The organism is Mycolicibacterium cosmeticum (genome assembly GCF_000613185.1).
Taxonomy (GTDB): domain Bacteria; phylum Actinomycetota; class Actinomycetes; order Mycobacteriales; family Mycobacteriaceae; genus Mycobacterium; species Mycobacterium cosmeticum.
Window position 1 is genome coordinate 2,372,642 of record NZ_CCBB010000003.1, and the last position, 57,671, is coordinate 2,430,312.

Annotated in this window: 56 protein-coding genes and 1 pseudogene (2 of these 57 running past the window's edge); 24 read left to right on the plus strand and 33 right to left on the minus strand. The window is 66.2% G+C overall.

Going from position 1 to position 57,671, the window contains the following annotated elements:
* The 5 genes from BN977_RS33010 to BN977_RS30665 form a co-directional block, all read right to left on the minus strand.
* Positions 1-1,056 carry the 5' portion of a hypothetical protein gene (locus tag BN977_RS33010; protein ID WP_165576388.1) on the minus strand. It extends 228 nt beyond the left edge of the window, so only the first 1,056 of its 1,284 coding nucleotides appear in the window; its start codon is at positions 1,054-1,056; its stop codon lies off the left edge, out of view.
* Positions 1,057-1,145: 89 nt separating this feature from the next.
* Positions 1,146-2,426 (minus strand): lipopolysaccharide biosynthesis protein, encoded by a 1,281-nt coding sequence (locus tag BN977_RS30650; protein ID WP_036403862.1) that lies wholly within the window; start codon positions 2,424-2,426, stop codon positions 1,146-1,148.
* A 7-nt stretch (positions 2,427-2,433) separates the two neighbouring features.
* A complete protein-coding gene (locus tag BN977_RS30655; RefSeq protein WP_131590241.1) occupies positions 2,434-3,759 on the minus strand; it encodes a glycosyltransferase family 4 protein in 1,326 nt (441 codons plus the stop codon).
* 35 nt (positions 3,760-3,794) lie between these two features.
* On the minus strand, positions 3,795-5,054 hold the full coding sequence (locus BN977_RS30660) for a nucleotide sugar dehydrogenase (protein WP_024450267.1): 1,260 nt from the start codon (positions 5,052-5,054) through the stop codon (positions 3,795-3,797).
* Between the two features lie 303 nt (positions 5,055-5,357).
* Positions 5,358-7,013, minus strand: a complete 1,656-nt coding sequence (locus BN977_RS30665; protein ID WP_234709695.1) for a sugar transferase — start codon at positions 7,011-7,013, stop codon at positions 5,358-5,360.
* Between the two features lie 1,198 nt (positions 7,014-8,211).
* Here BN977_RS30665 and rfbA point away from each other — a divergent pair.
* From rfbA to BN977_RS30700, 7 genes are all read left to right on the plus strand, one after another.
* Complete coding sequence (rfbA, locus tag BN977_RS30670; RefSeq protein ID WP_024450265.1) at positions 8,212-9,081, plus strand: glucose-1-phosphate thymidylyltransferase RfbA; 870 nt, start codon at positions 8,212-8,214, stop codon at positions 9,079-9,081.
* Positions 9,082-10,080, plus strand: coding sequence for a dTDP-glucose 4,6-dehydratase (gene rfbB, locus BN977_RS30675; RefSeq protein WP_024450264.1), 999 nt, complete (start codon positions 9,082-9,084; stop codon positions 10,078-10,080).
* A 17-nt stretch (positions 10,081-10,097) separates the two neighbouring features.
* Positions 10,098-11,534: a sugar nucleotide-binding protein gene (locus tag BN977_RS30680; RefSeq protein WP_036403864.1), complete on the plus strand. Its 1,437-nt coding sequence runs from the start codon at positions 10,098-10,100 to the stop codon at positions 11,532-11,534.
* Between the two features lie 313 nt (positions 11,535-11,847).
* The gene (locus BN977_RS30685) at positions 11,848-12,204 is read left to right on the plus strand and encodes a hypothetical protein (RefSeq protein WP_024450262.1); all 357 of its coding nucleotides are present in this window, start codon (positions 11,848-11,850) and stop codon (positions 12,202-12,204) included.
* Positions 12,205-12,301: 97 nt separating this feature from the next.
* Positions 12,302-14,137 carry a DUF4012 domain-containing protein gene (locus BN977_RS30690; RefSeq protein WP_407661217.1) on the plus strand — a complete coding sequence of 612 codons (1,836 nt, stop codon included), beginning with the start codon at positions 12,302-12,304 and terminating at the stop codon, positions 14,135-14,137.
* 36 nt (positions 14,138-14,173) lie between these two features.
* Entirely contained in the window at positions 14,174-15,181 is a 1,008-nt protein-coding gene (locus BN977_RS30695) for an isopenicillin N synthase family dioxygenase (RefSeq protein WP_051562066.1), read from the plus strand.
* Between the two features lie 13 nt (positions 15,182-15,194).
* Entirely contained in the window at positions 15,195-15,677 is a 483-nt protein-coding gene (locus BN977_RS30700; RefSeq protein WP_024450259.1) for a flavin reductase family protein, read from the plus strand.
* 2 nt (positions 15,678-15,679) lie between these two features.
* Here BN977_RS30700 and BN977_RS33015 read toward each other — a convergent pair whose 3' ends face one another.
* The 5 genes from BN977_RS33015 to BN977_RS30720 all read right to left on the minus strand — a co-directional run bounded on the left by BN977_RS33015 (position 15,680) and on the right by BN977_RS30720 (position 19,888).
* On the minus strand, positions 15,680-15,841 hold the full coding sequence (locus BN977_RS33015) for a hypothetical protein (RefSeq protein ID WP_165576389.1): 162 nt from the start codon (positions 15,839-15,841) through the stop codon (positions 15,680-15,682).
* 162 nt (positions 15,842-16,003) lie between these two features.
* Entirely contained in the window at positions 16,004-16,753 is a 750-nt protein-coding gene (locus BN977_RS30705) for a succinate dehydrogenase/fumarate reductase iron-sulfur subunit (RefSeq protein ID WP_036403869.1), read from the minus strand.
* A gap of 1 nt (position 16,754) precedes the next feature.
* Complete coding sequence (locus BN977_RS30710) at positions 16,755-18,671, minus strand: fumarate reductase/succinate dehydrogenase flavoprotein subunit (protein ID WP_036403870.1); 1,917 nt, start codon at positions 18,669-18,671, stop codon at positions 16,755-16,757.
* Positions 18,672-18,708: 37 nt separating this feature from the next.
* Positions 18,709-19,539 carry a succinate dehydrogenase subunit SdhC gene (locus BN977_RS30715; RefSeq protein WP_024450256.1) on the minus strand — a complete coding sequence of 277 codons (831 nt, stop codon included), beginning with the start codon at positions 19,537-19,539 and terminating at the stop codon, positions 18,709-18,711.
* Positions 19,540-19,585: 46 nt separating this feature from the next.
* Complete coding sequence (locus BN977_RS30720; RefSeq protein ID WP_024450255.1) at positions 19,586-19,888, minus strand: Rv0250c family protein; 303 nt, start codon at positions 19,886-19,888, stop codon at positions 19,586-19,588.
* Positions 19,889-20,004: 116 nt separating this feature from the next.
* On the opposite strand from BN977_RS30720, the gene BN977_RS30725 reads away from it, so the two are divergent.
* From BN977_RS30725 to nirD, 4 genes are all read left to right on the plus strand, one after another.
* Complete coding sequence (locus BN977_RS30725; RefSeq protein WP_036403872.1) at positions 20,005-20,760, plus strand: isocitrate lyase/PEP mutase family protein; 756 nt, start codon at positions 20,005-20,007, stop codon at positions 20,758-20,760.
* A gap of 115 nt (positions 20,761-20,875) precedes the next feature.
* Positions 20,876-21,706: a hypothetical protein gene (locus BN977_RS30730; protein ID WP_234709735.1), complete on the plus strand. Its 831-nt coding sequence runs from the start codon at positions 20,876-20,878 to the stop codon at positions 21,704-21,706.
* Between the two features lie 166 nt (positions 21,707-21,872).
* On the plus strand, positions 21,873-24,431 hold the full coding sequence (nirB, locus tag BN977_RS30735) for a nitrite reductase large subunit NirB (RefSeq protein WP_036403876.1): 2,559 nt from the start codon (positions 21,873-21,875) through the stop codon (positions 24,429-24,431).
* The gene (nirD, locus tag BN977_RS30740; RefSeq protein ID WP_024450251.1) at positions 24,428-24,799 is read left to right on the plus strand and encodes a nitrite reductase small subunit NirD; all 372 of its coding nucleotides are present in this window, start codon (positions 24,428-24,430) and stop codon (positions 24,797-24,799) included. The genes nirB and nirD overlap by 4 nt, the downstream gene beginning before the upstream one ends.
* Here nirD and BN977_RS30745 read toward each other — a convergent pair.
* The 10 genes from BN977_RS30745 to BN977_RS30790 form a co-directional block, all read right to left on the minus strand.
* Positions 24,765-25,031: a helix-turn-helix domain-containing protein gene (locus BN977_RS30745; protein WP_024450250.1), complete on the minus strand. Its 267-nt coding sequence runs from the start codon at positions 25,029-25,031 to the stop codon at positions 24,765-24,767. The two genes, nirD and BN977_RS30745, sit on opposite strands and share 35 nt — an antisense overlap.
* 239 nt (positions 25,032-25,270) lie before the next feature.
* Entirely contained in the window at positions 25,271-25,966 is a 696-nt protein-coding gene (locus BN977_RS30750) for a sirohydrochlorin chelatase (RefSeq protein ID WP_036403878.1), read from the minus strand.
* Positions 25,963-27,108: a uroporphyrinogen-III synthase gene (locus BN977_RS30755; protein WP_024453570.1), complete on the minus strand. Its 1,146-nt coding sequence runs from the start codon at positions 27,106-27,108 to the stop codon at positions 25,963-25,965. Before BN977_RS30755 ends, BN977_RS30750 begins: the two co-directional genes overlap by 4 nt.
* Positions 27,109-27,311: 203 nt before the next feature.
* Entirely contained in the window at positions 27,312-27,851 is a 540-nt protein-coding gene (locus BN977_RS30760; RefSeq protein ID WP_036403880.1) for a GNAT family N-acetyltransferase, read from the minus strand.
* A 44-nt stretch (positions 27,852-27,895) separates the two neighbouring features.
* Entirely contained in the window at positions 27,896-28,777 is an 882-nt protein-coding gene (locus tag BN977_RS30765; protein WP_024453572.1) for a 5-oxoprolinase/urea amidolyase family protein, read from the minus strand.
* Positions 28,774-29,421 (minus strand): 5-oxoprolinase subunit B family protein, encoded by a 648-nt coding sequence (locus BN977_RS30770; RefSeq protein ID WP_024453573.1) that lies wholly within the window; start codon positions 29,419-29,421, stop codon positions 28,774-28,776. Before BN977_RS30770 ends, BN977_RS30765 begins: the two co-directional genes overlap by 4 nt.
* Before the next feature lie 74 nt (positions 29,422-29,495).
* Entirely contained in the window at positions 29,496-30,179 is a 684-nt protein-coding gene (locus tag BN977_RS30775; protein ID WP_024453574.1) for a queuosine precursor transporter, read from the minus strand.
* 37 nt (positions 30,180-30,216) lie between these two features.
* Positions 30,217-31,131, minus strand: coding sequence for an ABC transporter substrate-binding protein (locus BN977_RS30780; RefSeq protein ID WP_036403882.1), 915 nt, complete (start codon positions 31,129-31,131; stop codon positions 30,217-30,219).
* A gap of 65 nt (positions 31,132-31,196) precedes the next feature.
* Positions 31,197-31,889 carry a maleylpyruvate isomerase family mycothiol-dependent enzyme gene (locus tag BN977_RS30785; protein WP_024453576.1) on the minus strand — a complete coding sequence of 231 codons (693 nt, stop codon included), beginning with the start codon at positions 31,887-31,889 and terminating at the stop codon, positions 31,197-31,199.
* Positions 31,890-31,898: 9 nt separating this feature from the next.
* Complete coding sequence (locus BN977_RS30790) at positions 31,899-32,495, minus strand: TetR/AcrR family transcriptional regulator C-terminal domain-containing protein (protein ID WP_036403884.1); 597 nt, start codon at positions 32,493-32,495, stop codon at positions 31,899-31,901.
* Between the two features lie 219 nt (positions 32,496-32,714).
* On the opposite strand from BN977_RS30790, the gene BN977_RS30795 reads away from it, so the two are divergent.
* The 5 genes and pseudogenes from BN977_RS30795 (at position 32,715) to BN977_RS30815 (ending at position 37,437) form a co-directional block, all read left to right on the plus strand.
* The gene (locus BN977_RS30795; protein ID WP_191262654.1) at positions 32,715-33,716 is read left to right on the plus strand and encodes an agmatine deiminase family protein; all 1,002 of its coding nucleotides are present in this window, start codon (positions 32,715-32,717) and stop codon (positions 33,714-33,716) included.
* Positions 33,717-35,370, plus strand: a pseudogene (locus tag BN977_RS30800) (amidohydrolase). It begins immediately after the preceding gene.
* 11 nt (positions 35,371-35,381) lie between these two features.
* The gene (locus tag BN977_RS30805) at positions 35,382-36,725 is read left to right on the plus strand and encodes an APC family permease (RefSeq protein ID WP_024453580.1); all 1,344 of its coding nucleotides are present in this window, start codon (positions 35,382-35,384) and stop codon (positions 36,723-36,725) included.
* Between the two features lie 73 nt (positions 36,726-36,798).
* Positions 36,799-37,095: a hypothetical protein gene (locus BN977_RS30810; protein WP_024453581.1), complete on the plus strand. Its 297-nt coding sequence runs from the start codon at positions 36,799-36,801 to the stop codon at positions 37,093-37,095.
* 15 nt (positions 37,096-37,110) lie between these two features.
* The gene (locus BN977_RS30815) at positions 37,111-37,437 is read left to right on the plus strand and encodes a heme-binding protein (protein WP_024453582.1); all 327 of its coding nucleotides are present in this window, start codon (positions 37,111-37,113) and stop codon (positions 37,435-37,437) included.
* A 132-nt stretch (positions 37,438-37,569) separates the two neighbouring features.
* On the opposite strand, the gene BN977_RS30820 is transcribed toward BN977_RS30815, so the two are convergent.
* Positions 37,570-37,974 carry an organic hydroperoxide resistance protein gene (locus BN977_RS30820; RefSeq protein ID WP_036403888.1) on the minus strand — a complete coding sequence of 135 codons (405 nt, stop codon included), beginning with the start codon at positions 37,972-37,974 and terminating at the stop codon, positions 37,570-37,572.
* Positions 37,975-38,086: 112 nt separating this feature from the next.
* Between BN977_RS30820 and BN977_RS30825 the strand changes: the two genes are divergently transcribed.
* Entirely contained in the window at positions 38,087-38,533 is a 447-nt protein-coding gene (locus BN977_RS30825) for a MarR family winged helix-turn-helix transcriptional regulator (RefSeq protein WP_036403890.1), read from the plus strand.
* Between the two features lie 4 nt (positions 38,534-38,537).
* On the opposite strand, the gene BN977_RS30830 is transcribed toward BN977_RS30825, so the two are convergent.
* The 3 genes from BN977_RS30830 to BN977_RS30840 all read right to left on the minus strand — a co-directional run bounded on the left by BN977_RS30830 (position 38,538) and on the right by BN977_RS30840 (position 42,723).
* Positions 38,538-39,563, minus strand: coding sequence for an alcohol dehydrogenase catalytic domain-containing protein (locus BN977_RS30830; RefSeq protein WP_036403892.1), 1,026 nt, complete (start codon positions 39,561-39,563; stop codon positions 38,538-38,540).
* Between the two features lie 3 nt (positions 39,564-39,566).
* On the minus strand, positions 39,567-41,477 hold the full coding sequence (locus BN977_RS30835) for a flavin-containing monooxygenase (RefSeq protein WP_036403894.1): 1,911 nt from the start codon (positions 41,475-41,477) through the stop codon (positions 39,567-39,569).
* A 247-nt stretch (positions 41,478-41,724) separates the two neighbouring features.
* Entirely contained in the window at positions 41,725-42,723 is a 999-nt protein-coding gene (locus BN977_RS30840; protein ID WP_036403896.1) for an amidohydrolase family protein, read from the minus strand.
* A 62-nt stretch (positions 42,724-42,785) separates the two neighbouring features.
* On the opposite strand from BN977_RS30840, the gene BN977_RS30845 reads away from it, so the two are divergent.
* Complete coding sequence (locus BN977_RS30845; protein ID WP_234709736.1) at positions 42,786-43,223, plus strand: MarR family winged helix-turn-helix transcriptional regulator; 438 nt, start codon at positions 42,786-42,788, stop codon at positions 43,221-43,223.
* A gap of 9 nt (positions 43,224-43,232) precedes the next feature.
* Here BN977_RS30845 and BN977_RS30850 read toward each other — a convergent pair whose 3' ends face one another.
* A complete protein-coding gene (locus tag BN977_RS30850; protein ID WP_036403900.1) occupies positions 43,233-43,598 on the minus strand; it encodes a hypothetical protein in 366 nt (121 codons plus the stop codon).
* An 87-nt stretch (positions 43,599-43,685) separates the two neighbouring features.
* Between BN977_RS30850 and BN977_RS30855 the strand changes: the two genes are divergently transcribed.
* The gene (locus BN977_RS30855; protein WP_165576391.1) at positions 43,686-44,327 is read left to right on the plus strand and encodes a TetR/AcrR family transcriptional regulator; all 642 of its coding nucleotides are present in this window, start codon (positions 43,686-43,688) and stop codon (positions 44,325-44,327) included.
* Positions 44,328-44,346: 19 nt separating this feature from the next.
* Here the strand turns inward: BN977_RS30855 and BN977_RS30860 are convergent, their stop codons facing one another.
* The 5 genes from BN977_RS30860 to BN977_RS33020 all read right to left on the minus strand — a co-directional run bounded on the left by BN977_RS30860 (position 44,347) and on the right by BN977_RS33020 (position 49,505).
* Entirely contained in the window at positions 44,347-46,545 is a 2,199-nt protein-coding gene (locus BN977_RS30860) for a xanthine dehydrogenase family protein molybdopterin-binding subunit (protein WP_036403902.1), read from the minus strand.
* Positions 46,542-47,519, minus strand: a complete 978-nt coding sequence (locus BN977_RS30865; protein WP_036403904.1) for an FAD binding domain-containing protein — start codon at positions 47,517-47,519, stop codon at positions 46,542-46,544. The genes BN977_RS30860 and BN977_RS30865 overlap by 4 nt, the downstream gene beginning before the upstream one ends.
* Position 47,520: 1 nt before the next feature.
* Positions 47,521-47,976 carry a (2Fe-2S)-binding protein gene (locus tag BN977_RS30870; protein ID WP_036404993.1) on the minus strand — a complete coding sequence of 152 codons (456 nt, stop codon included), beginning with the start codon at positions 47,974-47,976 and terminating at the stop codon, positions 47,521-47,523.
* A gap of 446 nt (positions 47,977-48,422) precedes the next feature.
* The gene (locus BN977_RS30875; protein WP_036404995.1) at positions 48,423-48,926 is read right to left on the minus strand and encodes a lipocalin-like domain-containing protein; all 504 of its coding nucleotides are present in this window, start codon (positions 48,924-48,926) and stop codon (positions 48,423-48,425) included.
* A 390-nt stretch (positions 48,927-49,316) separates the two neighbouring features.
* The gene (locus BN977_RS33020) at positions 49,317-49,505 is read right to left on the minus strand and encodes a hypothetical protein (protein ID WP_036403906.1); all 189 of its coding nucleotides are present in this window, start codon (positions 49,503-49,505) and stop codon (positions 49,317-49,319) included.
* A 239-nt stretch (positions 49,506-49,744) separates the two neighbouring features.
* Here BN977_RS33020 and BN977_RS30885 point away from each other — a divergent pair, with 239 nt between their 5' ends.
* The 5 genes from BN977_RS30885 (at position 49,745) to BN977_RS30905 (ending at position 54,599) form a co-directional block, all read left to right on the plus strand.
* Positions 49,745-50,272 (plus strand): nuclear transport factor 2 family protein, encoded by a 528-nt coding sequence (locus BN977_RS30885; RefSeq protein WP_234709697.1) that lies wholly within the window; start codon positions 49,745-49,747, stop codon positions 50,270-50,272.
* Between the two features lie 328 nt (positions 50,273-50,600).
* Positions 50,601-51,353, plus strand: coding sequence for an SDR family NAD(P)-dependent oxidoreductase (locus BN977_RS30890; RefSeq protein WP_036403908.1), 753 nt, complete (start codon positions 50,601-50,603; stop codon positions 51,351-51,353).
* A gap of 208 nt (positions 51,354-51,561) precedes the next feature.
* The gene (locus BN977_RS30895) at positions 51,562-52,419 is read left to right on the plus strand and encodes a helix-turn-helix transcriptional regulator (RefSeq protein ID WP_036403910.1); all 858 of its coding nucleotides are present in this window, start codon (positions 51,562-51,564) and stop codon (positions 52,417-52,419) included.
* A 57-nt stretch (positions 52,420-52,476) separates the two neighbouring features.
* A complete protein-coding gene (locus BN977_RS30900; RefSeq protein WP_051562073.1) occupies positions 52,477-53,667 on the plus strand; it encodes an MFS transporter in 1,191 nt (396 codons plus the stop codon).
* Entirely contained in the window at positions 53,664-54,599 is a 936-nt protein-coding gene (locus BN977_RS30905) for an alpha/beta hydrolase (RefSeq protein WP_051562075.1), read from the plus strand. Before BN977_RS30900 ends, BN977_RS30905 begins: the two co-directional genes overlap by 4 nt.
* A gap of 43 nt (positions 54,600-54,642) precedes the next feature.
* On the opposite strand, the gene BN977_RS30910 is transcribed toward BN977_RS30905, so the two are convergent.
* The 3 genes in view from BN977_RS30910 to BN977_RS30920 are tightly spaced (each overlapping or abutting the next) and all read right to left on the minus strand, a layout consistent with a single transcriptional unit that may run on beyond the window.
* Positions 54,643-56,109, minus strand: a complete 1,467-nt coding sequence (locus tag BN977_RS30910; RefSeq protein ID WP_036403912.1) for an acyl-CoA synthetase — start codon at positions 56,107-56,109, stop codon at positions 54,643-54,645.
* Positions 56,106-56,891, minus strand: coding sequence for an SDR family NAD(P)-dependent oxidoreductase (locus BN977_RS30915; RefSeq protein ID WP_036403914.1), 786 nt, complete (start codon positions 56,889-56,891; stop codon positions 56,106-56,108). Before BN977_RS30915 ends, BN977_RS30910 begins: the two co-directional genes overlap by 4 nt.
* Positions 56,891-57,671: the 3' portion of an AMP-binding protein gene (locus tag BN977_RS30920; protein ID WP_036405003.1), read on the minus strand. 779 nt of this gene lie beyond the right edge of the window; only the last 781 of its 1,560 coding nucleotides appear in the window; its start codon lies off the right edge, out of view; it ends in the stop codon at positions 56,891-56,893. The genes BN977_RS30915 and BN977_RS30920 overlap by 1 nt, the downstream gene beginning before the upstream one ends.

A 57,671-nucleotide genomic window follows, 5' to 3' on the forward strand; every position in this document is an offset into this window, starting at 1 on the left:
GATGAACGCGTATGCCACGCCGATGATCCCGAACTCGAGCATGATGACGGCGAACTGCGAAACCGGTGACTGACTCAAGGTGGCCGGCACCGAGTCACCGTAGTAGGCGTTGAGTCCGAGCATCGACCCCACCGAATGTCTGGCATAGACATCCGGTGCTTCGTTGACGAAGGCACCGGCACCGTACCCCCGCAAGCCCGTGTCGAGCATGCCGAGGACACCGACGACATTGTGGGCAATGCGATAGGAGACGGTGGTGTCCAGCAACTCCGCCGGTGAGCGGATCGCCGTGCTCAGTAGGTCGATCCCGCGGATACCGCTGGAGGACAACGTGTCCAGGGCGAGGATGGCGGGCACGGCGACCACTACCGCGATGGCGGACTTACCTATCACGCCCAGTTGGCCGGACGGCCGCGTAGCCAGGTAGACGACGCCGATGAGGGCCAGGCCGATGTAACCGGTGCCGGACTGTGACAGCAGGGCACCGGCGATGGCGAAGGCCAACGGCCACTTCTCGGCGCGCGCACCCTCTTCCTGCAGCCGGCGCCGCGCGATCATGCACAGCACCACCATGAAGGCCATGGTGAAACCGAAATCGGTGGCCTCCGGAGCGAGGCTCGAGGTGCCGCGCGCCCCGGAGTTCACCACCGTGGGTACCAGCGGCGTGACCAACTCGAAGTAGATGGTGGGGGCGAGGTAGCGCAGCATGGCGAACAGCAACCAGAGCGGAAGCGTGAGTTTCAACGCCCGCCACAGCGTGGCCGGTGTCAGGTACTGGCACGCGAGAAAGATGCCGGCACTGAGCAGAAAGGACGCCGACCGGCGCAGGTAGATCTGGAGGTCGAAGCCGTCCCCGCCGTAGACGTAGAACATGAACCATGCAGCGAAGAGCACCAGCGTGAACTGGAGTGCGGTGATGCGGATGCCGGTGGTCAGCAGACGGCCGCCGACCCAGAGCCAGGCCAGTAGCGCGGCCCACGGCTGTACCTGCGACGGTACCGACAGCGGCCCCAGGTTGAGATAGGGCAGAAACGAAGCCGCCGCGACGACGGTCAACGGAACACTGGATTGAAGCGCCGCCACGCCCGGCGGGGATGCGGTACGGGGCCGGGGCCGCGTCAGGTGAGCCACGTGGGGACCTCCAGTCAGATTTCGTCTCGGGAGCCGGCACGGACGGTCCGGGATCCCGGCAGGATCGGGTGTATCCAGATGCCCCAATACCGATGCAACACAACAATCATCGCGCCGAACACGGCCAAGGTGTACAGGACCTGAACCCAGGCCATCGCCATGACGCCCCAATGTGCGACACCGAGCAGAGCCACCGTTGCGAGCGGAACGGCCACGCAGAAGATGGCCAGGACGCGGTTCTCGTGCCCGGTCATCTTGAGCACTTCGTCGATGGGGCCCGCGTAGGCCTCGATGGCGACGGCTACCAACAGGACCGTCAGCAAAGGTGCCGCGGGTGCGAGGTCCGCGCCGAAAGCCGCTGAGATCAGCCAATGCCCGGCCACGCTGCTCACCACCACCGCGGCGAGCGTGATCACCAGCGTGACCGTCGCCAGCCGGCCACAGATCAGCTTGATGGCCTGCCGGTCCTGCGCCTCGAAAGCTCGCACGATGGTGGGACGGATCGCGAACCGGACCGCGGCGGTGATGGCGCCCACCGCCACCGCCAGTCTCCCCGCCGTACCGAGGTATCCGGCCTGAACGGGTGAAAGCGCCAGCCCCGCTATGAAGGTCGGCAGCCAGATTCCTGCTGCGTACAGCCCGCGCGCCGCCGACAGGCGCAGTCCGACCCGCACCAGGTGTCGCGTGACGCCGATGCTCGGCGGGCCGGGCCGGACGCGGCGGACCACGAGCAGCAAGGCGAATGCCGCCACGATCAACGAGGCCACCGACGTTGCCAGTGCCACGCCGGAGAAGGTGGGTTGGTGGGCGAGCACCACATACGGGACGGCACTCACGGCGAGGCTGAGATTCACGGCGGGGTAGAAGAAAAATGCTCCGAGCCCCTTGGCCCCGACCCCGAGAAGGAGCTGCGCCCCGTTGAACATCAGACCGTTGGCCACGAAGAAGGCCAGGATGAACGCCACCTGGATCCAGGTCGATGTATCGAGGGGGAGGAGCGACAGGAGCAGACCGCCCGTCAGAGCGACGACGGCGGCGTTGGCGAGAGCGAACGTCAATGTCGTGCCCAGCAGGGCGCGCACCTGGTCCGGCTCACCCCGCGCCTCGAGTTTGGGAGCGTCGCGCACAAAGGTCTCCGACACCCCCAAGCCGAGCAGGAAGTACGTCGGCAGCACGGCGCTGAGCACCAGGAGGTAGCGACCGTAGTCTTCGGGATCGAGGCGGCGTGCCAGGATCATCAGGATCACGAACTGCAGCGCGATACCGCCGTAACGCAGCGCCACCGTGAGTGCCATCAGAAGCTCAATGCCGGCCGGCTGGGATGCCGTGCCCAGCGTCGATATCGTCGAGGTCGCCGTCGAGTGCGGCGTAGAAGGCCTGTTCCAGGTCCAGGAAGTGCTTCTCCCATGTCCAGTTGGCGAGGACGTGTTCCCGTGCCCGTGCGCCGAGGCGGGTGGCCGCGTCGGCGTCCCGTAGGAGTTCGATGACCTCCCGGGCGAATGTCGCCGGGTCGTCGGCGATCACCACCGTGCCGTCGGGCGCCATGATTCCCTCGTTGGCGACCGAGGATGCGACGACGGCCTTGCTGCACGCCATGTACTCGATGAGCTTGTTCTGCATTCCACCGGCGGCGATCATCGGGTTGACGCACACCTGAGCGGACCGGATGATCACCCCGACGTCGGGCACCGTCCCGGTGACCCAGATGTTGTCGCGCCCATCGAGTTCCAGAATGGCTGGTGCCGGGTCGCGGCCCTGGACCACGAAAGTGGCATCGGGCACCTGTGCTCGGATGGTGGGCCAGACTCGCTCGACGAACCACAGCACCGCACCGATGTTGGGCGGATAGAGCATCGACCCGGAGAACACGATGCGCCCGGGTACCACGTCGTCCGCCTCGGCGGCCTGGAACTTGTCGGTGTCGGTCCCATGGGCACCGTAGATCCAATTGTCGATTTCGGGTTGATCGTGTGCTGCGCATTGTTCGATCACCGCAGCCACGTCGGCGGGCCCGATGAGCACCACCTTGGTGAAGTTCTGCCAGACTCTGGCTTCGAAACGACCCATCAACACGGTTTCGATGCGGTAGACGATGCGCTTGAGCCTGCTGCGCTCGTCGCGGGCCATCCGTTTGGTGTTGAGCGTCTGGGAAAGTTGCAGAGCGAGAAACGATGCCGTGCTCTGACTCGATTTGATGCTCTGCGGCACGGCGGGCGCTGTGCGCGGGTAGTAGCAGTACACGATGTCGTAATCACCGGAGCCGACCGCCCGGGCCAGGTCTCTTTTCAGGGCGGGATTGCGGAAGATGCTCACCTGCAACGGGAGAAGAGCGAACATGCCGACGACAAGACCGATGATCTTCGCGCGCCAGGACTGCGTGTAGATGTTCACCTTGCGGCAGGTTCGGTGCAGCCAGTCGGTCTGTGCTTCGTCGAGTTCTCCGTCGACCGCCAGCGTGTAGAGGTCGACCGTGTGGCCGCGTTGCGCGAGGAAGCTGATCAGATGGGCAACGGTGGTCTGGTCTCCGCGCATCATGGGAAACGGCATCCTGCTGTACACCAGGGCAATTCGCAGGCGCCGCGAGGAGGTCGGGCAGTCCATCCTGCGCGGCAGGTGCGGGTCCGGCAATGTGCTCTCCTTCGGAACCGAGATTGTCCGCGGAATCACCGCAGCCGATTGATGTCGACGACGCGTGCCGCGGTCAAGGCGTACTTGCCTGCGGTGCTGCGGGTGTCCACCACCAGGTCCCACTCGGTGTTCTCGATCATCTCCTGGTCGACGAGCAACTGACGGATGAAGGGTGAATTCGACAGCACACCGAGGTTCTGGCCCATCAGGTTGTGCGGCTGGACGTGCGGGTCGAAGATGGAGAGCTGGTAGCCCGCGGTGATCAGCATCCTGGCGATATCGATGTTCGGGCTCTCCCGCAGATCGTCGCTGTCGTTCTTGAACGCGATACCCAGCAGCAGAACCCTCGCCCCGTGCTCCAGCTCTTCGGCGACGTACCGGTACAGAAACGACTTGTGGGCCTCGTTGGAGTCGATCAACGAGTCGATCAGGTGCGTGGACCCACCGGACATGCGCGATATGTGCTGCAGCGCCCGAACATCTTTGGGCAGGCAGGAGCCGCCGAAGGGGCCGCCGGGGCGCAGGTAATACGGCGAGATGTTCAGTTTGGTGTCCGAGACGAAGATTTTGTGGACCTCGGCGGCGCTGATGCCGAGCTGGGCGCACAGCCTGCCGATCTCGTTGGCGAACACGGTCTTCACGGCGTGGAACGTGTTGTCCACGAACTTGGTGATCTCGCTTTCGCGATACCTGACGTAGAACACCGGGGCGTCGATGCCTTCGTTGATCTTGTCGATGACCGGGCACCGCCCGCCGGTCCTGGTCCCGACGACGATTTTGGGCGGGGCGAAGAAGTCCTTGACCGCCGAAGATTCGCGTAAGAACTCCGGGTTGTACACCAGCTCGATGCGTGAGGCCTCGTCCTGCAACACTTCGTCGAAGATGGGTTGGATCAACTCTTCCATCGTTCCGGGGCGGATGGTGGACCGGTACACGACGGTCAGATTGCCATCAGGGTATGCCCGGACGACTTCGGCGATCTGACGTGAGACCTCCGCGATGAACGTCATGTTGTGTGAGCCGTCCGCCGCGCTCGGCGTCCCCACGCAGACGATCGCCATTTCGCATGAGGCGACCTCGGGCACCACGGTGGTGCTGGCGTGGATCAAGCCTTGTCGGCGAGCTTCGGCAATCAGTTCTCCGACACCGGGTTCGGTGATGGGCGAGCGCCCGGCCAGGACGGCCTCCACCTTGAGAGGGTTCGGGTCGATTCCGATGATCTCGTGGCCTTCGCTGGCAAGGCATGCAGCCGCGGTGATGCCGACATATCCCAGGCCCAGGATGGCAATCTTCACGGGTGGTCTCCTCTCGATAAGTGAGGCGCGCGTCCTCCGCGGTGCCGGTCTGACGCATGGGCGCGGATAGGTGAGTGGCACGACGTTGTTGACGCGACGGGGTTGTTGACGCGACGGGGTTTTTGACGGGACGGGGTTGTTGACGGGACGGGCATCGGATCCGACGAGAGCCGGTCGGTGCTGTGGGTTGTTCCGCGCTTCGTCGAGCGGATGAGGGCCGTATCGCAGATGTGGCATGCAGTGCGGTCTCAGCTCAGATGCGCGTCCCTCCCGAACCGATGCCGGACGGCCGGCGGTGCTTCGTCATGGCCGGACCGACCTCTCGCGGTAGAGCACGACCGCCCGGAAGGTCCGGATGATGATCTTGATATCGAGCCACAGGGACCAGTTCTCGATGTAGAAGTTGTCGTAACGGGCTCGGTCGGCAATGGACGTGTTGCCTTTCAGCCCACTGACTTGGGCGAGACCGGTGAGACCGACCTGCACCCGATGACGGTGGGCGTAGCGGTCTACTTCGGTTGAGAACTGCTTGACGAAATGTGGGCGTTCGGGCCGCGGCCCCACCACCGTCATGTCACCGCGCAGGATGTTCCACAGCTGCGGCAACTCGTCTATCGATGTGCAACGCAGGAACCGTCCGACCGGACCGACCCGGTTGTCGGCGGCGACGCTCCACTGCGTCTGGGATTCGGCTTCGTTCGCGGGCCGCATCGAGCGGAATTTCAATACCTCGAAAGTCTTGCCGTCGCGTCCAACTCGCACCTGCCGGAAGATCACGCCTGGGCCACCCTCGAGTCGAACTGCGACCGCCGCCGCGATGAGCACCGGAAGCAAGACCACCAAGGCGACCGATGACACCGCGATGTCGAAAAGCCGTTTGATCGCCCTGGTCAGACCGCGGAGGTTGGGGTTACGAATCCGCATGATCGGAATGGAGCCGATGTGGTCGGCGACGCCGGTCAGGGTGTAGAAGTGGTGCATCCGCGGAACGATCATCAGTTCGGCTGTCTCGCACTCCTTGGTACGCACCGCGTCCATCAACGCGCGTTCGTCGAAGCGGCCGTCGGCCAACAGCAGGGTGTCCGCACCGGCCGTCACGACGGCCATATCGAGATCGCCGAGGCGGCCGAGCCGAGGCAGGTACCGTTCGGCCGGGCAGTCTTCACAGTTGTCCACGAAGCCGTCGACCGTGAGCCCGTATTCCGGATGTTCGGTCAGGATCTTGGCCAGCTCCGCCGCGACGGGGCCTCCGCCGATGAGGATCGTGTGATGCTGGGTGAGCTTGTACCGGCGACCCACGGCAATGAGTCTCGTGGTGATCAGGCGGCCGACGACAACGAGTAGCACTGACTGGCAGGCGGTTTCGATGAAGGTCAGAACCGCCGCTTTCTGATGGGCGAACAGGATGGCCGCAGACAGAATCGCCACGGTCGCCAGCAGCCGGGTGAGGATGGTGGGAAGTTCGTCCAGCACGCTCAGATGCAGTCTTGCGGTGTACCGGCTTCCGCCGGAGAGAAAAACGGTGCCCACGATCGCCATCGCGACGACCGCATAGATCTGAGGCGGCCGCCAGGCCAATGGGATGACCATCATGGTGAAGTCGACAGCGGGCACGACCATGAAGGCCCGGATCCTGCCGATGATTCTGGTGGCACGCAAAGAGTGACGCACGCCTTGGTGGCGCTGCCGGGTCGGGCTGTCGCCCGGTGAGACCCGGTCGGATCCCCTGGGCCGCGCGACGGACACCTGGTCGTGGCGCAGGGAATGAGATGCGGATGTCGTCATTCCGTGCGCCACAGAACCGTGCCCGGTGGTGATGGTGGTGGTATCGGCCGCCCTGGTCATTGCCCAATCCTCTCGAATCCAGCAAACAATATTGACGGGATCGTAAATAAGCATAACTGGTGTGCGGCGGATCAACAACGCGAACGGAAACGATTGCGACCACCGTCGGTGCAAGCCCGGAACGTTGTTACCGATGGCGGTAGACCGCGATCGGGGGGCACTCTATTCATTTGCCGATCTCCGTGATGACGGCGGTGTCAACTTTGTGTTGCAACGGCGTGCGCGAATCAAGAAGCGCGGTCCGTTGAAAACGATACTAGTGCCAGACACCGCGCTTCGCCCAGTAACTTCACAATATTGACGCGCCATACGTGCAGGTAGATGTGCATTCATCCGTCGTTCACACCAAGAGTCCAGGTTGCGACCGCGCCGGCGGTGTCGCCAATCAAACGCCCGAAAGCTCCAACCAGACGCTTCAAGAATCGTCGCGATATCGCGGCCGTATTGCTTAACAAAATTTGCTGGAAGAGCCTTCGCGGTATGCCTTACGGGTAACGGGTGACGATGCATTGCTTGTCACCCGTTGGGTACTGAAACTGCACCGCGTGAACCTGGGTCAGTTCGACTCGTCGAATTACGGGCAAACCCGAAACTAGCGTTGTTCGGGTATTCCCACCGCGCCGCTGCCGCCACGATGAAAGTGGGGAAGGGGCGAAAGCGGCCGGCGTTGCTGCCGTAGCCGCGCCCTTCCGCGCCCGTCGTCGGTGAGCCCGGGCGTCGCCGGCCGGTCACCGATGGCGGCCGGCTTTGCTCATTCTGCGAGTGGGTGGATATTGCGCCGCCGGTGTCCCGGCGGTCGGTGACCGGTCACGGGCAGCAGGTGCTGCCACAACAGGGACGCCGCCATCTTTGCGGATGCAAATTCGATCGAGGTGTGGGTTGCGGCGCCCCGCGGTGCGAAACGTTGCGGTAACCAGCGCGAAATTCGCTGGTGTAGGGCCGATTTCGCCAGTTGAGCTTCCCATGCGGTCCGCCGGGGTGTGCTGGGACGGGGCGTCGGTGACACCTGGGAACTTGCCCATCGAGCACTGGGCATTTTCTCCGGGTCTGCTTCGGATGCCGGCCGGGGTGCCCGCCCCACGCGTCTGGGCCAACATCCCTGCAAAGGTCGATCCGCTCGTCGGCCGATGCGGCCGCGCCGACGGCCGGGTCCGGCTGTGTCCACGTCGCCGCGGCGGTGGCAACCATTGCCGGTCCAGGTTCGATGACGGACGATCTTTGCCGTCACCGGGCCCGGCCGGCGGCAGTGCCTTCAGGGTGGTGGCGCGCCCAGCCGCTAGGTCGGCCGCCCCGCGTATGCCACGATGGCCGCGTGAAAGGGATCATCTTGGCGGGAGGTTCGGGGACGCGTCTGCACCCGATCACGCTCGGTGTTTCCAAACAGTTGATGCCGGTGTACGACAAGCCGATGATCTACTACCCGCTGTCGACGCTCATGCTGGCGGGCATCCGGGACATCCTCGTGATCACCACACCGCGAGACGCCGCGAGCTTCGAGCGGCTGCTGGCCGACGGCTCTCGGTTCGGAGTCTCGATCAGTTACGCCCAGCAGCCGTCGCCGGACGGACTGGCCCAAGCCTTCACCATCGGAGCGCGTTTCATCGGTGGTGACAAGGTTGCCCTCGTCCTGGGCGACAATTTGTTGTACGGCCCCGGTCTGGGTACCCAACTGCAGGCGTTCAACGACGTCGACGGCGGGGCCATCTTCGCTTACCAAGTCGCCGATCCGGCAGCGTACGGGGTCATCGAGTTCGACGGTGCGGGGTTGGCGGTGTCGTTGGAGGAGAAGCCGAAGGTCCCCAAGAGCAACTTCGCGGTACCGGGGTTGTACTTCTATGACAACGACGTGGTCGCCATCGCCCAGCGCCTCAAGCCGAGCGCACGTGGCGAGTACGAGATCACCGATATAAACCGCGTCTATCTGGAACAGGGCAGGCTGCACGTGCGGGTGCTGCCCCGCGGTACGGCGTGGCTCGACACCGGGACCTTCGATCAGATGACCGATGCTGCCGAGTTCGTGCGGACCATGGAACGCCGGACCGGTCTGAAGATCGGGGTGCCGGAGGAGATCGGCTGGCGGCAAGGCTATCTCGATGACGACGAGTTGCGCGAACGTGCGGTGGCGCAGTCGAAGTCGGGGTATGGCGATTACCTGCTGAGCCTGCTGGACAGGAGACTCTAGATGGCCCGCCTGCTGGTCACCGGAGGAGCCGGCTTCATCGGATCCAATTTCGTGCACCACGTCGTCGACCACACCGATCACCACGTCACGGTGCTGGACAAGTTGACCTACGCGGGTAACCGGCAGTCACTTGCAGGATTGCCGGACGACCGGGTGGCATTCGTCCTCGGCGACATCGCGGATGCCGATCTCGTCGATGATCTGATGGGCGACGCCGATGCGGTCGTCCACTACGCCGCGGAGTCGCACAACGACAATTCGCTGGACGATCCGCGCCCATTCCTCCATACCAATCTAGTGGGCACGTTCACCCTGCTGGAGTCCGCGCGCAGGCACGGCACTCGCTTCCACCACATCTCGACCGATGAGGTGTACGGCGATCTGGAGATCGACGACCCGAGCCGGTTCACCGAAGTCACCCCGTACAACCCGTCGTCGCCGTACTCCTCGACCAAGGCAGGCAGCGATCTGCTGGTGCGGGCGTGGGTGCGGTCGTTCGGTGTTGCGGCGACGATCTCCAATTGCTCCAACAACTATGGCCCGTACCAGCACGTCGAGAAGTTCATTCCGCGCCAGATCACCAACGTGCTGCGCGGAACCAGACCCAAGCTCTACGGCGAGGGGCGCAATGTCAGGGACTGGATCCATGCCGACGACCATTCGGCGGCGGTGCTCACGATCCTGGAAAACGGACGCGTCGGCGAGACGTATCTGGTCGGCGCCGACGGCGAACGTGATAACAAGACCGTCGTCGAGATGATCCTCACCCTGATGGGGCAACCCGCCGACGCCTATGACCGGGTTACCGACAGGGCCGGTCATGACCTGCGGTACGCCATCGATTCCACCAAGCTGCGCGAGGAGCTGGGTTGGCGTCCGCGCTACGACGACTTCGAGAGCGGGCTGGCCGCGACCATCCAGTGGTACCGCGACAACGAAGCCTGGTGGGGTCCTGCAAAAGACGCCACCGAGGCGTTCTATGCGCGTTTGGGCCAGTGAGCGGAGGTAGTGGACAGGTGGTGGAGTACGAAAAGGCGTTGCGTGCCACCGAGACCCCGATCCCCGGCCTGACCCTCTGGGAGTTGCCCGTCCACGGGGACAACCGAGGCTGGTTCAAAGAGAACTGGCAGCGCCAGAAAATGGTTGCGGCCGGGCTGCCCGACTTCGGGCCGGTTCAGAACAACGTGTCGTTCAACGATGCCGTCGGGACCACCCGGGGTATCCATGCCGAGCCCTGGGACAAATATGTCTCGGTGGTCTCGGGGCGCGTGTTCGGTGCTTGGGTCGACCTTCGTACCGGTCCGACATTCGGGTCGGTGTTCACCGCTGAGCTGGACCCGTCCCGGGCAGTCTTCGTGCCGCGGGGAGTGGGTAATGCGTTCCAGACGTTGGAGCCCAATACCTCTTATACGTATCTGGTCAATGACCACTACTCGCCGGCCGCTGTGTACCCGTCGGTGAACCCCGCCGATGAGACGCTGGACATCCGATGGCCGGTCCCGCTCGACCGAGCGGTGCTGTCGGTGAAGGATCGCGCGCATCCGCGACTGAAGGACGTGGCTCCGATGCCGCCGCGGAAAATTCTTGTTCTCGGGGGAACCGGCCAAGTCGGAAGCGCCCTGCGCGAACTGTACGCCGACCGGTCCGGTGTCGAATTCGCCGGTCGGGCAACCATGGACCTCGCCGCGGGCACGGACGTGCACAGCGTGTTCCGTTGGCGCGACTATGACGTCGTCATCAATGCCGCCGCGTACACGGCGGTGGACCTGGCCGAGACGGCACAGGGGCGGACAGCGGCGTGGGCGACGAATGTCAGCGGTGTCGCCGCCCTGGCCCGTGTCTGCACCACCTATGGACTGACGTTGGTGCACATCTCCAGTGACTACGTATTCGACGGCGCGGCTGCAGATCCCTACCGAGAAGACGCCCCGGTCGCTCCGCTGGGTGTCTACGGGCAGACGAAGGCCGCAGCCGACCAGATCGTGACAACCGTTCCGCGGCACTACATTTTGCGCACGTCCTGGGTGGTGGGGAAGGGGCAGAATTTCGTGCGGACCATGCTCTCGCTCGCCGAGCGTGGGATCAATCCCGCCGTGGTGGACGACCAATACGGCAGATTGACGTTCGCGCCGGAGCTGGCCCGGGCCGTCCGGCACCTCACGGAAACCGGTGCGCCCTACGGCCTGTACAACGTGACAGGCTCAGGTGCCGTCGGGTCCCGGGCGGATATTGCACGCCGAGTGTTCGAGCTCGCCGGCCACGATCCAGACCGGGTGGTCGCGGTGAGCACCGACCGATACGTGGCCTCGATTGCGGGTCCTGTTGCGTTACGGCCGCGAAACAGCGTCTTGGATTTGAGCAAGATTCAAGCGGCAGGGTTCATGACTGTCGATGCTCAAGAGTCTCTTGTTGGCTACATTCAACGCGAGCTGTCGACGAACCCGTCGATATAGGCATAGACGCTCATTCCCCAAGCGGACCTCGAAAGAATCGGCATCGGCGGTGCAATGCGCCGCGAAAAATTTTCTCATCCGTCAATCTGAGCAAAATTGTGACCGCGCGCGGCTGCGTTGCTGGTCTGTTTCGAAACGGATCTTGCGCACAGAAACGACCCCCGACCTGCATGTTTTCGTGTTGACAGGTAGCGCACAGTCTGCAATTCTTCTGTTCAGATTCCCTGACGGAAGGCCAGGAAAAATGTCAGCTCTTGCGACCCGAGTTTCGCGTGCTACGACCAAGTTTCAGGTGATGACTGCGGCTTGCGCGGTGGCTGCTGCTGCCGCACTCACCCCCGCAGTGGCCGCGCAGGCAGACATTGCCGCTCCCGCGCCGCTCGCGCCCGTGACGCAGATTTTGGACAACACCATTGCGGGGCCGATGGATTTCTTGGCCCAGGACAATTGGCTGCAGAACAATCTGTGGTGGATCGGCACTTCCAACAAGAACCCACCGCAGCAGCTTCTGGTGACCTCATTCGTGCCGCTCTCCCTCATTCCCGGCTTTCTTCAAGGGGCCTGGAAGAGTGTGACCGCGGGTCTGGACTTCCAGGTGTGCTTCCTGGGTGCCAGCGCGAAGATCGGTCCCTACGGAACGCTGACGGTGTCGCTCGGCCGGGGCTGCTAGGACCTCGAGTCTCACCACACCAGCCGGGGCATCGGTCGTCCCCTTGACGCTGCCGTCCGGGTGACGCTCGGCGGCCTAGGACGGGAAAGCGTTTCGAGTGCGCAAACAATCCCGACGCACGTCGGGCGTCGATGGTGATCATGCGGAAGACGATCAGCCGTCCCGGTTCGGTGAACTGTGGCGCCGGCGCGAGACCCGGATCTCCATCCTGGTGCTCGTGGTGGTGATCGTGGGATTCTTGGGTTGGCTTGGCGCCGAGGCATATTCGGCGAAAGCTCAGCTGGAGCAGGCACGTACCAGCGCCCAGCAGGCCAAGGATGCGCTTGCCGACGGAGATGTCGAGGATGCACTTCGCCTCGCAGACGCCGCCCAGTCGCAAGCCCGGGCCGCGAGCGACGCCACCGGATCGGCACCTTGGACGGTCGCGGCCCATATCCCGTGGTTGGGCAGCCCATTCCGAACCGGACAGCAGATCTCCGGTGTTGTTCTCGGGTTGGCAAGCGACATCCTGCGTCCGTCCGCCCAACTGGGCGTTGCACTTTCGCCCAGCAGTCTGTACGACGGCAAACGTGTCGATGTCGAGCTGCTGCGGGCCAAGCAACCGGAGCTGAGCAAGATCGCCGCCGATGCACGTCGGTTGGAATCGGAAGCCCGGGCAATATCCGACCCGGCATACTTCTCCGTGCTGCGGGATGTGCGTTCACAGCTTCGTGCCCAAGCCACCAGCGTCGCGAATTTCCTTGATGCCACCGCCATTGCGGCCAAATTGGGCCCTGCCATGATGGGTGCGGACGGACCCAGGACCTACTTCATGGGATTCCAAACCAATGCCGAGGCGCGCGGCACCGGCGGAATACTCGGCGGTTTCGGGATACTCAAGTTCGACAACGGAGTGCCGACCGTCCAGGAGTTGGGGCCGAATACCGAACTGAAAGGGCCGTTCACGCCGATCGACCTCGGACCCGAGTTCGCGCAACAGTATGGCTACGCCAATCCGGGCACCGATTTCCGTAACAGCAACATGAGTCCCCATTTTCCGTATGCCGCCCAGATCTGGAAATCGATGTGGGCGCAACAATCCGGCATGAACGTCGACGGCGTGGTTGCCCTCGATCCCGTCGCGCTGAGCTACATCCTCGGGGCGATCGGTCCGGTGAGCATGCCGGATGGCGAGAAGGTGACCAAGGACAACGTGGTCGAGTTGACGGAGTCAATTGCGTACCAACGTTTTCCGAAAGATCAGACCGCGCGGAAAGAATTTCTCCAGGACATCGCCGACGCGGTCGTCAAGAGGATGACGACGTCCGTCGACAGGCCGCGTGACCTGCTCGACGCGTTGGGGCGGGCAGTCGGCGAACGCCGGATCTCGGTGTGGAGCGCGTCGCCGGAAGACCAGAAGTTGCTGGAGGGCACCCCTTTGGGGCACGCGGTTCCAGCGGATCCGGCTCCGTACGCGGAGGTGGTGATCAACAATCTCGGTGGTAACAAGATGGACTACTACCTCCGGCGAGAAATCGAGTATGTGGCCGACCGTTGTACGGAAAAAGAGCGGAATTCCACCGTCACCGTGAAACTCAAGAGCGCCGTGCCGGACACTCCGTTGCCCGACTACGTCGCCGGTTCGGATGGTCTCAACCCCAACGTCCCCATCAAACTCCCGACGGCGACGATGCTCAGCTCGATACGTCTCGTGGCGACGAAGGACGCGAAGTTGTTGAGTGTGTTCGTCAACGGTCAGCGGGTGCCCTTCTTCACCGAGCATGAGAATGGCCATCCGACGTTCGAGGTGCAGGTCGCCATCCCGCCTCGGACATCGGGGGAGTTGGTGTTTCGGTTGGCCGAGCCGACGGTGCCGGGCGCACCACGCGTGCCGATCCAGCCTCTGGTCGACAACGTCACCCCGGTGATCAACGTGCCGGCCTGCCCCGCCTGAGCCGCGAGCGACATTGCGTTCAGCCTGAGCCGGACCATGGCCACCCGGCCGTCCGGCGGGAACAATGGAGCCGTGCTTTCCGTCCACACGGCGCTGCCCGTCGTCGATCTCCGCGACGACCCCGCCGAACTGCGGGACCGGCTGCGCCGGGTGGCACACGAGGTCGGGTTCTTCTATCTGACCGGGCATGGTGTGCCGGACGACCTGATCGGACGCCTGCTCACCCAGGCCCGCGCCCTGTTCGCGCTGCCGCAGGCGGACAAGGACGCCGTCGCCATGGTCAACAGCCCGCATTTCCGCGGCTATACCCGCCTCGGTGGTGAGCTCACCGGCGGCCAGGTGGACTGGCGCGAGCAGATCGACATCGGACCGGAACGGGCGCCGCTGCCCGACCCGGTCGAACCGTATCTGCGACTGCAGGGACCCAACCAATGGCCGGCCGCCTTACCGGAGTTGCCTGCCGTCATCGCCGCATGGGATACCGCGTTGGCGCACGTGGGGCGGGCCCTGCTGCGGCACTGGGCCGTTGCCCTCGGCAGCCCGGCGGACGTGTTCGATCCGGCGTTCGCCGAGGCCCCGGCCACACTGATCAAGGTCATCCGCTATCCCGGCGGCGTCCCGTCCGGCCAGGGCGTCGGCGCGCACCGCGACGCCGGTGTGCTCACCCTGCTGCTCGCCGAACCGGGCAGCACCGGACTGCAGGTCCGCACCGACCACGGTTACGTCGACGTCGACCCGCTGCCCGGCGCGTTGATCGTCAACATCGGCGAGATGCTCGAGATCGCCAGCGGCGGCTACCTGCGCGCGACCGAGCACCGGGTACGGACCGGCGATGCCGAGCGCCTGTCGGTGGCGTATTTCTTCAACCCGCGACTGGATGCGCGGATGCCGGCACTACCGTTGCCCGACGAGTTGGCGATCCAAGCCCGCGGAGTCACCGACGACCCCGCCAACGATCGTATTTACCCTGTTTACGGGCGTAATGCGTGGAAGAGTCGGTTGCGTGCGCACCCTGATGTGGCCGCGGCGCACCGTTACGTGTGAAGATGGAAGTGTTATGACCAACACAGAGCTGAGCCCGGCCGCGCTGCGTGAGGCGTTCGGCCATTTCCCGTCCGGCGTCATCGCGATCGCCGCGGAGGTCGACGGCGTCCGGGTGGGTCTGGCCGCAAGCACCTTCGTGCCCGTATCGCTGGATCCGCCGCTGGTGGCGTTCTGTGTGCAGAACTCCTCCGAGACCTGGCCCAAGTTGAAGGACCTCCCGGCCCTGGGCATCAGCGTGCTGGGCGAGTCGCACGATCAGGCGGCGCGCACCCTGGCCGCCAAGACCGGCGACCGGTTCGAAGGCCTGGAGACGCACTCACACGAGAGCGGTGCGGTGTTCGTGCACGGCACCAGCGTCTGGCTGGAGAGCGCCATCGATCAGCTGGTCCCGGCCGGCGACCACACCATCGTCGTGCTGCAGGTCAAGGGCATCACGGTGCACGACGTGCCGCCGATCGTGTTCCACCGCAGCACGTTCCGCAAGCTCGGCGCCTGAGGTCAGGGCCGCCCGGCGAGCTCGTCGCGGTAGCGGGTTATCCGCTGTTCGATTTCGGCTGCATCACCGGGCCGGCCCTCCTTACGGGCCAGTGCGGCGCGGGCGGTCAGCTCTCGGATCGCGGTGCGAATATCGTTGACGCTGTTGGTTCCACGCAGTGTCATCGAGGTACCTTTCGTCGCAGATCGGACGGTTTTCGGTCCCCACCAACCGTACGCCGAGTCTGCGGGCTGGTGTTGTTCACCGAGAGTGCACTCAGAGTGTGATTTCGCGCCCGATCACGATCTGAGCGCACACTCACGGATCTCAGCGCACACTCACGGATCTCATCGCCGGAACAGCTTGTTCCCCAGCCACACAATCGGGTCGTACTTGCGGTCGGCGACGCGCTCCTTCATCGGGATCAGCGCATTGTCGGTGATCTTGATGTGTTCGGGGCATACCTCGGTGCAGCACTTGGTGATGTTGCAATAGCCGAGCCCGAACTCGTCCTGCGCCATCTCCTGACGATCCACCACGTCCAAGGGGTGCATGTCCAACTCGGCGATGCGCATGTGGAAGCGCGGGCCGGCGAAGTTCTGCTTGTTCTCCTCGTGGTCACGCACCACGTGACAGACGTTCTGGCACAGGAAGCACTCGATGCACTTGCGGAACTCCTGGCTGCGGTTCACGTCCTCCTGCTGCATCCGGTACTCGCCGGGCTGCAGGTCCTTCGGCGGGGTGAACGACGGGATCTGGCGCGCCTTCTCGTAGTTGAAGGACACGTCGGTGACGAGGTCGCGCATCACCGGGAACGTGCGCAGCGGCGTCACCGTCACGGTCTCGGCCGGGTCGAACGTCGACATGCGCGTCATGCACATCAGCCGCGGCCGGCCGTTGATCTCCGCGGAGCAGGACCCGCACTTGCCGGCCTTGCAGTTCCAGCGGACCGCCAGGTCCGGTGTCTGCGTGGCCTGAAGCCGGTGGATGATGTCGAGCACCACCTCGCCGTCGTTCACCTCGACGCTGTAGTCCTGCAGCTCGCCGCCTGCCGGATCCCCGCGCCAGACCCTCAGATTCGCGTTGTACGCACTCATGTCAGTTCTTCCAGTCGGGGTGTTCGGCCAGTTCGCCGTCGGTGTAGTACTTCTTCAACTCGGACAGTTCGAACGTGGCCAGCAGGTCGGGCCGCATGGGAACCTGCGGCTCCGGCGTCACCGTCACGTCCGGGACCACAGGGTTTTCGGCCGCGTTGGCCGCGACCCGGCACACCAGCAGGGTGTTGCGCCAGTTGGCGTCCATCGCCGGGTGGTCGTCGCGGGTGTGCCCGCCGCGGCTCTCGGTGCGCTGCAGCGCCGCCTTGGCGACGCATTCGCTGACCAGCAGCATGTTGCGCATGTCGATGGCCAGGTGCCAGCCGGGATTGAAGACCCGGCCACCCTCGACGGCGACATTGGCATAGCGGGCCTTCAGCTCGTCGATCTTGACCAAGACCTCTTGCAGCTCGTTCTCCTTGCGGATGATGCCGGCCAGGTCGTTCATCGACTGCTGCAGTTCGGCGTGCAGCGTGTACGGGTTCTCCGGGTTCGCCTTGGGCTCGAAGGGTGCCAGCGCCAGCGTGGTGGCCGCGTCGAGGGCCTCGTCGCTCACCGTGGGGCGGTCGGTCAGGCCGCGGACGTAGTCGGCGGCGCCGAGCCCGGCCCGGCGCCCGAACACCAGCAGATCGGACAGCGAGTTACCGCCCAGCCGGTTGGAACCGTGCATCCCGCCGGAACACTCGCCCGCCGCGAACAGCCCCGGCGTGGCGCCGGCCCCGCTGTCCGGGTCGACCTCGATACCGCCCATCACGTAGTGGCAGGTCGGGCCGACCTCCATTTCGTCCTTGGTGATGTCGACCTCGGCCAGCTCGATGAACTGGTGGTACATCGAGGGCAGCCGGCGCTTGATCTCCTCGGCCGGCATACGGGACGCGATGTCGAGGTACACGCCGCCGTGCGGCGAACCGCGGCCGGCCTTCACCTCTTCGTTGATGGCCCGGGCCACCTCGTCACGAGGCAGCAGGTCAGGGGTGCGCCGTGCCGAATCGTTGTCCTTGAGCCACTGATCGGCCTCTTCCTCGGTCTCGGCGTACTGCCCCTTGAACACCTCGGGGATGTAGTCGAACATGAACCGCTTGCCCTCGGAGTTCTTCAGCACCCCGCCGTCCCCGCGCACACCCTCGGTGACCAGGATCCCCTTGACCGACAGCGGCCACACCATGCCGGTGGGGTGGAACTGGATGAACTCCATGTTGATCAGGCTGGATCCGGCGCGCAGGGCCAGCGCGTGCCCGTCGCCGGTGTACTCCCACGAATTCGACGACACCTTGAAGCTCTTGCCGATACCGCCGGTCGCCAGCACCACCGCCGGCGCCTCGAACAGCACGAAGTTGCCGGTCTCGCGGTAGTACCCGAACGCGCCGGCGATCCGGTTGCCGTCTTTGATCAGGTCGGTGATCGATGTTTCGTGGAAGACCTTGATGCGGGCCTCGTAATCACCGAGTTCCTTCTTGTCCTCCTGCTGCAGCGACACGATCTTCTGCTGCAACGTACGGATGATCTCCAGGCCGGTGCGGTCGCCGACGTGGGCCAGCCTCGGGTAGGTGTGCCCACCGAAGTTGCGCTGGCTGATCTTGCCGTCCTTGGTGCGGTCGAACAGCGCACCGTAGCTCTCCAGCTCCCACACCCGGTCCGGGGCTTCCTGGGCGTGCAGCTCGGCCATCCGCCAGTTGTTCAGGAACTTGCCGCCGCGCATGGTGTCACCGAAGTGCACCTGCCAGGAGTCCTTGGTGTTGACGTTGCGCATGGCCGCCGCGCAGCCGCCCTCGGCCATCACGGTGTGCGCCTTGCCGAACAGTGATTTCGTCACGACCGCCACGCGCAGGCCTCGCTCCCGGGCCTCGATCACCGCACGCAGTCCTGCCCCGCCGGCTCCGATCACGACCACGTCGTACTGGTGCCGTTCGAGTTCAGCCATAAATGATCCTCGCTTGATCCGCTATCGAATTGTGTTTCTAACCAACAAATCTCAGGTCGCTGATGGTGCCGCTGGCGACGAGCATGATGTAGAAGTCGGTGAGCATCAGGGTGCCGAGCGTGATCCAGGCGTACAACTTGTGCCGGGTGTTCAGCCGCGACACCTGGGTCCAGATCCAGTAGCGGACGGGGTGTTTGGAGAAGTGCTTGAGCCTGCCGCCGGTGACGTGCCGGCAGGAATGGCAGGACAGCGTGTACACCCACAGCATGATCACGTTGACCAGCAGGATGATGTTGCCCAGGCCGAAGCCGAAACCGCTGGCGGTCTTGTCCGAATGGAAGGCGACGATCGCGTCGTAGGTGTTGATCACCGAGATGATCCCGGCGATGTAGAAGAAGTACCGGTGGGTGTTCTGGATGATCAGCGGCAGCCGCGTCTCACCGGTGTAGGTGGCGTGCGGTTCGGCGACGGCGCAAGCGGTGGGGGACTGCCAGACCGAGCGGTAATAGGCGCCCCGGTAGTAGTAGCAGGTCAGCCGGAACAGCAGCAGGAACGGCAACGACAGTGCCGCATACGGCAGCCACCACACGTCAGGAAGGAACTGTGGCCAGAAGTGGCTGGCTTCCGGCACACAGCCCTTGCTGACGCACGGCGAATAGAACGGCGTCAGGTAGTGGTAGGCGGGAACGTAGTAGTTGTTCTGCAAGAACGCGCGCACCGTCGCGTAGATGACGAAGGCGGCGAACCCGAGATCCACGATCAGCGGTGACTGCCACCATCGATCGGTACGCAGGGTGCGCGCTGAGATCTGAGCTCTGCTGGGTGAGAAGACGCCGGTGCCTTGACGATTCGAGGTCGGTGCGCTCACTGAGTTCCCTCTTTTTCTGTTGTGAACCGGCGCGGACGCCCGGGTGTCAGCGGGTGCCGCCGAGCCCTTCGTCGTCGACGTCGCGCCAGAAGTCGCTTGCGTAGTCGGTGTCGGGGATGCAGATCTTCTCCACCGAATGCGGGTGGTGAACTGTTCGTCCGCCGCGATCGGTCTCAAGCTCTTCGGCGTCGATATCGAGCCGGTCGATATCGTTGAGCATGCGTTCGGCGTCGTTCACGATGCGGCGCATCGCTGGGCTGTCGCCGTGCCGGGCCGCCAGCGATGTGACGCATCGACGGAGGCCGCCGATCAATTCGTGGAGTTCGGCAATTTCGGTCGTAGTGGACAAACTAGTGACCTCCTCGGGCTGAAGGGTGTCATGGATCACAGTACGCACTCGATGTTAGCCACAACATGGACTTCAGAGTGAGACAGATCACGTCTACGAAACGAGAGGTAACCGAATTGTCGAATGAGGATCTGGTCGAGAAGGCCGCCGCCTTGCTGGCCCTGCACCGCCCCGGCAACCCGGGCGTGTTGCCGACGGTGTGGGACGCCTGGTCGGCGAACACCGTGGTGAACGCGGGTTTTGCGGCGTTGACGGTGGGCAGCCATCCGGTCGCGGACTCGCTGGGCAAGCCCGACGGGGAGCAGATGAGCTTCGATGATCTGCTGACCCGGGTCGCTCAGATCACCGCCGCCGTCGACGTGCCGGTGTCGGTGGACGTGGAGTCCGGTTACGGCGAGTCGCCGGCCGCGTTGATCGAGGGACTGCTCGGCGCCGGCGCCGTCGGCTTCAACCTCGAGGACACCGTGCACCGCGATGGCGGCCGGTTGCGCAGCCCCGAGGAGCACGCGGCTCTGGTCGGGGACTTGCGGGCGGCGGCCGACGCGGCGGGTGTGCACGTGGTGATCAACGCCCGCACCGACATCTTCCTCAAGAATGAGGGTGACGATGCCGATCGGGTCCAGCGCGGTATCGACCGGTTGACGCTGGCCGCCCAGGCCGGTGCGGACTCGCTGTTCCCGGCCGGTCTGCGTGATCCGGAGGGGCTGGGCACCTTCGTCGAGGGCGTGCCGCTGCCGGTCAGTGTGACCGTCCAGCCGTCTGCCGACCTCGCCGCGCTGACCGCGCTCGGCGTGGGGCGGATCACCTTCGGCCCGTTCCTGCAGTGGGCGCTGACCGAGAAGACCAACGAGATCCTGGCCCGCTGGAAGTAGCGCTTACTCGATTCCGACGTTGTGGTGGAGTCGAAGCCTCAACCGCCACCACAACGTCGGAATTCAGGGCACCGGGAGCCGAAACCGGGGCGGCTGCGTCTGAACGGATGTGCGCATTCCGTTCGTGGGCAGTGTTGCGGTCACCCAAGGGCACCTGAGCCGCTCGCAGTTGCGCACCGGGTACCGGCCGATCTACCGCGGCATCTACGTGCCTCGCGAGCACGAGGTGACGCTGCGGGACCGGATCCAGGGCGCGGCGCTGGCCACCGGCGGGGTGATCGCGGGTGTCACGGCCTCGGCGGTACACGGCGCGAACTGGGTCGATGTCGACGCGCCCATCGAGGTCATCGGAGCCACCCGTCCCCGCCGCGGCCTCGTTCTGCATGACGAACGGGTGACCGCTCATGAGATCACCCGGGTCGGCGGGGTGCGGGTCACCACCGTCACCCGCACCGCGTTCGACCTCGGGCGCCGGCTGCCGCGGGAGCAGGCCGTCGCTCGTCTTGACGCGTTGTGCCATGTCAGGCGGCTCGATATGGCGGACGTTCTCGCACTCGCCACGCTCAATCCGCGCGCCCGCGGGCTGCCTGCATTGCGCAAGGTCCTGCCGCTGGTGGACGGGGGTGCCGAGTCGCCGCGCGAAACCTGGCTGCGGTTGCTTCTCGTCGACGCCGGATTGCCCATCCCGACAACCCAATTCGTCATCCACGAGAACGGGCGTTATATCCGCAGGGTGGACATGGTGTGGGAACAGTTCAAGGTCGGCGCGGAGTATGACGGCGCCCAGCACCTCACCAGTCGCGCCCAATACGCCAAGGATGTGTGGGCGGCACGTGAGCTCGCGAGGCTGGACTGGCACATTCTGCACGTCATCAAGGAAGATGCCGCCACCGATATCGTCCGGGAGGCCCGCGCGGCCTTGATCGCGCGCGGCTGGCGGCCGTGAATCCCGACGTTGTGGTGACCAAGCTCGACCTGGACCCACCAGAACGTCGGGATTCAAGCGCCGAAGCGAAGCACTCACACCCAGCCACCCAGCATTGTGAGAACACCGTGACGGCTGCTTCACACGACGCGACATTGCGGCAATATCGACTACCTACCGTCGCGGTATGCACTCAGCCAAGCATGTTGTCGTGGTCGGACACGGCATGGTCGGACACCGGTTCGTCGAAGCGCTGCGGTCCCGGGATGCTGAGGGCTCCTGGCGGGTCACCATCCTCTCGGAGGAGGCCGACGCGGCGTACGACCGCGTGGGTCTGACCGGCTACACCGAGCATTGGGACCGGGCGGAACTGGCGCTGCCCGGTAACGACTATGCAGGCGACAACGACGTCGTGCTGCACCTCGGCTTGGCGGCCCGGGAGATCGACCGGGCCGCCAAGACCGTGACCGCCGCCGACGGCCGCGTCCTGGACTACGACGCACTGGTGCTGGCCACCGGGTCGTATGCCTTCGTGCCGCCGGTGCCCGGACACGACCTGCCGCAGGTGCACGTCTACCGCACCCTCGACGACCTGGACGCCATCCGGGAGGGCGCCAGGACGGCACGGGACAGCAACACTCCCGTCGGCGTGGTGATCGGCGGCGGCCTGCTCGGCCTGGAGGCCGCCAACGCGCTGCGCGGCTTCGGGCTGACGACGCACGTGCTGGAGATGTCACCGCATCTGATGGCCAACCAGCTCGACGAGGCCGGTGGCGCGTTGCTGAGCCGGATGATCAAGGGCCTGGGCATCGAGGTGCACACCGCCGTGGCCACCGAGAGCATCGCGCCCGCGCAGCGGCACCGGCCGATCCGCAAGTCCGCCGTCGACGACTCGGTGCGGGTCTCGCTCAACGACGGCAGCACCATCGACGCCGGTCTGGTGATCTTCGCCGCCGGTGTGCGCCCGCGCGACGAGCTGGCCCGCGCGGCCGGCCTGGAGATCGCGCAGCGCGGCGGCGTGCTGACCGATCTGTCCTGTGTGACAAGCGATCCCAACATCTACGCGATCGGCGAGGTGGCCGCCATCGAGGGCCGCTGCTACGGCCTGGTGGCCCCCGGCTACACCACCGCCGAGGTGGTGGCCGACCGGTTGCTCGGCGGGGAGGCCGAGTTCCCCGGCGCGGACATGTCCACCAAGCTGAAGATGCTCGGTGTCGACGTCGCGAGTTTCGGTGACGCCCAAGGGCATACCCCGAACTGCCTGGAGGTCGTGGTCAACGACCCGGTCAAGCAGACCTACGCCAAACTGGTGCTCTCCGATGATGCCAAGACCCTGCTCGGCGGCATCCTGGTGGGCGACGCGTCGGCCTACGGGGTGCTGCGCCCGATGGTGGCCAGCGAGCTGCCCGGCGACCCACTGGCCCTGATCGCCCCGGTGACCGACGGTGACGCACCGGCGCTCGGCGTCGGTGCGCTACCCGATATCGCCCAGATCTGCTCGTGCAACAACGTCACCAAAGGTGATCTGAAGGAAGCGATCTGCGGCGGCTGCGACGACGTCGCAAGCCTGAAGAAGTGCACGCTGGCCGGCACCTCCTGCGGGTCGTGCGTGCCCCTGCTCAAGCAGTTGCTGGAGGCCGAGGGCGTCGAGCAGTCCACGGCGCTGTGCGAACACTTCAGCCAATCCCGCGCCGAGTTGTTCGAGATCATCAGCGCCACCGAGATCCGCACCTTCTCCGGCCTGATCGAGAAGTTCGGCACCGGAAAGGGTTGCGACATCTGCAAACCCACCGTCGCCTCGATCCTGGCCTCGACCAGTTCGGATCATGTGCTCGACGGTGAGCAGGCCTCGCTGCAGGATTCCAACGACCACTTCCTGGCCAACATCCAGAAGAACGGCAGCTACTCGGTGGTGCCGCGGTCGCCCGGCGGGGAGATCACCCCCGAGCAGCTGATCCTGATCGGCGAGATCGCCAGGGACTTCGGCCTCTACACCAAGATCACCGGCGGCCAGCGGATCGACATGTTCGGCGCCCGGGTCGACCAACTGCCCGAGATCTGGCGCCGCCTGGTGGACGGCGGGATGGAATCCGGGCATGCCTACGGCAAATCCCTTCGCACGGTGAAGAGTTGCGTGGGCAGCACCTGGTGCCGGTACGGGCAGCAGGACTCGGTGAACATGGCCGTCGAGATCGAGAAGCGCTACCGCGGTCTGCGGGCACCGCACAAGATCAAGATGGCGGTGTCCGGCTGCGCCCGGGAATGCGCCGAGGCGCAGAGCAAGGACGTCGGCATCATCGCCACCGAACAGGGCTGGAACCTGTACGTCTGCGGCAACGGCGGCATGTCGCCGCGGCACGCCAAGCTGCTGGCCGGTGACCTCGACGACGAGACGCTGGTCCGGTACATCGACCGGTTCCTGATGTTCTACATCCGCACCGCCGACCGCTTGCAGCGCACCGCGCCGTGGCTGGAGGCCATGGACGGCGGGCTGGATCACCTGCGCGACGTGGTGTGCAACGACTCACTCGGCCTGGCCGCGGAGTTCGAGGCCGCCATGGAGCGCCATGTCGCCGGCTACGCGTGCGAATGGAAAGGCGTCCTGGACGATCCGGAGAAGCTGTCGCGGTTCGTCTCGTTCGTCAATGCCCCCGATGTGGCGGATCCCACGATCGAGTTCACCGAATCCAAGGGCCGCAAGGTGCCGATCGGGATGCCGACGCTGCGAGTACAGGAGAAGGCATGACACTGCTCGACGATCGCAAGCACCTTGATTCCCAGGGGGATTGGGAGTGGACCACGGCGTGTGCCTACGACCGGCTGTTGCCGTGCCGCGGTGTCGGGGTGCTGCTGCCCGACGGCACCCAGGTGGCGCTGTTCCGGCTGGACGACGGTTCGTTGCACGCCGTCGGCAATATCGACCCGTTCTCCGGCGCCGCGGTGATATCGCGCGGCATCGTGGGTGACCGCGGTGGACGGGCCTGCGTTCAGACTCCGATCAAGAAGCAGGCCTTCGCTTTTGACGACGGCAGCTGCCTCGACGATCCGGATGTGGCGCTGCCGGTGTTCCGGACCCGGGTTACGCCGGACGGTCTCGTGCAGATCGCGGCGTAGCGGCGGCCCAGTGGGCGTCGCGGCCGGGACCGGGGCGGCGGACCACGTCGCCGCGGCGCTCCAGCACGGTGAGGTTGCGGTACACCGACTCGATGACGGTGTCCTTTCCTGCCCGGTCTGCCCTCCGTTGCACGTAGTCGCGCAGTTCGGCGGTGGTCAAGGTGCCATCGGTGTCGTCCAGTGCCGCCAGCAGCCACTCCCGCAGCTGCGCCGCCCCCCATTGTGAAGCCATCGCAGAGATAGTAGCCGAGTAACGGGGCGACCCCCTAGTTGAGCGTTATGTCAGGTTGCTTCCCCGGTGGCGAGTTGAAATGCGCTGCGAGATTTGGTATCTCCGGCGGGTCCCTGCGCAGGTGAGCAATGGGGTGCCGGCTCGGACAGTTCGCTGACGCCGGCCGGGATCCACCCCCGGAGCGGGCCGAGCTGGGGTTGCGTGCGGTGGCGACGTTGCTGGGGCGGCAGCGGGCGTGGCTACGCCGCGGCGCGCATCCCGCCGACCCGGGCGCGGCGGAACCGGCTGGCGATCAGCCGCACCATGCCGGGATGGATGCCGAGTGGGTCACCGACGATATCGGCACCGGAGCCGCGCAGCCGATCCTGGAAGAGCCCGTCGGCGAGCAGGTACGACGCCACCGCCACCCGCCGGCCGGAGCGGCGGCGGGCGTCCTCGACCGCGTCCGCGACGGTGGGGGCACCGGTAGCGGCAAAGGCGAGTTCCACCCGGTCGCCGGTCAGGGCCGACAGCATGGCCGCGGTCCTGCGCAGATCGGACGCGGCGCCGGGATCCGATGTTCCCGCTGCCGCCATGATCACCGAATCGCCGGTCCGCCAACCCGATTCGTAGAGCCGATCGGCCATCACCCGCACCGTACCCTGGCACGGCCCCAGCGGCGGGGTGACCACGACACGGCGATGCCTGCTGGCGGCGACGTGGGCGGGTACGTCCACCCGGACGTGATAACCGCCGGCCAGGAAGGCCGGCACCACGACGGCCGGTTCGTCACCGGGCAACGAGTCGAGCACCTCGCGGGGGGTCGGTCCGAGCACGTCGACGAACGCCACCCGCACCTCCCGCTCCACCGCCGCAGAGACCCGCTGCGCGAGTTCGCCGATCATGTTCACGCCGCCGGCCTTGCGGGTGCCGTGCGCCACCAGGATGTAACTCATGCGCCCACCGGGAACTCGTCGACCGCCAACCGGTAGCCGCGCTTGACCACCGTCGCAACGATGTTCTTGTCGCCCAAGGCCGTTCGCAAACGCAAGACGGCCGTCTCCACCGCGTGGGTATCGGTGCCGCTGCCCGGCAGGGCACCCAGCAGATCGGCGCGCGACACCACCGCACCCGGCCGGTGTGCCAAGGCGCGGATGGTGGCCATGCTCGCCGGCGGCAGCTCCTTGACCACCTCGTCGACCAGAACACAGGTGCCGCGGATCTCCAGCAGGTGCCCGGCGACGCGGATGCGGCGGGATTGCAGCAGCGGCAACTCGTCGGTGATGTGGCGGGCCAGTGCGCCCAGTCGCATCCGCTCCGGCGACGAGGTCGGGACGCCCAGGCGCACCAGCGGCCGGGCGGTCACCGGGCCCACGCACATTGCGTGCACCGTGGTCCGCAACGCGTGCAGCAGCGCATCCTCCACGCCGAGCTCGGTCGCCCGCATCAGCATGGCCGCGACCGCCGGGGCGGAGGTGAAGCTGACGGCGTCGTAGCGCTGATCGGCGATGCCCATCACCAGCTGGTCGAACGCACCGCCCCGCGGTGCGGGATGCCAGCGGTACACCCGGATGGGGACCACCTCGGCGCCGGCGGCCTCCAGTTCGTCGAGGAACTCGGGGAACGGGTCCCATTCGTCGGTGGCGCCGTGCAACTGCACCGCGATGCGCATGCCGACGATGCCGCCTTCCAGCAGATAGTGCAGCAGCTCGCGGGAAGATTCGGATTCCGGTGACCATTCCTCGGGCAGCCCGGCCGCGCGCAGGGCCCCGGTGGCCTTGGGCCCGCGGGACACGATGCGCGCCTTGGACAATGCGGCGGTCAGCTCGTGGGCCAGCCCCCAGCCGTCGGCCGCCGCGATCCAGCCGCGCAGACCGATGCCGGTGGTGGCGATGACGATGTCGGGCGGGGTCGCGATGAGGGCCTCGGTATGGGCGCGCAGTTCTTCGTCGTCGGGCAGCGGCACCATGGTGATGGCGGCCGCGGAGGTCACGTCGGCGCCGCGACGGGTCAGCAGCGCGGCGAGTTCCTCGGACCGGCGGGCCGAGGTGACGGCAACCCGGAACCCGGTGAGCGGAGCCCAATCAGGTTCGGTCATGGCACCTGTGTATTCAGGACATGTTTCGGGCGGGTTACTCGGCTGTTGCGCAGGTGTGTCACCTGGGCAGGTGAGCGTGTGGAGCGGCGCATGCCGACCACGGTAAGAACGCTATGTTGCGCTGTCACTGCCTGCGATATCCCAGCCGTGAACTTCCGCTCACTGCCGACAGAATACTCCTGTGAGGTCGACCCGCGGCGCCTTCACCAGACGTCGCCGTCGCGCCAATCGCAGGTCAGCGCCCCGTCGAAGTCGAGTTCGGCGGTGACCGGCAGCACGTACACCGAGCCGTCGTCCTCGGGGGTGCGGGTGATCCCGGACGGCGCCAGCACCGACGTCTCGCCACGCCATGGGCGCCAGCCGCGGCCGGCATACAACGGCTGCCCGGCGTCCGACGAACTCAGCGCACCCACCTCGTAGGCGCCGCGCAGCACCTGCTCGAGGGCGTCCAGCACCGCGGCGGCCAGTCCCTGACCACGCCAGTCCTCGCGCACGGCGACGGCCTCGACGTACCCGCAACGCAGCGCCCGCCCCTGATGCAGCAGGCGCCGCGCGACGACGGCGCCGTGGGCGATGATCGCGCCGTGACGGCACACCAACGCGTGCATGCCACCCAGGGCGTGCTCCCAGTCGGCGTCGGTGAAACCACCGTCGAAGGCGTCGTGCACCATCTGCCGGGCGTCGTCGCGTGTCTCACCGTCGAGGTCGGCGGTATGGATCAGGCGTGCGGTGTGTACCCCCACCCTGTCGTTGTACCAGCCCGGCCGCGGGACCGAGCCGAGTTCGGCTACTGCACGGGGCCGCGCGGGTGCGACCAGTGCAACCGGATGGTCTGACCGGGCCGGGCCTGGCCGACCCGGTCCAGGTCGGCCTCGGTGATCACGCCGATCACCGGGTAACCACCCGTCACCGGATGATCGGGACCGAGGATCACCGGAAAACCGTTGGGCGGCACCTGGATCGCGCCCCGCGTGGCACCCTCGCTGGGCAGCTGCCGGTCCGGCCAGCGGTACTCCAGCGGCATCCCGACCAGCCGCATCCCGACCCGGTCACTGCGGTTGGTGACCAGCCAGTTGGTGCGCACCAGGATGTCCGGGTCGACGAACCAGTCATCCCGCGGACCCGGCACCACATCCAGTTCCAGGATGTCCGCCTCGATGGAGGCCACCGGCGCCTGTTCCAGTTCGGGGAAGTCGGTGGTGTGCTCGCCGACCGGCAGCACGTCGCCGGGGCGCAGTGGAGCCGGGCCGATCGCCGACATCACGTCATAACTGCGCGAACCGAGCACCGGCGGCACGTCGATCCCGCCGCGCACCGCCAGATAGCTGCGCAGGCCCGAGTGGGGCGCACCGAGCGAGATCACCTCGCCGTCGTGGGCGTAATGGATGCTGTTGGTCCCGAACGGTTTTCCGTTGACCGACGGATCGGTGTCGGCACCCGTCACGGCGATCGCGACGTCGCCGCCGCGCACCCGCGCCGAGAAGCCACCGAAGGTCACCTCGACCGTGGCGGACTCACCCGGGTTGGCGACCAGTCGGTTGGCCAGCGTGTGGGCCCGGCGGTCGGCGGCACCCGATCGGGTGACCCCCATATGGGCCAGGCCGGGCCGGCCGAGGTCCTCCACCAGGGCCAGGGGGCCGGTGCGCAGCACCTCAAGCGTGACGCTCATGCCATCTTCTCCTGGAATCGGACGGTCATGCCCGGCACCAGCAGTGCCGGCTGATCGCGGTTGATATCCCACATCACGGCGTCGGTGCGCCCGATCAGTTGCCAGCCGCCCGGCGTCTCACGCGGATAGACCCCGCTGAACTCGCCGGCCAGCGCCACCGCACCGGCCGGCACCCGGGTGCGCGGTTCGGCGCGGCGCGGCACCTGCAGCCGGGGATCGCCGCCGACCAGGTAGGCGAAACCCGGTGCGAAACCCCCGAATCCGACCTGCCAGAGGCTGCCGGTGTGGGCGGCGACCACCTGGGCGCGGCTCAGCCCCGTCAGCTCGGCCACCGCGTCGAGGTCGGCGCCGTCGTAGACGACGTCGATCACCACGTCGGGCCCGGCCGCGTCCACCGGATCGCGATGGTCGGCACGCAGCTTGCCCAGCCGTTGCCGGGTGGGGGCCAGGTAGCGCGGCCCGGCCAGCTTGAGCAGGACGGTGCGCGACGCGGGGACGATGTCGACGACGCCGAGCAGATCGGCGTCGCGGATGGCGGCAGTCCACGCCAATACTTCGGCGGTGCTGCCGAACTCGAGGAGCAGGGCCTGATCCCCGTATTCACGAACGGTGCTGAGCACCGGTGACTCCGTTGTGACTGTCATCTGCCAACGCTACCGCCGGGTAACAAGAAATCGGCATGCTCTATGAGCTTTGCCAGAGGAGCCTTAAGGCATGTTTAAGCGGCCAGCGCGTACGTCGGCTCGTGGCGCTTGACGTACGCGATCACCCGGTACGTGATGGGCAGCATGACCACCTCGACGGCCGTCTTGTAGAACCATCCCAGCGCGGTGTAGACGGCCAGGTCCTTGAACGTGGTGATACCGATGGCGCCGGCGGCGATGGTGCAGAACACCAGCGTGTCCCCGAGCTGGCCGGCGAACGTCGACCCGACCAGCCGCGCCCATAGGTGCTTCTCCTTGGTGCGCTCCTTGATGGCCACCACCACCCACGCGTTGATCGTCTGCCCGACGATGAAGCCCGCCAGCCCGGCGATGATCAGCTGGGTGTAGGCGTGCACGACGTTCTCCAGGTGCGCCTGGTTCTCGTAGAAGTCGGCGGCCGGCAGATAGAGGGTGACCCAGAACATGAACGCCGCCAGGATGTTCATCGCGAAGCCCAGCAGGATGGCCTTGCGGGCCGCCTTGAACCCGTACACCTCCGACAGCACGTCGCCGATCACATAGGTCAGCGGGAAGACGATGAACCCGCCGTCGGTCAGGATGGGGCCGAACGCCACGCCCTTGGTCGCGGTGACGTTGGAAATGATCACCAGGGCGGTGAACACCGCGACGAAGATCGGATAGTAGGCCGAGCCGGTCTGCGCGAAACGAGTCGGCTCACGGTTCTCGGTGCTGGTCACCCGGACATCTTGTCAGGCGGTTCCGGGGCGGCGGTGGTTAGCCCACCGCGGCCGCCAGCAGCGGCGGCAGCCGGTCGGCGACCACGGGCAGCGACAGCGGCGAGGCGAAGGCGATGGCGGCGGCCAGTTCGGGATCGGTGAACACGTTGTGCTTGCCGTGCGCGGCGATCGCCGGGTCGGCCAGCAGCGCGTCGCGGGCGGGGTCACCGTCGGTGGTCCAGATCAGTACGTCGGCGGCGATCTTGTCGACCGCGATGCGGCTGTCGGTCGAAGGCGCCGTGAAGCCCAGCGCGGTGAGCCAGTCCGGGTGCTCGACCCGCGCGTGGCCGTCGTCCAGGGTGCCCTCCAGCAGCAGCGCGGTCCGCCCGGTGAACGACTGGTTGTTCTTGCCCGCCGCGGCGAACTTGTCGTCCACACCGGTGACCAGCTGCTGCATCTCGTCGTGTTTGAACACGGCCTGGCCGATGGTGGCGGCCTGGTCCTTCCACGGCTCGAAGAAGGCGTCCTGTCCGGACTGCGGAATGGTCGGGGCGATGCCGGCGAGCTTGGTGTAGGTGTCCTTGTCCAGGCCGGCGTTGGTGGCCACGATGAGGTCCGGTTTCAGTGCGGCGATGGCGTCGGTGTCGACGCCGTCGGCCAGGTTCAGCACGGCCGGCTGCGCCGATCCGAGTTTCGCGGCCGCCCAGGGCCATACGCCGAAGGGCTGGGCTCCGACCCAGTCCGTGACGGCGATCGGCACCACCCCGACCGCCAGCAGGAAGTCCTGGTCGTTGAGGCCCGCGCTGACCACCCGGGTGGGCGGGCCCGGGATCTTCGTCTCACCGAACGCGTGCTTGACGGTCACCGATCCGTCCGCGGCCACGGTGCCGGGCTTCTGCCGCGCGCACGCTGCCAGCAGGGCCACCCCCGCGGCCATCGCCAGGAAGCCGCGCCGGGACAAATGAGTCGGCACGGTGGCAGACTAGCCAACTCGGTGGCCGGCGGCCGCGCAGGCGACCGCAACGGCGCCGGGTGTGTCTACGGCGTCAGCGCCAGGCCGAGGGTGCGGCGGGCGGCGGCCTCGTCCCCGTCGATCTGTGCGGTGGCGGGCAGATCGAGGCGTTTCCAGAGCCCGAGGTACAGCGTGGCGGCGTCGGCGGTGACGGTAGCGACGGGCTCGCCGGTGCCCAGTGTCCAACTGTGGCCGGTATCGGTCGTCACGATGCGGACGGTTTCGGAGACCGGTGCCGTGCGTTCCATGCGCACCTGACGCGGGTAGAACATCGTCACGATCTCGTCCACCCCGTCGGCCGCGAACGCCGCGTCGAAGACCGGTGTGGTGCCGAAGACCGATTCCAGGTCGACCCGGTGGATGGCGTGCTCGTGGGCCTGGCGGCGGATCCACCAACCCGCCGTGCGGGGCGGCGCCCCGAAATTCCAGCACGGCTCGTCGGGGCTGATCGCGCGCATCGCCGTCAGGTAGTCCGGGATGCCGTCGACGAAGTCGGCGACCGGTGCCGGTCCCGGTTCGGGGGTCGGCTGTACTTCCCGGGCGCGCAGGATCGAGCGCACCCAGGTCTGGATCACCCAGAGGTGGGCGAGCAGGTCGGTGATCGTCCAGCCGGGGCAGGTCGGCACCGGCCGGTCGAGGTCTGGCCCGCCGGCCAGGGCCGTCTCCTGGATGACTATCACGTCGTCCTGCAGTTGCCGTAGCAGTGCATCGTTGTCCACCGGGGCAGATTACGGGGCGCCGATACCCCGCAGGAGCACGGTCAGGCCGAACTCGAACGCCTGCTCGGCGCGGTCGGGCCGGTTGTCGCCGGTGACCAGTGCAGCGGCGAACTCGGGAACCACGTCGGGGCTTGTGCCCCAAGGAGTTTCGGGTGCGGCGGCATCGAGCGCCGAGCCGAGCACGAAGTTGTCGATGAGAGTGATGATGTGCAGGGTCTCGGCCGGTCCGAATCCGGCCCGGGCGAGGGTCACGGCCAGCGCGTTGTACATCTCGACGGCGTGCCGGCTGCTGACCGGGTAGGCCGTCATCAACGGGATGAGTCGCGGGTAGCGGGCGTAGCTGCGCCGGTAGGAGCGCATGATGTCGGCCACCACCTCGGGCCACGGGCCGCCGAGCGCGGGCAGTTCGACCTCGTTCATCGCCATCTCGCGCAGCAACTCGACGATCTGCTCACGCCCGGTGACGTGGTTGTACAGCGAGGACGGGCTGACCTTCAGCTTGCGGGCCAGGTCGGGGATGGTGAAGCCGCCGGTCGCATTGACGAGGTCCATGGCCGCCCGCGCGATGCGGTCGGTGGACAGGATCGGAACTGAAGGACGGCCCATGTGTGGTTCCCCCGAACACTTGCGAACTCGTGGCTTCCGTCACACAATAAACGAACTCGATTCGTTTTAGGGGTACCGACATGCTCACCTTGACCGCCGGCGCAGCCGAACCGCTGCCGCGCGGCACCGCCTGGGACCGGCCGACGCTGGGCGCCGGCCGGCCGGCGATGGCTGCCGTCGAATGAGGAAGGCGAGGACGGCCGCGTGAGCCGTTATCTGATGCCCGCAGAGGGCGCGGCCCAGGACCGGATATGGATGGCCTTCCCATCACAGGGCTATTCGCTGGGTGACACCGAAGCCGAGCATCACGAGGCGCGATCCACCTGGGCTGCCGTCGCGCATGCCATCGCCGAGTTCGAACCGGTCACCATGCTGGTCGACCCCGCCGAGTTGGCCGTGGCCAAACGCTATGTCTCCCAAGAGGTGGAGATCGTCGACGTGCCGCTGAACGACGCCTGGATGCGCGATATCGGACCCACCTTCGTGCACACGGACGACGGTTCGGTGGCCGCCGTGGACTGGGTGTTCAACGGGTGGGGCGCCCAGGATTGGGCCCGCTGGGACCGCGACGCCGAGGTCGGTGCCGTGGTGGCCGAGTTGGCCGGGGTGCCGATCGTCAAGTCGGAGTTGGTCAATGAGGGTGGGGGCATCCAGGTCGACGGTCGCGGCACCGTGCTGGTCACCGAGACGGTCCAGCTCGACCCGGGGCGCAATCCCGGGCTGGGCAAGGCTCAGGTCGAGGCCGAGTTGGCCCGCACCATCGGGGCCACCGATGTGGTGTGGTTGCCGCGCGGGCTGACCCGTGACTCGCAGCGCTTCGGCACCAGAGGGCATGTCGATATCGTCGCCGCGATCACCGCACCGGGCCGGTTGCTGCTACATACCCAGAGTGCCGACGAGCACCCGGATACCGTGGTGTGCAAAGAGATACGCGATGTGCTCGCCGACCGATTCGACATCGTCGAGATGCCGGCGCCGGACACCCTGACCGATGCGCAGGGGTACGTCGACTACAGCTACATCAACCATCTGGTGGTCAACGGCGGCGTGATCGCGTGCAGCTTCGGTGATCCGCGGGACGCCGATGCGGCGGCCATTTTGGCCGACGAGTACCCGGGACGCCGCGTCGTCAGTGTCGACGCGCGCCCGCTGTTCGAGCGGGGCGGTGGTATCCACTGCATCACCCAGCAGCAGCCGTCCCCGATAACCGTGCGCGCGTAGATGTTCCGGCGTATTGTGCCCTCCGTGCCAACACTGTTTGACAATGGAACTATCTGGACCGGGCCCGAAACCAGCGATGCTCTGCTGGTCGCCGACGGTGTCGTCGTGGCGCTGGGGCAGCAGGCCCGGGAGGCGGGAGCCGACGAAATCGTCGATCTGGAGGGCGGATTCCTCATGCCGTCCTTCGGCGACGGGCATGCCCACCCGCTCTACGGCGGGCTGGAGTCGGCCGGCCCGCAGATCCGCGGGTGCGCCTCGGTGGACGAAATCGTGGCCGAGGTGGCCAGATTCGCCGCCGAGCACCCCGAACAGGAATGGATCGCCGGCGCGTCCTACGACGGCAGCCTGGTGCCGGGCGGCTTGTTCGACGCACGCTGGCTCGATGCCGCGGTCCCGGATCGCCCGGTGGTGCTGCGGGCCTGGGACTACCACACATTCTGGGTGAATTCCGTTGCGCTGCAACGGGCCGGTATCACCGATGACACGCCGGACCCGGTCCTCGGTGAGACGTGAGGACGGCACCGTGCTGGGCACCCTGCGGGAATGGGGCGCCACCGATCTGGTGAGCAATGTCATGCCGGCCAGGGACGAGGCCGTGCGGATCGCCGCGCTGGGCACCGCCGCCGACTACTACCTGGCCCGCGGCGTCACCTGGGTGCAGGATGCCTGGGTGGAGCCGGCCGATGTCGACACCTACGTCGCCGCTGCCGCCCAGGGTGCGCTGCGCATGCGATTCAACCTGGCGTTCTACGCCGACCCACGCCATTTCGATTCCCAGGTAACCCGATACGCGGCCGCGCGGGATCGGGTGCAGCAGGCGGGATCACCGTTGCTGACCGCGAACACGGTGAAGTTCTTCGCCGACGGCGTGGTGGAGAACGAGACCGGGGCGCTGCTGCAACCCTATTGCTCCGGCCTGCACAGTCACGGAGGGCAGGAGCGCAGCGACCCGGGAGGTAGTTGCGGTATGACGCTGTGGGAGGGGAATTCTCTGGCCGAGGCCGCGCGCCGCGTCGACGAGCTGGGATTCCAGATCCACATCCACGCGATCGGTGATGCCGCGGTGCGCCAGGCGCTGGACGCCATCGAGTACGTGGTGACGCACAACGGTCCCCGGGACCGGCGCCCCGTCATCGCGCATGCCCAGCTGATCGACGATATCGACATCGGCCGATTCGCCGCGCTCGGCGTCATCCCCAACATGCAGCCGCTGTGGGCCCAGATGGACGCGTTGATGACCGTTCTGACCATCCCGCGGCTGGGCGCCGAGCGCTCCGACAAGCAGTACCGCATGCGTACTCTCGAAACATCCGGGGCGGCATTGGCGTTCGGCTCGGACTGGCCGGTGTCCTCGGGGGCCCCGCTGGACGGCATCGCGGTCGCCGTGTCGCGTCGCACCGCCGACGGCGACCCCGAGGCGGGGTGGACGCCCGAGGAGATCGTGCCGATCGACCGGGCGCTGTCCTGCTACACCGCCTCGGTGGCGCACCAGGCGTTCGCGGAGAACACCTGGGGGCGTATCGCGCCCGGCGCCAGCGCCGACCTGGTCTGGTTGGACGGCGATCCCACTTCCACTGCCGCGCTGGACCTTCCCAAGCTCCGGGTACGCGGCACCTATCTGCAGGGCCGGCGCGTGTACGCGGGCGAACAGTGAAAGGCACCAAGATGTCCCAGACGCTCCCCGAAACCGAAGGCAACCTGAAACGGGTGCTCGGCCTGCCGTCGCTGGTCCTGTTCGGGCTGGTGTACATGGTGCCGCTCACGGTGTTCACCACCTACGGCATCGTCACCGAGACCACGGGCGGCCGGCTGTCGGTGGCCTACCTGGTGACGTTGGCCGCCATGGTGTTCACGGCCCGTTCCTACGCGCGGATGTCGGTCGCCTACCCGGTCGCCGGATCGGCATACACCTACACCCAGAAGTCGTTCGGTGCGCCCATCGGCTTCCTGGCCGGGTGGTCACTGCTGCTGGACTACCTGTTCCTGCCGATGCTCAACTACCTCGTCATCGGCATCTACCTGAACGCCGCGCTGCCCGCCCTGCCACAGTGGCTGATCGTCGTGATCACCATCGCCATCGTGACGGTGCTCAACATCGTGGGCATCGTGTCCGTCGACCGGGCCAATTTCCTGATCATCGGGATCCAGGCCATCTTCATCGTGGTGTTCGTCATCATGGCGTTCGTCGCCATCTCGCGCACCGGCACCGTCGACGTGATGGCCCCGTTGCGCGGTGACGGCTCGGCCGGTGGCTTCAGCCCGATCCTGGCCGGTGCGGCGATCCTGTGCCTGTCCTTCCTCGGTTTCGACGCCGTGTCAACGCTTTCCGAAGAGGCCAAGGACCCGAAGCGCAGTGTCCCGCGCGCCATCATGATCGCCACCATCGCCTCCGGCGTGATCTTCTTCGTGCTGTCCTACGTCTCGCAACTGGTGTACCCGTCCAACCAGTTCGCCGATGTCGACTCCGGCTCCTTGGAGGTCATGACCACCGCGGGTGGGCAGTTCCTCAATTCGTTCTTCACCGCCGCCTACGTCGCCGGCGCGCTCGGCTCGGCCATCACCTCACAGGCGTCGGTGGCCCGCATCCTCTACGCCATGGGGCGGGACGGAATCCTGCCCCGCAAGGTGTTCGGTCACGTCTCACCGCGGTTCAGCACGCCGGTGTACGCCATCGCCTTCGTGTCGGTGATCTCGCTGGCGGCCGTCTTCGTCGACCTGGCGCTGCTGGCCTCGGTGGTCAGTTTCGGTGCGCTGGTGGCGTTCTCGGTGGTCAACCTGTCGGTCATCAAGCATTACTTCGTGGACCTGACGCAACGCCACGGCCCCCAGCTGATCGGCAGCCTGGTGTTGCCGCTGATCGGTTTCGCCCTGACGGTGTGGCTGTGGACGAGCCTGTCCGGAACGGCCCTGGTCGTCGGGTTGATCTGGCTGGCCATCGGATTCATCTGGCTGCTGGCCGTCACCCGCGGGTTCTCCCGGCCGACGCCGACGCTGGATCTCCAGGAGTAAGACGGCGAAACGCCCGCCACGCACCGGCCACGGGCCTATTCTCAGCGCAGACACAGCTCAAGGAGGTGTGCCCGTGCGAAGACGATATCGCTACGCGGCGGCGGCGCTGATCGTGCCGTTCGGCCTTGCGCTACCGCCGACGGCATCCGCCGATTGCACCAATGCCAACGGCACGACGGTCTGCGCCCAGGGCAGTGTGCGCGGCCCGGACGGCGGCACCGGAGCCGGGTACACCGGCCCTTACGTCCCGTACCCGTGTGAGTACGACTGGCTGTGCGACGACGGGTTGTCCATTGCCATCGACCCGCCCGACCGGCCGGACCGCCCGTGGCGTCCGGGCGGTGGCGGCGGTGGTATCGGTCCACGGTAGTGGTGAAGGAGTGACGTGAACGTGTGGAAGCGAACGTTATGTGTCGCAGCGGCGAGCGCGGCCGTCCTCGTCGGCACCGCCGCGCCCGCGCCGGCGGATCCACCGCCCAACTGCACGGCCGCCGACCTGGCCGGCATCACGGCGGGAGTCAGTGCGTCGACATCGGCCTACCTGTTCACCCACCCGGATGTGAATGCGTTCTTCACCGGGCTCAAGGGCCAGGATCGGGATGCCAAACGTGCGCAGGTGCGAGCGTATTTCGACGCAAACCCACAGGTGCAGGCCGATTTCCAGGGTATCCGGCAGCCCCTGCAGGACTTCCGGGACCGCTGCCGGGGCTGACCTGCCGACCGCCGGCTACCGAACGTCAGTAGCCGGCGGCCTCTTCCCGTCGCCGTGCTCGGCCCCGGGTTTGTTTCCCGTCGCTTCGCTCGCCCCGGGCCTCTTTCCCGTCGCTGCGCTCGCCCCGGGTGATCAGACGAGGGTGACGGTCACCGGGATGTTGCCGCGGGTCGCCTTGGAGTAGGGGCATACCTCGTGCGCGGCGTCGATGATCTTCTGCGCGACGTCGCGGTCGACGCCGGGGATGGTGACGTTGAGCCGCGCCTGCAGTGAGAAGGCGCCGTCGGTGTTGACGAGGTCGACCTCGGCGTCCACGGCCGTGTCGGACGGGAGCTTTACGTCGTACTGGCCTGCGGTCAGGCCCATGGCGCTGAGGTAGCAGGCCGACCAGCCGGCCGCGAACAGCTGTTCGGGGTTGGTGCCGGTGCCGTTGGCTCCCGGCGGCGTGAGCTGGATATCGAGGTTTCCGTCCGAGCTGTAGGACTCTCCCTGGCGGCCACCGGTGGTGTGAGTCTGGGCGGTGTAGAGGACGGACATCGGGGGCTCCTTGCGATTGGTGTGAGCGTTACGCCTTCTGGAACGGCCGGGCCGACCGGATCATTCCCATCCGATTAAATCGGATCCGATTAATTTCCGGTAGAGTGGTTCCATGTCACCCGATGTGCCGAAGCTCGCCGACTTCATGTGCTTCGCGGTCTACTCGGCCAACCTGGCCTACGGCAGGGCCTACAAGCCGATCCTGGACAAGCTCGGTGTCACCTACACCCAGTACATCGCGATCGTCGCGCTGTGGGAGGAGGACCACCAGACCGTCCGGCAGCTGGGCGAGAAGCTGTTCCTGGAATCCAACACGTTGACACCCATCTTGAAGAAGCTGGAATCGGTGGGTCTGGTCACGCGGGCCCGTGATCCACACGATGAGCGTCAGGTGGTGGTCAGCCTCACCGAGGCCGGGCGTGCGCTGCGCGCCAAGGGCGCCGAGATGGACTTGGTGGCCGCCACCGGATTGTCCCTCGATGAACTGCGCACGCTGCAGCGCGGTGTCGCGACATTACGCGACAATCTGCGCAGGCATGTCGAGAACCCTGCGGAGTGACCGGCTAGGGGTGCAGGCGGACTTTCAGATGCTCGCCGGAGCGGGACATGGCGGCGGCGTAACCGTCGGCCGCGGAGTCCAATGGCATTGTGGTGGTGAAGATTCCGGTGACGTCGAGGCGACCGGCCTGGAGCAGGGGAATCAGTTCGGGCCAGGTCTGTTGCACCGGCGCGGTGGTCAAGCGGATGGTCAGGCTGCGGATCAGGCAGGCCAGCGCCGGTAGCGGATACGGTTGCAGATCGTGGACGCCGACGATCGACACCGTCCCGCCGGTGCGCACGGTGTCAATGGCGTCGTTGATGGAGGTGTCGGTGCCCACGGCGTCGATCACCGAGTCGGCGCCGAGCCCGTCGGTGTACTCGCGGACGGACTGCCCGGCCGGCGGGGCCACCGGCACTGCACCGCGGGCCGCCGCCCGTTCGCGTCGTGCCGGTACCGGGTCGACGGCGAAAACCGTTGCGGCGCCGAGTGCGAAGGCGCTCTGCACGGCGCACATGCCGACGGGACCCAGGCCGATCACCGTGACCGTGCCGCCGATCGGGATGTCCGCGCGTTTGGCTGCCGCCCAGCCGGTGGCCAGGTTGTCGGTGAGCAACAGGGCCTGCTCGGTGTCGATGGCATCCGGCAGCGCCAGTAGCTGGAAATCGGCGCCGGGCACGGCGAGCAGTTCGGCCTGGGCGCCACCCAGCGCTCCGGAACCGAAGATGAGTGGGCCACCGAGGCACCGGATCGGATCCCGGGTGGCACATCCGCTGCAGTGGCCGCAGCCGGCGACCGAGGAGACCAACACCTGGTCGCCGACCTTGAAACGGCGTACGTCCGGGCCGATCTCGACGACGGTGCCTACCGCCTCGTGGCCGAGCGCGACCGGCTCGACGATGGGGTAGTGGCCCTCCAGGAAGTGCAGGTCCGACCCGCAGATGCCGGTGGCGCTCACCTCGACGACGGCGCCGTCCGGCCCGGGTAATCCCGGGTCGGGTCGGTCCACGACCTCGATCTGACCCGCACCGTCGACGACGACCGCACGCATACGTCATGCCTCCTGGTAATCGGACCAGATGGGTTCGGCCACGGCGCAACGGTATTCGGAGAGCCGCCATGGACTGACGGTGTGGATCTCACCGTCGGCGTTCTTGAAGTACGAGTGCTTGACCGACGGATGCGCCCACACGGTCTTGCGGATCGCCTCCTGGGATTTCGCGTGCCATGCCGCGGTCGGCTCGGGCAGCGGCTCGATACTGTGCAGCCCTGCGGTGATGAGGTGCTCCAGGCATTGGTTGATGTAGCGCATCTGCAACTCGGAGTTCATGATCAGGCTGCCGCCGTGCGCCAGGTGGGTACCCGGGCCGTAGGTCATGAAGAAATTGGGGAAACCGGGGACGGTGATGCCGCGGTAAGCGTACGGCCGGGAACCCCACACGGTGTGCAGGTCCGCGCCGCCGCGACCGATGACGGTCATCGGGAACAACACGTCGGTGGCGCGAAAACCGGTGGCGTACACGATGACATCCACGTCGTGCTGTGCGCCGTCGGCGGTGCGGATGCCGGTGGGGCTGATGCTCCCGATCGGGGTGCGGACCAGGTCGACGTTATCGCGTTTGAGGGTGGCCAGCCAGCTGCCGTTGTCCTGCAGGGTGCGTTTGCCGGTGGCCGGATAGTCGGGTAATACCTTGGCGAGCAGGTCGGGATCATCACCGACCTGCGTGGTGATCCAGTCGGTGAACATGATGCGGGCGATGGCGTTGATCTCGCTGACCGCGTTGGCTTGATCGGCGTAGCCCGGGTCGACCCGGGCGGCATCGAGGCCCTTGTCGGCGCCCGGCCACAGCAGCAGAAACCGGTACCAGCGGCCGTAATACGGCAGGTGCTGCATGGCCCACCGGACGCCGTCGGGCACCCTGTCGTGATACATCGGATTGGGGAACATCCACTGGGCGGTGCGCTGGAACACCGTCAGGTGTGCCACCCGGTCGGCGATGGCGGGGGCGATCTGGAAACCACTGGCCCCCGCGCCGATCAGGGCGACACGCTTGCCGGTGAGGTCGACGCCGTGGTCCCATCGCGCGGAATGAAAGGCGGGCCCGGTGAAGGTGTCGGCGCCGGGGAAGTCGGGAATCTGCGGGCGGTTGAGCTGACCGACCGCGGTGATGACGGCGTCGGCCCGCAGCGTCTCGGTACCGTCCGCGGTGCGCACGGTCACCTGCCAGCGGTCGTCGGTCCATGCCGCCGAGAGCACCTCGGTGTTCCACCGGATGTGTGGCTGCAGGCCGTGCCGGTCGACCACGTCACAGAAGTATCGGCGCAGTTCGGGTTGTTCGGCGAAGAAGTGGTCCCAGTGGTTGCTGGGTTCGAAGCTGTAGCAGTAGAGGTGGTTGGCGACGTCCACCCGGGCGCCGGGATAGCTGTTCTCCCACCAGGTTCCGCCGGGGCCGGCGTTCTTCTCCACGATGGTGAACGGAATACCCGCCTGCTTGAGCCGGACGCCGGCCAGTACCCCGGATTCGCCGCAGCCGATGACGATGACGTGGAAGCCCTCGGCGCCGGTGAGGGGCCTGGGCCGGCGGGGGTCGGCGCCCTGCAGGTCGAGTTCCTCGAGGACCAGTGGCACGTTGTCCTCGTCGACGGGTTCGCACGCCGCCCAGTCGAGCATTTCGCGCACCAGGTCGTCGGATAGCGGGTCGGGGATGGGGCAGCCGCGGTCGCGGTAGTCGGTGATGATCGGCAGCGCGACGGCGCGGGCGCGGGCCTTGTCCTCCTCGCTCATGAAGCCCTGGACCTCGTTGAGGAACAAGCCCGCCTGTTTGAAGTCCCGGATATACGACGGGTCGCCGGTGAGGTGCACCAGCGAGAGCAACAGGGTGGGAATGCTGACGTCTTCCAGGGCCGCGGCGATCTGGGCGTCCGGGGTGTCGAACGGCTGTCCGACGTGGAAACTGCGCGTCACGGGTAGTTACGCTACGTCGCGTAGCGTTATGGGGCAAGGGTGTGGTGGGCCGAAGGGATTGCGTGGCCGCTTGGTGACGATCAGCGCGCCGGCCGAGGCCCACGCGAATTCACCCGAGATCGACGGAATCGGCAAGCTCTCGAATCCCGTGTGCCGCAGAGCGTGACCGCACGTTCGAGGTCCGGGGACGGTGGACGGTCGGCGCGACTCCTCGGCCAGCGGTCGTGACGCGACCACCATCGCGGGCTCAGTCCGACGCAGTCCGCGAAAGCAGCTCGCGTGCATTGCCTTCCATCACAGCGGCCAGTGCGTCGGGTCGGTCGGCGAAGTAAGCGTCGACGTTGCGCGTGTACCAGGCCGCAGCCGACGGGCTGACTGCCGGGAAATCCGTGCCGAAGAGGATCTGCTCCACCGGTACGAAGCTCTCCAGGGCGACGAGATTCGTCTCGAATCCGGAGAGGGCGGTCTCGTAGTAGAAGGTGCGAAAGTCGGCGATGATCTCGTCGGCGGTGAGCCCGCACTCCGTGTGGAAGGCACACAGTCCGGCCACCCGCGATGCGAGGAAGGGGGTGCTTCCGCCGGAGTGCGACAAGATGATTCGCACGTTCGGGAACTCACGCTTGCGTCCGCTCGTCACCAGGTCGGCCGCCGCCTTGTACGTCTCGTTGGGAACCTCCACCACCGGAACAGGCAGGAACTCGTTCGGTGCGGGATTGCGTCCCGGCGTCTGTTCGCCATGGAGGAACACCACCGCGCTTCTCCGGTCGAGTTCTGCCCACAGGGGTTCGAACACGGGGTCGCCGAGCGACCGGGCATTCTCGCCCGTTCCGTAGACGTTGGTCACGGTGACGCCGTCCGCGCCCAGCACGTCCAGCGCATAGGCCACCTCCTCCAGTGCCGCGTCTGGATCGGTGGGTGACGGCAGGTGGGCGAAGAAGCCGAAGCGGCCGGGATGCTCTTCGGCGACCTGGCTGCAGAATGTGTTGATCACGCGAGCGAACCCACGTCGGGTTCTCGCCGGTAGGTAGGACTCGATGTCGTTGGGAAGGGACAGGATTGCCGTGGAGATGCCCATGGCGTCCATGAAGGCCAGGCTTGCATCGGGGGTCCAGGCCGGCGCGTCCGCGGTGAACTTCCACCCCGAATTCGCTCCCAACGCACCCGCGACGTCTTCGCCGAACAGTTGCGGCGGGAACGCGTGGTGATGGAGATCCACCCGGGAAGTGGTCGGCGGTGTCACAGGCATGTCATCAGGGTGTCCGTTTAGTTGACAAATGTCAATAGTTGACGTCTGACATTGATATGGTGATGCCGGTGACCAGGGATCAACGCGCCGTCGAGATGCGACTTCTCGATGCGCTGTACCGCCTGAACAAATCGGTCCTGGGTGCTGCTCGGACGCACGTTGCGGCAGTGGCGAAATTGGACCTCGTCGACTTCCTGATACTCCGGTCGATCGAACTCGGCGTCGATGGACCTGGCGATCTCGTTCGGGATCTGGGCCTGCACGCATCTGTGGTCAGTCGCGCGGTGACCAAGTTGGCCAAAGCCGGGTTGGTGGTGCGGGCCGTGGACCCCGCCGATTCGAGGCGGTCCTACCTCACTCTCACGCCGGCGGCCGAGGTCGCCATCTCCGAGGTGGAGGGGCGTGTGCAACCCATGCTGCACGATCGCCTCGGGCGGCTGACCGCTCAACAGATCACCACCCTGCTGGAGTGCTTCGACCTCCTCAACGGCGCCGAGTAACCACCTGGGTCACATGGCCGGGATGGTCGGCTGCAGAACGGCCCGCGCGACAGCCTCGGTTCGTAGGTGCTCGAAGGCCAGGTATTCCGGGTCGTTGACCATGTCGACGAAGCTCTGCCGAGTCGGGTAGCTGACCAGCAGCACCATGTCCCAGTCTCCGACGTCCGTTGCCACCAGTGCCGGGTGTCCGGCGCCGGCGTAGATGATCGTGACCCCGTACCGCTCGTTGAGTCCGGAGGTCGTGAACCGCTCGATGTACTGCAGGTACCGGGCAGTGCCGTCCGGCACGAATTGCAGCAGGTTCAGCATCACCACCGGGCCGTTGGGATCGGCGGCCACGAAACGCTCGAGATCGGATGCATCGAGAACCGACATGGGAAATCCTCCGTTCGATTACTTACTTGCTATATGACACGCAACATAGCGGACCCCGCTGACAAGCGGTGCGCAAGAATGACCGCCATGACATCCGATCGTGCGGCCAGGCGGACTCAAGCCGAGCGCCGCGCTGCGACGCGGCAACGCGTGCTCGACGCCGCAACGGCACTGGTCGCGGCGCATGGATCGCGGGCGCTCACCGTGGCTGCTGTCGGCGAAGCTGCTGGCTATAGCCGCGGCATCGTGAACCACCATTTCGGCAGCAGGGCGCGGTTGCTCGAGGAGCTCCTGGCGTACACCCAGCAGTTCGACGTGCCGACCGAAGCCTCCGATGGATTGGGCCGCTTGACCGGGTTCGTGGAGGCATACCTGACGGGGATGCACCAGCGATCGCCGCGGTCGGAGGCCTTCTTGAAGCTGTGGACCGAGTCGACCGGGTCGGAGCCGTCGCTTGCACCGCTGTTCGCCGAGCGCGACGCCTGGTTTCGCCAACACCTCGAACGACACATCAGGGAGGGGTTGACCGACAAGTCGATTCGTCGCGAGACCGACCCGACCATCGCGGCGGTGGCGATCATCGGTCTGTTGCGGGGCACCGCGATGATGGCGTTCTCGACGGCCCGCGATATCGCGGTCGACGAACTCGCGTCGGAAGTCGCCAGGGGCATCGGACGTAGTCTGGCGGCGCAACCGGGGCCTGCTGGTGGTCCCGGATCGAGTTCGTAGCCGCGTTTGGGTGAGGTCGTCAGCGCAGCAGGACCTCCGGGTGAATAGGCAGGTCACGGACGCGGATACCGGTGGCGTTGTATACGGCATTGCCTATTGCGGCGGCCGATCCCACGGCGCCCAGTTCGCCGACGCCTCGCGCTCCGACGTCGCTGAAATCGGGGTCGTCGCCGTCGAGGCATACCGCGTCGACGAACGGAACGTCGGCGTTCACCGGAACGACGTAGTCGGCCAGGTTGGTGGCAGCCAAGCGGCCGGACGGGTCTATCGGATCGGCTTCCAGTAAGGCGTGCCCGATGCCGAAGATGACACCTCCGACCACCTGGCTGCGGGCCGCCTTGGCGTTGATCACCCGACCGATGTCCACGACGGTGGTGAATCTGGCGACGCGCGTTTCCCCCGTCAACGAGTTGACCCGCACCTCGCAGAAGTGCGCTCCGAACCCATGTGCAGCGAAATGGGGAGAAATGCTGTCGGCGCTGCTGTGGATGGCGTCGATTCCCGGGATTCGCATCCTCTGCAGCAGATCGGCGAAACCGATGCGCGCGTTGCCCGCTCGCAACGTGCCGGCAGCGTAAGACACTGGTGCTGCCGAATCTGCCAGCGGCGAAGCAGGATTCGACGAGGCGACCCTGACGAGATTGTCGATCGCAGCCCGTGCGGCGGTCCGGGCCGTGGGAGCCATGCTGCCGGTTGCGCGGGAGCCGACGGCGCCGGGCCCCGGCGGCAGGATGGTGTCTCCCACCTCAGTGACGATGCGGTCCATCGGCAGGCCCACCGCGTCGGCGATGACGATCGCCAATGCGGTCGCGGCGCCCGTGCCGATGTCCATGATGCTCGTCGAGGCCAGTACGGTGCCGTCGTCGCGAAACCGCACCTGAACCGCGTTCGCGGAACGGCCGGCAGCCGGGTAGATGGCGGTAGCCATCCCCATGCCGATCAGCCACTGGCCGTCGCGGGTGGTTGCGGGGGTGGCGGCGCGGCGTTCCCAGCCGAATCGGTTGGCGCCGAGTCGGTAACATTCATCGAGTCTTTTGCTGGTCCAACGGCGACTGGTGCCGGGCAGCGTCGTCGCGTAGTTGCGCAGCCGCAACTGCACCGGGTCGACGCCGGTCGCCACCGCCAGTTCGTCCATCGCGGTTTCGATCGCGAACGCTCCGGGCGCCTCATTGGGCGCGCGCATCGCCCAGCTCGGTGGAGTGTCCAGAGTGACCTGGCGTTGGTCCACATGCAGATTCGGGGTGCGGTACAGCGCCGCGGTGGTCTCGGCGGCGGTGCGCATGGGCCAGCCGCCCACCGCTGGGGCCTCGGCGTCGGATTCGTGGCTGACCGCCGTGAGTGTCCCGTCGGCGCGTGCACCCAAGCGCACTCGCTGCCGAACCGCGGAGCGGTGCCCGACGATGGTGAAGACCTGGCTGCGGGTCAAGATCAACTTGACGGGACGGTTCAGCTCGCGAGCCGCCGCTGCGCCCAGGATGACGTCCGACCACGGGAGTACGCGGCTGCCGAAGCCGCCACCGACGTATGTCGAGATGATCCGCAGCTGCTCGGGCGTCAGCCCGAGCGCACCGGTGATCCCGGAGATGGCCCGGCCGGGAAACTGCGTGCCTGTGTAGAGCGTCAGGAGGTTCTGGTGCCAGACCGCCACGGACGCGTGCGGTTCCATCGCCGCGGCATGCTGAGCCGGTTGGGTGACGGTGGTCTCGACAGTGATCTCACTGTCGCGTAGCGCGGCATCGATCGAGGCGATCCCCGGCGCCAGGATGGTCTTGTTGCCCGATTCCGGCATGGTGATGCTGACCCCTGGCCCGGCATCGGCGAGAGATGTTCTGGGAGTCCGGGATTGATAGTCGACGGTGATCATGGCTGCCGCGTCGCGTGCATGTTCGAAGGTGTCGGCAACCACCACACCGATGGCCTGGCCGTGAAAGCGCACCTCACGGTCCTGTAGCGGACGGTACTTCTCGCCGAGCGCATCTTCGGCGACAGGCTGCAGTCGCAGCGGAGCGAACGGGGTGTACACCGCGAGAACACCCGGTGCATGCGTTGCCGCGTCGGTGTCCATCGCGGCGATGGTGCCCAACCCGGTGGTGGCCGACACCAGCGCGGCGTGGACCAGTTCTGGTTCCCGGTAGTCCGCCGAGTACCGCGCCGCACCGGTTGTCTTGGCCCGCCCGTCGACTCGGGAGATTTCGCCGCCCAGCGGTGACGGGGTCATGCGATGCCCGTGACGTCGGTGAGGGCTCGGACGATCGCCCGGCGCAACAGATGAGTCTTGAAACCGTTGTGGCTCAGCGGTCGCGCGTCGGCGGCCGCTGCTTCGGCTGCGGCGTCGATGGTGACTGCGGTCACGGGTCGGTTCGTCAGCAGCTTCTCCACTTCAGGAAGCCGCCATGGCACCGTGGCCACCCCGCCGGCGGCCAGGCGGGCGCGGGTGATGACGTCGTCACGCACGGTGATTGCGACGGCCACGGAGGTCAGCGCGAATTCGTAGGACTGGCGATCGCGCACCTTGAGGTAGCCCGTCCTGGTGCCCGCGGGAAATCGGGGCGCGGTGATGGCGGTGATCAGTTCTCCCGGCTTCAAATCGCTTTCCACCTCCGGTGTCGCACCGGGCTTGCGGTAGAACCGTTCGAGGGCGACGCTGCGCTCACCGTCTGAACTGCTCAGTTCCACCGCTGCCTCGGCGGCCACCAGTGCGACGGCGACGTCACTGGCGTGGGTGGCGACACAGGCGTCACTGGTACCGAGCACGGCGTGGGCGCGGTTGTAGCCGTCGATGGCCGGGCAGCCCGTCCCGGGCTTGCGCTTGTTGCATGGCATCGATACATCGCGGAAGTAGCTGCATCGAGTGCGCTGCAACAAGTTTCCGCCCATGCTGGCCATGTTGCGCAGTTGTGGGGAGGCGCTCAGTTCCAGCGCTCGGCTGACCAGGCTGAAATCGCGTCGCACTGACGGATGTTCGGCGACGTCGCTCATGCGTTCCAGTGCGCCGATACGCAGGCCGGCGGTGCCGACCGTAATGCCGGTCAAGGGCAAGCCGTTGATGTCGACCACCTGCTCGGGGGTCAGCACCTCCAACTTCATCAGGTCGACCAGGGTCGTGCCACCGGCGAGGTACGCCGTGGCCGAGCCGCCGTGCGCGGTCGCCGCGGCCACCGAATCGACCACGGTATACCCATAGGGTCGCATATCAGGACATCCGTTCGCTGGCTGCCTTGACGGCTTCGACAATGAATGGGTAAGCGCTGCAACGGCAGATGTTGCCCGACATCTGTTCGCGGATCTCTTCGTCGGTGCCGGTGTGTCCGCCCTCGATGACGGCAATGGCGGACATGATCTGGCCCGGTGTGCAGAAACCGCACTGAAATGCGTCGTTGTCGATGAAGGCCTGCTGTACAGCATGCAACTCATCGCCGTCGGCGAGGCCTTCGATGGTCATGACCGCGCGGCGTTGTACGGTCGGGGCCAAGGTCAGGCACGACAGTACCCGCCGTCCGTCGACATGCACCGTGCAGGCACCGCATTGCCCGTGATCGCATCCTTTCTTGGTACCGGTCAGTTCGAGGCGATCACGCAGGGTGTCCAATAACGTCGTTCGCGGGTCCAGGTTGACGGTGTGCTCGGTGCCGTTGACCCGTAACGTCACCGGAACATCGTTCGCCGAAGCAGCGGAGTCCGGGGTGCGGTCGGTGAGCCGCGAGACCAGCACGGTGCCGCCCACCGATACGACGACGGCGGTGCCGGTCCACCCGATGAAGCTGCGCCGCGATACTCCAGATGGCTCGTCGGGGGTGGGCGATTCAGGTTCAGCTTCGGTGAGATTGTCGATAGGGTTCTCTGGCATTATTTCTCCGTCTTGGGCTGTAGCGCGTCGAGGTGCTCACCACGATTCCCGCCTGTCGAGCTGTCGTTCAGAGTCCGGTTATCCGCGGATAGCTGATCCTGTGATTCGGTCTGAGACGCCGCCTTGGCCCCTGAGCAAAACCGCTTTGGTGTACCTGGCCCTCAGTGGGCGGGGCGAGCGCGGTACGCGCATGGTGCACGTGTCGCAGCTGAGTGTCACAGTCGTAATCCCGCAATCGATATGAATACTCAGCTGTTTCGCACGCGTTCGAAGATGATCTGGATCGACGTGCCGTCCGGGCGGGTGAAATTTTCGGTCATGCGATCACCGTCGACCGTAATGCGCAATTCGTCTCTTGTGCGCACGTCTCCGATCCAATTGGGAAACGTCGCCCCTTCCACCCGGTTGGTGCTGAATTCGCCGTTCTCGTCGACCGTGTACGTGCCGAACATTCCTATGCTGCCTGCCATCGCCGCTCGGTTCTCGGCGTCGGTGCCCTCACCGCGAACCTCGGACCTGAAAGGGGCGATGGTGGAATCCGTGAGGACCTCGACGTAGCGCATCTCTGGAGTGAAAGTGAGCAGCCCGCTCGGCCGCTCACCATAGGCGGGACGGGCGGTTTCGCCTCGTTCGATCGTCGCGGAGACCATTCGCCACGTTCCGACCACCTGATTGGGCGGCGGCGAGGCGGTTGAACAACTTAGCAACATCATTGTCGACGATGTTGCAATAATGGCGGCACGCGCTTTCATCCTGTGGGCTCCTCGAGTAACTATGTTGAGGGACTGCATCTTCAAGGACGTCGGTCAGCGGCGTTCGCCGAGGCCGGCTTCCCTGGTCGACCGATCGCCTCCGCCCGGTCGGCCACCTTCAGCTTGGCGAACACCGAAGACGGTGGCCAACCACGTGTCGAGCCTCTCGCGCCACAGCCCATCCGCACGCCACCGCGCCAGAACGTCATGGGTCAAGCATGAACGAAACGGATCCCGTCGTCATGGGTGCACATTCCCGACCGGTTCGGGAATCAGTGCACCGGGAAAACCTCCCGGCCGATCGTGCCGGTACCTGTGTCCTGAGGTGTCCGGGCTCGCCATGTTGGTCACATCGGCGACAACCCAGCGAAAGGAAACTTTCGTGCGAACTCACCCGATTACCGCCGCCGCGCCGTCGGTCCCGTCGAACGCCCAGGACACCGTGAATTCGTCGAAGGCCCAGGGATATACGGTGATCCCCAGCCGGATCGGGACGGCGCCGTTGACCCAATGCCTGGTGCACGCCATTCGGCCGGGCCAGGAGGTCACCCGCAGTGACAGCAGCGGCCCCGGCGACACTTACAAGGACTGCCCCGGTTTAGGACGCCCTCGAGGGGCGCCACGATGAAGGACGCGGGGGAGGGAACCAGCGTGGTCGCTCCGTTCCGCCGGGAAGTCGATCTGCGGGCGCGGCGCACGCGAGTGTGCACCAGCTCGGATATCTGCTGTTCGGGCGCGGGAAGGAATGACGAACGCGCGTTGATCCTAGGAGCACTGCGCCCTGGCTGGCGCGCAGGCGCAGCCGTACGGTCGTCACTATGGCGATTTCCGACCGGCGACGGAGCCTGAGAGCGATCATCGCGATTGTCACCGGAGTGTTGGCGGTGTCGATGACGGTTGATTTCGGCGCGACGAGTAATGCCGAAGACAGCAACCGAACGGTACTGGAACAGCGCAACGTCGACGTCGTGCGCGATGCTTTTGCCCGGGGCGTCGGTGATGAGGCCAGTTTCTTTTCGATCTTGGCCGAGGACGTGCAGTGGACGGTTGCCAGGGCGGTCGGCCCGAGGACATACACCAGCCGATTCGAATTTCTGTGTGACGGCGCGGGTCCTGTCCAGTCCAGACTCAACGGTCCGATACAGGCGAACGTGCGCCAGCTGATAGCCGATAACGATGTGGTGGTTGCGGTGTGGGACGGTACCGCGACTGCGCGCGACGGGCTTCCTTATGTCAACAGCTACACGTGGGTGATGACGATGCACCACGAACGAGTGGTGCGCGTGACGGCCTACCTCGACTTTGTCGCACTCAACGCCTTGATGGAACGGGTAACGCTGCGATGATCGTGGTTGGCAACCGCGGCTGAAATTCACATTCCGGCGTGGTGGGTTGCGTGGAGCCGGTTTGTTTGACTTCTGGTCACGATGCCCGGCCGCTGATAGCACTGCTAGAACTAGAGAAGCAGACGATCATGACTTGCAGAACCGTGCGGCTGTCGCAACCGCCATCGGGAAATGGAGTTCGGCGTCCGCCATCTTCGCCGGAATTCTCTGGAAGGGCTCTGGCGCGGAGAGGCAGCATCCGCCGGGCGAACGCGGACCTACAGCGGTGCAACGCTTGATGGTTGTAGGTTCTCAGTAAGCTGATCGCATTCCGGGAGGAGGAAAGAACTTGTCTGACAACGCATTACCGTTCGCCGGCAAGGTAGCGCTCATCACCGGCGCGTCAGGTGGAATCGGCGGCGCGATCGCCGGTTTGCTGGCCGCAGCCGGGGCCGACCTGGTGCTAGCCCACGGCACACACGTCGAGGATGCAGAACATGTTGCAGAAAGGGCCCGTGAGCTCGGGCGTCGCGTCGTACTGGCGCCCGGGGACCTCGCTGACCCCACAGTCCCGGCAGCGTTGGTGCACGCCGCTGCCGAGTTGGGTGGGGTGGATGTACTTGTCGCCAACGCGGGTGCCGGCACGCAGACCGCCTGGGCCGACGTCACGTTGGAGCAGTGGAACACCACGTTCGCCATCAACACGACCGCACCATTCCTTCTGGCGCAACAAGTTCTGCCAACGATGATCGAACGTAACTTTGGTCGCGTCCTGTTCATCTCGTCCACTGCCGCGCTCACCGGCGGTATAGTGGGCCCGCACTATGCGGCCAGCAAAGCCGCCCTACACGGGCTCACCCATTTTCTCGCCGCTCGTGTCGCCGCCGACGGAGTCACCGTCAATACTCTGGCCCCGGCATTGATCGGCAATACGCGCATCCTTCCCTTGGACGCCAAGGGCGACGGCTCTTTGCCTCTGCCGATACCAGTAGGCCGTCTCGGGGAGGTCATCGAGGTCGCCGACATGGCGCTGAGCATCTTGCGTAATGGCTACCTGACCAACAAAGTGATCACTCTCGACGGCGGGCTGCTACCGCGATGAGAACACACTTTGATTTCGCATCGGTGCTCGACGCCGCACGCGAAGCCACTGCTGCGCAGTCGGAGTCGGCAAACCAGCACAGGTAATACGATGACACCATCAGCAGAAGGGCCGCAACGCATGGGCCATGACATGGGGTTTGAGAACTGCACTGCCTGGCACTCCCAGGGACAGGTGCGTCAAGCGAACATCCCGCAGGATGGAAGGCATGACGAACGCACGTGGTTCAGGTGCCCAGCTGGCGCAGTTTCTGCGTAGCCGGCGCGCCGCGGCCGACACCGCGCTGTTGCCGGGGCTGGTCGGGGCGGGACCCCGCCGGGTTCCGGGGTTGCGCCGCGAAGAGTTGGCCGAGGCGGCCGGGGTGTCGCTGACGTACTACACCCGGCTGGAACAGGGACTGGCGACCAATCCGTCGACCCAGGTGTTGGACGCGCTGGCCCGGGCACTGGCGCTCGATGAGGTCGAGCGGGCGCATCTGCAGCGACTGGCCTCGGCGACGGATGCCCGACCGCGTTCTGCGCGAACCGAGTTGCGACCTGAGTTCGTCACGCTGATGGACGCGATGTCCGATGTCCCGGCCGTCGTGCTGTCGCCGTTACAGGACATCGTCGCGTGGAACCGGTTGGGCCACGCGCTGCTTGCGCCGCATCTGGACCCGGCCGCGCCCTACGGTGCCGAGCCGCCCAACAAGGTGGCAATGATGTTCACCGATGCGCATTCTCGCAGCATGCACCGTGAATGGGAGGCCGAGGCAAACTTGGCGGTGGCCTCCCTGCGCTACGTCAGTGCCGTCTACGTCGCCGACGACGACCTCGCCCGGCTGGTCGGCAAGCTGAGTGTGGCCAGCGACGACTTCGTGCAGCTATGGGCCGCGCAACCGGTGGCGTTGTGCACTCATGGCATCAAGCGTTACCACCATCCGGTGGTCGGTCGGCTCGACCTGCACTTCCAGATCCTGCATCTGCCCGAAGACGACGGCCACCGGCTGCTGTTGCACCACGCCGAACCCGGCTCCAACGATGAGGCCGCGCTGCGCCTGCTGGCCAGCACCACCATCACCGAATAACGCCGCGCAGCCACTACTGCTGTGCCGCAACCGACATCGACTCCAAGGAGATCATCCATGGATAGCTCCACGCTGCCCAAAAGCAGTCCCGAGGCGCCCGTGCGCCGGCTGCACCCCGGCCTGCTCGCCCTCGCCGTCGGCGGGTTCGGGATCGGGCTCACCGAGTTCGTCATCGCCGGACTGCTCACCGGCGTCGCCGACGCGCTACGTGTCAGCGTTCCCACCGCGGGTGCACTCATCTGGGGTTACGCCCTGGCCGTCGTCGTCGGCGCATTCACCGTCACCGCGGTGCTGGCGCGTCGACCGCCGAAGGGTGCGTTGCTGCTGTTGCTGGCGCTGTTCGTCGCCGGCAACGCATTGACCGCGCTGGCACCCGATTTCGGTGTCGCCCTGCTGGGCCGCTTCATCACCGCCCTCTGTCACGGCGGATTCTTCGGGATCGGCGCCGTGGTCGCCGGAGACCTCGTGGCACCCGAACGCAAGGCATCGGCCATCGCGTTCATGTTCGGGGGGTTGACTCTGTCCAACGTTCTCGGCGTGCCATTCGGCACCTTCGTCGGACAACACCTCGGGTGGCGCAGCGCGTTCTGGATCATCAGCGCATTGGGTGTGCTGGCCGTGATCGGCGTGGCTGCCCTGGTGCCACGAATGCCGGCACCACCACACACCGGTGGAAACCACTTCGCGGTGCTCTGCCGGCGGCAGGTTGTGGTGTCGATCCTGCTGACCATGATGGTGTTCGGTGGTGTGTTCGGTGCCTTCATCTACGTCGAACCACTCGTCACGAGGGTTACCGGTTACGGCGACGGCGCGGTGCCGTGGCTGCTGGTGCTCTTCGGAATCGGTTTGTTCATCGGCAATTTCGTCGGCGGCTGGGCCGCCGACCGCAACCTCACCTGGACCCTGCGCATCCTTTCGGTGCTGCTGCCCGTCGTGCTCATCGGTTACGGCCTGCTCGCCGGGTGGCGGTTACCGGTCGCCGTGCTGCTGGTGGCCATGGGTGTTGTCGGGTTCGCCGCGACGCCGGCCCTGCAACTGCGCGTCATGCGCTTCGCCGAGGACGCACCGACGATGGCATCGGCGGCCAACATCGCGGCGTTCGATCTGGGCAACGCGATGGCCTCGGCCATCGGGGCCGCGACCATCGCCGCGGGCCTGGGCTGGCGCTCACCGGTGTGGGTGGGCACCGCGATGGCACTGGTCGGCACCGTGCTGGTGTTCACCAACAGCCATGGGGAGCCGCGGTGACCGACACGCCAGCTCTGCACCCGCAGGCCCGCGCGCACCTGGCCGCCGCGGCTGAGGCGCCGGGGATTGCCACCCTGTCGGTACCCGACGCACGCCTGGCCGCCCTGGCCTATTTGGACCTCCAGCGACCGGCACCCGCGATGGCCGCAGTGGAGCACCGGTTCGTCCCCGGACCGACCGCGGACCTCCCCGTCCGGATCTACCGGCCCACACCGGTCCTCGGGCCGCGCCCCGTCATCGTCGTGCTGCACGGCAGTGGATGGGTGATCGGCAACCTGGATCTGGTGGACGAGCCCGCACGGGTTCTGGCCCGGGACACCGGCTATGTTGTGCTCGCCGTCAACTACCAGAAAGCGCCCGAGCATCGCTTCCCGGTGCCACTCCAGGATTGCGTGGCCACCGTGCGGTGGGTGCACAGCCACGCCGCCGCGCTGGGTGTCGACCCGGGCAGGCTCGCCGTCGTCGGTGACAGCGCCGGCGGCAACCTCGCCGCGGCGACCACTGCCGAGCTGTCCGGAACCGATGTCGCCGTTGCTGCACAGGGTCTGCTGTACCCGGCACTGGACCGCGCGATGACGGCGCCGTCGTATGGAACATTCTCCCGTGGCTTCGGCCTCGACGCCGCCGACATGGCCTGGTTCTGGAGCCACTACGTCGATGCCGGTGCGAGCGCGGATCCGCGCGTTTCACCGCTGCGCGGCAACAGTTTTGCGCAGCTTCCGCCGACCTTCGTGGCGACCGCCAGTCACGATGTCCTGCGCGACGAGGCCGAGGAGTACGCCCAGTTGTGCCGCGACGCCGGAGTCGACGTGGTCACCCGACGGTACGACGGCATGATCCACGGCTTCTGGTGGATGGACGGCGTCCTCGAGGACTCCCGCGCGCTGCAACGCGACCTCGCCGACTTCCTGGTCGACCGTCTGGGGGAGTGACGCCCGCACGAACCCAGCGACGTCAGGCGTCGGGATAGAACCGCTAGATCCGCGCCCGCAGATCCCGCTTGAGCACCTTGCCGTAACTGTTCTTCGGAAGCTCGGCGACGAACTCGTATCTCTTGGGCCGTTTGAACCGTGCGATGTGGTTCAGCAGATGGGCGTCGAGATCGTCGGGATCGGCGGTCCCGACGATGAACGCGACCACGATTTCACCCCAGTCGGGATCGGGCGCACCCACCACAGCGGCCTCGCTGACGCCGGGATGAGTCAGCAGAATCTCCTCGACTTCACGTGGGTAGATATTGCTGCCGCCACTGATCACCACATCCTTGGACCGGTCGCGCAGCGTCAGGTAACCGTGCGCGTCGAACGATCCCATGTCACCGGTGCGCAACCATCCGTTGCACAGTGTGGCGGCGGTGGCGGCCGGATTGCGCCAGTAGCCCGACATCACCACGTCGCCGCGGCAGACGATCTCGCCGATCTGGCCCGCGGCGGCAACGGTGTCGTCGGGGTCCCATACGGCGACGTCGACCCCGGAACGGGCGTACCCGACCGACCCGAGCACCGCATCGGAGGCGTCGATGTGGTCGGTTCGCCGCAGACCGGTGATCGTCATCGGAGCCTCACCTTGCCCGTAGAGTTGGGTGAAGATCGGCCCGAATGCCGCCATTGCCGACTTGAGGCTCTCCACGTACATCGGGCCGCCGCCGTAGATCACTGTTCTGAGGTTGGCGGGACGGCAGCGGCCGGTCTGGACCAACCGCTGCACCATCGTCGGTGCCAGAAACGCGCTGCACCCGGGATGGACATCGCACAGGTCGAGGAACTCGCCGGGTTCGAACGCCCCGGAGGACGGAATGACCTGACGCGCGGCGCGCATGACGTAGGGCACGACATAGAGACCGGATCCATGGGACATCGGCGCACCGTGCACCAGGCTGCTGTTGTGGTCCGGATCGTCGAAGTCCGCGAGGTGGGCCACCGACATCGACATCAGGTTGCGATGGGACAGCATGGCACCCTTGGGCTTTCCGGTGGTTCCACTGGTGTAGAACAGCCACGCCACAGCGGCCGGGTCGGTATCGCGCGGCGGATCGGCAGCATCGACGCCCTGGCGCATTTCATAATCGGCACTGGCAATCACCTCGACCGGTGAGTGGTCCCAGTCCAGCGTTGTGGCGATCGTCGATGATGCAAACACCTGCGCAACGTCGGCATCGGCGAGAATGTCCGCCATTTCCCGGCGATGCAGTTTGTAGTTGATCGGCACGAATACACAATCGGCCGCCCAGATGGCGAACATCAGCTCGACGATCTCGGGTCGGTTCTCCGAGGCGACGGCGATGCGGTCACCAGGATGTGTCGTCGTCTTGATGCCGGCGGCCAGCCGCAGCGCGCGATCGTACAGTTGCGCCCATGTCCAAACCAGTTCGGTGCCATGGTAAACCGCACCACGGTCAGGGTGGCGCTGCGCGGTCTGGGCGAGCAGTACGAAGAGATTCATTGCCGCGTCCACCGGGAATCGAGCGCGAATTCGGACAGATACTTCGTCGAGCTCCACCCGCCGTCGACCACGATGGTCTGGCCGTTGATGAAACTACCGCCCGGTGAGCACAGGAACGCCACGGTACTGGCGACATCGTCGACCTGGCCGAGCCGCTGATGCGGGGTCATCTCGATGTTGATCTTGCGGAACCGGTCGTCTTCGAGACGGTGCGCGACCATGGGGGTGACCGTCACACCGGGAGCCACGGCATTGCATCGGATGCCCTGTGCCCCGTACTGGCACGCGATATGCGTTGTCAATGCCGTCAATCCACCTTTGGCCGCCGAGTAGGCACCACCACGGAGGCCTCCGACGACGGCAAACGTCGACGTGATGTTGATGATGGCCGACCCGGGCGCCATATGGGGAAGCACGTCGCGGGCGAGCCGGAACGGGGCGCGCAGCATCAGGCCGAGGAAATGATCCAGACTCTGATCGTCGGTCTCGTGCAACGGCTTCGGGCTACCAACCCCGGCATTGTTGATCAGGAAATCCACTCGCCCCCAGCGCGACACCGCAGCGTCGACGACACGCGTCGGGCCGTCGTCGGCGGTGAGATCGACTGCCACGGTGGCGATTCGATCAGGGTCGCCGGTCGCCGTCACGACAGCCTCGCGCAGTTCTGTCAGTCGGTCGTCATCGCGGCCGGCGCCCACGACCGCCACACCCTGTTCGGCGAGTTTTACCGCACAGCCGAACCCGATACCGCTGCTGGAGCCCGTCACGATCGCTACCTGCATCACTCTGCGCCTTCCACCAGTACCGTGCGGATCCGGTGCTTGAGCACCTTGCCCGCGTCATTTCTGGGCAGGGCTTCCCAGATCTCCACCCGTTCAGGAACTTTGAACCGGGCCATACCGTGAGATACCAGGAAGATGTCGAGATCGTCGACGGTCGGGTTGGTGTCCCCGTCGGAAACGATGACGGCGCAGGCCCGTTCCCCGGTGCGGGAATCGGGCAGCCCGACCACCGCTACCTCGGCGATCGCCGGGTGGGTGATCAGGACGTCCTCGACCTCCTTGGGCGAGATGTTCTCGCCGTTACGGATGATCAAATCCTTGGCGCGTCCGGTCACCACCAGATGTTCATCGTCCCAGCGGCCCAGGTCGCCGGTCAGGAAAAAGCCCTCCGCATCGAAGGATCCGTCCTCGTCCTCGGCGTGCAGGTACCCGACCAGCATCTGAGCGCCACGGGCGCAGATCTGCCCGTCGGCGTCGAGACGGATATCGGCGATGCCAGCTCGGCCGTCGGTTTCGGCGGCCGGCCCGGGCTCACCCGGTGACCCGACGGTGGTGACCGGCACCTCGGTCGACCCGTAGACCCTTGTGACCGTGGCCTTGTCGAAAAAGGCCGTGGCGCTGCGGATCAACGACGGTGGCACGGAGGCGCCACCGCAGATGAAGACCTTGAGATCCGGTAGCCGCGTTTGTGCCCGGGTCGCGGCGGACAGTAGCTGTTCCAGGAAGGGGGTCGCCCCCGCCATATGCGTGCAGTGCCGTGCGGTCATCACGGCGATGGCG

What these genes read in the sequence shown, in the direction of transcription:
- BN977_RS30875 (WP_036404995.1), bottom strand. Translation starts at nt 48,926, where the DNA reads ATGAAAGCGCGTGCCGCCATTATTGCAACATCGTCGACAATGATGTTG.
- BN977_RS30895 (WP_036403910.1), top strand. Translation starts at nt 51,562, where the DNA reads ATGACGAACGCACGTGGTTCAGGTGCCCAGCTGGCGCAGTTTCTGCGT.
- BN977_RS30650 (WP_036403862.1), bottom strand. Translation starts at nt 2,426, where the DNA reads ATGGCACTCACGGTGGCGCTGCGTTACGGCGGTATCGCGCTGCAGTTC.
- BN977_RS30915 (WP_036403914.1), bottom strand. Translation starts at nt 56,891, where the DNA reads ATGCAGGTAGCGATCGTGACGGGCTCCAGCAGCGGTATCGGGTTCGGC.
- nirB (WP_036403876.1), top strand. Translation starts at nt 21,873, where the DNA reads ATGCACTCAGCCAAGCATGTTGTCGTGGTCGGACACGGCATGGTCGGA.
- BN977_RS30790 (WP_036403884.1), bottom strand. Translation starts at nt 32,495, where the DNA reads ATGGGCCGTCCTTCAGTTCCGATCCTGTCCACCGACCGCATCGCGCGG.
- BN977_RS30850 (WP_036403900.1), bottom strand. Translation starts at nt 43,598, where the DNA reads ATGTCGGTTCTCGATGCATCCGATCTCGAGCGTTTCGTGGCCGCCGAT.
- BN977_RS30805 (WP_024453580.1), top strand. Translation starts at nt 35,382, where the DNA reads ATGTCCCAGACGCTCCCCGAAACCGAAGGCAACCTGAAACGGGTGCTC.
- BN977_RS30755 (WP_024453570.1), bottom strand. Translation starts at nt 27,108, where the DNA reads ATGACCGAACCTGATTGGGCTCCGCTCACCGGGTTCCGGGTTGCCGTC.
- BN977_RS30700 (WP_024450259.1), top strand. Translation starts at nt 15,195, where the DNA reads ATGACCAACACAGAGCTGAGCCCGGCCGCGCTGCGTGAGGCGTTCGGC.
- BN977_RS30910 (WP_036403912.1), bottom strand. Translation starts at nt 56,109, where the DNA reads ATGAATCTCTTCGTACTGCTCGCCCAGACCGCGCAGCGCCACCCTGAC.
- BN977_RS30840 (WP_036403896.1), bottom strand. Translation starts at nt 42,723, where the DNA reads ATGCCTGTGACACCGCCGACCACTTCCCGGGTGGATCTCCATCACCAC.
- BN977_RS30845 (WP_234709736.1), top strand. Translation starts at nt 42,786, where the DNA reads ATGCCGGTGACCAGGGATCAACGCGCCGTCGAGATGCGACTTCTCGAT.
- BN977_RS30750 (WP_036403878.1), bottom strand. Translation starts at nt 25,966, where the DNA reads ATGAGTTACATCCTGGTGGCGCACGGCACCCGCAAGGCCGGCGGCGTG.
- BN977_RS30825 (WP_036403890.1), top strand. Translation starts at nt 38,087, where the DNA reads ATGTCACCCGATGTGCCGAAGCTCGCCGACTTCATGTGCTTCGCGGTC.
- BN977_RS30855 (WP_165576391.1), top strand. Translation starts at nt 43,686, where the DNA reads ATGACATCCGATCGTGCGGCCAGGCGGACTCAAGCCGAGCGCCGCGCT.
- BN977_RS30830 (WP_036403892.1), bottom strand. Translation starts at nt 39,563, where the DNA reads ATGCGTGCGGTCGTCGTCGACGGTGCGGGTCAGATCGAGGTCGTGGAC.
- BN977_RS30865 (WP_036403904.1), bottom strand. Translation starts at nt 47,519, where the DNA reads ATGCGACCCTATGGGTATACCGTGGTCGATTCGGTGGCCGCGGCGACC.
- rfbB (WP_024450264.1), top strand. Translation starts at nt 9,082, where the DNA reads ATGGCCCGCCTGCTGGTCACCGGAGGAGCCGGCTTCATCGGATCCAAT.
- BN977_RS30705 (WP_036403869.1), bottom strand. Translation starts at nt 16,753, where the DNA reads ATGAGTGCGTACAACGCGAATCTGAGGGTCTGGCGCGGGGATCCGGCA.
- BN977_RS30770 (WP_024453573.1), bottom strand. Translation starts at nt 29,421, where the DNA reads ATGACAGTCACAACGGAGTCACCGGTGCTCAGCACCGTTCGTGAATAC.
- BN977_RS33015 (WP_165576389.1), bottom strand. Translation starts at nt 15,841, where the DNA reads ATGACACTGCGTGGAACCAACAGCGTCAACGATATTCGCACCGCGATC.
- BN977_RS30795 (WP_191262654.1), top strand. Translation starts at nt 32,715, where the DNA reads ATGCCCGCAGAGGGCGCGGCCCAGGACCGGATATGGATGGCCTTCCCA.
- BN977_RS30885 (WP_234709697.1), top strand. Translation starts at nt 49,745, where the DNA reads ATGGCGATTTCCGACCGGCGACGGAGCCTGAGAGCGATCATCGCGATT.
- BN977_RS30900 (WP_051562073.1), top strand. Translation starts at nt 52,477, where the DNA reads ATGGATAGCTCCACGCTGCCCAAAAGCAGTCCCGAGGCGCCCGTGCGC.
- BN977_RS30710 (WP_036403870.1), bottom strand. Translation starts at nt 18,671, where the DNA reads ATGGCTGAACTCGAACGGCACCAGTACGACGTGGTCGTGATCGGAGCC.
- BN977_RS30765 (WP_024453572.1), bottom strand. Translation starts at nt 28,777, where the DNA reads ATGAGCGTCACGCTTGAGGTGCTGCGCACCGGCCCCCTGGCCCTGGTG.
- BN977_RS30745 (WP_024450250.1), bottom strand. Translation starts at nt 25,031, where the DNA reads ATGGCTTCACAATGGGGGGCGGCGCAGCTGCGGGAGTGGCTGCTGGCG.
- BN977_RS30820 (WP_036403888.1), bottom strand. Translation starts at nt 37,974, where the DNA reads ATGTCCGTCCTCTACACCGCCCAGACTCACACCACCGGTGGCCGCCAG.
- nirD (WP_024450251.1), top strand. Translation starts at nt 24,428, where the DNA reads ATGACACTGCTCGACGATCGCAAGCACCTTGATTCCCAGGGGGATTGG.
- BN977_RS30695 (WP_051562066.1), top strand. Translation starts at nt 14,174, where the DNA reads ATGGCCACCCGGCCGTCCGGCGGGAACAATGGAGCCGTGCTTTCCGTC.
- BN977_RS30860 (WP_036403902.1), bottom strand. Translation starts at nt 46,545, where the DNA reads ATGACCCCGTCACCGCTGGGCGGCGAAATCTCCCGAGTCGACGGGCGG.